This window comes from Corynebacterium sp. 122RC1, from assembly GCF_024580955.1.
In the GTDB taxonomy this organism is placed as follows: Bacteria; Actinomycetota; Actinomycetes; order Mycobacteriales; family Mycobacteriaceae; genus Corynebacterium; species Corynebacterium kozikiae.
This window is the reverse complement of record NZ_JANIKD010000002.1, coordinates 1-56487: the sequence shown is the minus strand read 5'-3', so window position 1 is coordinate 56487 and position 56487 is coordinate 1. Positions and strand designations below refer to the sequence as shown.

Below are 56487 nucleotides of genomic sequence, written 5' to 3'. Positions count from 1 at the left end.
TTCCCCTCCCGCAGAACAATCACGCACGTGCTCGCTACAGCCTAGCGTGAAAGGTGTGACTATTGCGACTCACGGGGTGCCAAATTTTTCACAAATGGCCAATTGTCACGCTTTTCACACCTGTAACGGCACCCTCACCAGCACCTTTGGTGTTCATGAGGGGGTTACCCCAATTCTTTATTCCTTTGCGCACACGCCTCCGCCGCCCGGTACACCGCCCCGCGAAGCCCGGACTCCTCCAATTCGCGCAGCGCCGCGATGGTGGTCCCCGCGGGCGAGGAGACGTTGGCCCGCAGTGTCGCTGGCTCCTCCCCCAGCTCCGCGAGCATCTTGCCCGCGCCGGCGGCGCTGGAGACCGCGAAACGCTTGGCGACGTCGCGAGGCAATCCCAACGACACCCCAGCGTCGATGAGGGCCTCGGTGAACAGGAAGTAGTACGCCGGAGCTGAGCCGGAGAGCGCCACCACGGCGTCCATCTCGGATTCCTCGATCACCGTAACCTCGCCGACTTTCTCCAGCAGCTCGGTGACAAGTTCCACGTCCTCCTCGCGGGCAAAGCGCCCAGGCGCCACGGCAGACATGCCCGCCCCCACGAGCATCGGAGTATTCGGCATCACCCGCACCACCGGCGAGCCCGCGGCGAGCACCTCCTCCATGGCGGCGTTCGTCACGCCCGCGGCCATGGACACCACCACGGTGTTGGCGTTGTTGTCGATGGTCTGCGCGACCTCCTCCAGCAGGCCCACGATCTGCTTGGGCTTGACGCAGAGGAAGACCACATCGGCGTCGCTGGCAGCGCCGTTGTTGTCCGTCATGGGCACCACGCCGTAGCGCTCTTCGAGTGCCTGCCCAGTGGCCTCGGTGCGGTTGGTCACGTGAATGTCCTTAGGATTCACGCCGCCAGCCACCAGGCCCGCGATCAGCGCCTCGCCGATCTTCCCGCCGCCGAGGATTGCAATGGACAAAGAAGTTGCAGATGTCATGGAATCCACCGTAGCGAAAAGCAAACGGCGCCGTGACCATTCACAGTCACAGCGCCGTCGGCAAGAAGTGCGATCAGACCACCAATGCGGGCCCGAAGGTCATCAACAGGCCAGCCACGGCGGCGAGCACCTTGTTGAACTTGTCATTCTCCGTGCGCATCACATGGACCACACCCACATACGCAGCCACTACGAGCAGCGCGAGCACCACCACCACAGGCGTGCTCAAATTACCCCACAGCCACTCGAAGACCTTGAACACGGCGGCACCGAGGATCGTGCCCACCGCGGCCATCAGCAGAACCACCCCGAGGGCGGGTTTTTCTGGGGCAGCGGTTCCGACGTCGGCAGCCCCCTCATGAGCATCGAGATCCGCTGCGGCGTCACCTTCCTGCTCAGCAGGGGCGGGCTCTCGCACGGCGGTGGCGGCTGGTACCGGAGCCGGAGTGGGAGTGGGAGCTGGGGTTTGGGTTGGCGCTGGAGTTGACACCGCCTTGAAGGAGCCGGTGGTCAACCGAACGGGATCTTTTTCATCCACGACAGAAAGCACGATGGTTTCGTCGTCAGCAACCTTCGAAGGCGCCTTCTCCGGCTCCGCTGGTGCTACCTTGGCCGCGTTGAACGCCGGCTTCGGATTTGGTGAGGGCTTGGGTTCGGCGTGCTCCTCATCGATGGGATGGCTGGAGTGCTTCGATTCCGCCGGCTTTGCGTCCACCTTGGGGATGTTGCCCGTGAGCTCCGCTACGGAAATGCCGCCTTCTTCGAGGCTACGGCGCCGGCGTCGGCGGGTCGACTCCCCCTCGCCGGCCGCCTTGCCGGACCGAGCCAGCAGCTCGGCAACCGTCAGTTGCTTCTCGGTCATGCCTCGGTACCTCCTTGATTGTCCAATACAGTATCTAACCCTTGCTCCATGCGGCGCAAAATCACGCCCTCGCGCAATGCCCAAGGGCAAATCTCAAGCCTTTCAATCCGCAGCGCACGCATAGCAGCCTCCGCGACCAACGCACCCGCCACGATCTGATGAGACCGGCTCGAGCTCACTCCCTCCAATTCTGCCCTGTCTGCAGCCGTCATGCGGGAAATAAACGCGATAAGCTGCCGCAAACCTGGCGCAGTGAGCGTGCGAGTCACGTATGGGCCTTCTGATGAGGGGGCCGCGCCGGTGAGGCGTGCCAACGTCCGGAAGGTCTTGGACGTGCCCGCCGCAACGCGCGCTTCGCCGTGAGCCCGGATCCCCTTGGCCGCGTCGACAAGCTCCGCATCAATGTAGTCGCGCAGCAGGTTGATTTTCTTGCGCTCCGGCGGGTCCGTATCGAACCAGTTGTGCGTGAGCCGCGCCGCGCCCAGATCCAGGGAAAACGCGGCATCCGGCAGTTCCTCAGCACCAGTGGAGAGCTCCAGGGAACCGCCGCCGATGTCCAGGTTGATGATGCGACCGGCGGACCAGCCGTACCAGCGGCGAACCGCGAGGAAGGTCAGGCGGGCCTCGTCAGGGCCGGAGAGGATCTCCAGGCGCACGCCGGTTTCCTGCTCCACGGTGTCCAGCACAGCGTCAGAATTCGTGGCGGAACGCACCGCCGACGTAGCGAAGGGCATCAGCTCCGCGCAGCCCAACTGCGTGGCAAGCTGAGAGGCTTCCGCAACAGAATCGACGAGCTTCTGCACGCCCTTGGCGTCGATCGCACCGTCCGCGTCAAGGTACTCCACCAAGCGCAGTGGGGTCTTCCAATCGCTCATCGCAGTAGGCCGACCACCCTGCTTGGCATCGACCGCAACCATATGGACCGTGTTACTTCCCACGTCCAGCACACCTAATCTCACGGTTTAAGGTTAGACGGTATAGCCTAGGAAAGTGTGAATCAGCCCAGCAAAAAATCTACCCCCGCAAAGGTTTCCTTAGGATTTCCACAGGCTTCACCTGCGGGAATGTCCATTTTGAGCGGAAATGAAACACCGCCGGATTTTCCTCGCGAATGGTACGAATTCACCGACCCAGCAGACCCAGATCACCTCTTTGCAATCGATCTCACCTGGCTGGAATCACACTACGCCTGCCAATTTGGCACGAGCGCCTGCAAGGGCATCAGCGCCGAAGCCCCCGACGTTGGCTGTTGCGTCCACGGCGCCTTCCTCACCGATGAAGAGGACCGCGCCCAACTTCACGACGCCGTCACCCGCATGCCCGCCCGCTTCTGGCAACACCGCGACGCCGTGCTCGCACGAGCCACCCACGCCAATACCGCTGCAGACCTGGAGCCCTGGTTGGAATGGGACACCCTGGACAACGACGAAGGCGAGCCCGAACCCGCCCTCCGCACCTCCCTCATGAACAACGCCTGCGTGTTCGCCAATCGCGAAGGCTGGGGAACTGGCCCCGGCTGCGCCATCCACCAATGGGCTGTCCATGAGGGGGAGGATTTGACTGTGGTGAAACCCGAAGTCTGCTGGCAGCTCCCCGTCCGCCGCATCGAGGCATACGAAACCCGGCCCGACGACCACGAAATCCTCCGCACCACCATCACGGAATACGACCGCCGTGGCTGGGGCTCAGGCGGCGAGGACTTCGACTGGTACTGCAGCAGCGCACCCGGCTGCCACACCTCGGACAAACCGCTGTGGCAAACGATGCAAGCCGAACTCATCGCCCTCATGGGCAATGCGGGTTTCGACGCCCTCAAGGCCCATCTGTTGGCACGGCAGAGCAGGGGCGTTTCGGGTTTCGTGGCTCACCCTGCTGACCCGTGCTCATGAGGGGCTAGGCTTCGAACTTGTACCCCAGCCCACGCACCGTGATGAGGTTGATCGGGTGCTTGGGGTCCACCTCGATTTTGGAGCGCAGGCGCTTGACGTGGACGTCGAGGGTTTTGGTGTCGCCAACATAGTCGGCGCCCCAGATGCGGTCAATGATCTGGCCGCGGGTGAGCACCCGCCCAGAGTTGCGCATGAGGTATTCGAGGAGGTCGAACTCCTTAAGCGGCATGGCCACCTCCGCGCCGTCCACGGAAACGGTGTGGCGCTCTACGTCCATCCGGACACGGCCGCCGGCCAGGATCTGCTCATGTTCTTCCTCATGGACAGGTACCTCGCCTCCACGGCGCAGGACGGCGCGCACACGGGCGATGAGCTCCCGGGAGGAGTATGGCTTGGTGACGTAGTCGTCGGCCCCCAGCTCTAGGCCTACAACCTTGTCAATCTCCGAGTCGCGGGCGGTCACCATAATGACCGGGACATGGGAGACGGCACGCAGCCGCTTGCAGACGTCGGTACCTGACATCCCCGGAAGCATGAGATCGAGCAGCACGATGTCTACCTCATTGCGCTCGAATTCGATGAGGGCGGTGGGGCCGTCGCCGGCGACGATCACTTCAAAGCCCTCTTTCTTGAGCAGGAAGGCAAGGGGATCAGCGAGGGACTCTTCATCCTCGACGAGCAGAATGGTGGTCATTGCTACTTGTCCTTTCGGCGCGCGCCCACCGCGCGCAGGGTGAGGTCAGGCTCAAGCGTGGGGCGCTCAGGCTCAGTGGTGGTGTTGGAACGATTGTAGATGGGCAACTCGATAGTAAATGTAGAACCAGTGCCAAGGCGAGACCAAAGCTTGATATCTCCCCCGTGATTCGCCGCAACGTGCTTCACAATGGCAAGGCCCAGACCCGTGCCGCCGGTAGAACGCGAGCGGGCCTTATCCACCCTGAAGAAGCGCTCGAACACGCGGTCCTGGTGCTCCGGAGCGATGCCAATGCCGCGATCAATCACCCGTATGAGCACAAGCTCATCATTGACCACCTTGGTGGACACAGAAACCGGCATTGAGGTGGGCGAATAGTTGATGGCATTGCTGATGAGATTGCTCACCGCGGTGATGAGCAACGAGCGGTCCCCCAGCACACTCACCCCGCCACCCCGGCGCCCCCTCAGCAGCTCAATGCCGGCGTTATCCGCGGCGAGCTTGTTGCGGTTGATGGCCTCATCCACCACCTCATCGAGCTTGACCTCTTCCATGTCCGGCAGCGCTTCGGCGCCCTGCAGCTTGGACAGGGAGATGAGCTCGTTGATCATGTCCGCGAGGCGGTGGGCTTCCTTGTTGATCCGGTTGCCAAAGTATTCCACCTGCTCACGATCATCGGAGGCCTCCACGATTGCCTCCGCGAGCAACGCCATGCCCCCAACTGGCGTTTTGAGCTCATGAGAGACGTTGGCAACGAAGTCTCGCCGCGCAGACTCCATACGGCGCGACTCCGACTCATCCGTGGAGTACACCACCACGAAGCGGTCATCAACGAGGGTCAGGGGCTTCACGACGGCGCGTACGCTCGTAATCCGCTGGCCCACCCGGCGATGTGCGGTAGACATTTCCAAGACGTGGGTTTCCTCGTCCTGGAAGGACTGTCTCGCTGCCTCCCACACCTGCTCGTTGATGGTGCGTTCATGCACCACGCCCATCTCGTGGGCTCGGGCGTTGGAGAGAAGCACGGTCCCTGTGCGATCCACTACCGTCACCCCTGTTGGCGAACCCTGCACGGTGAGGTGCAGCATCTGGGAGACGGTGGTGACTTGGTTTTCAGTGAGCGTTGCCGCCGCGCGGTACCTGCGCAGTCTGCTCCGGAACCACTGAAACGTAGGTAGGGCGAGGCCCATGAGGACCACGCCCAACAAGAATGCGGCGAAAACTGCCACTGTTATCGGCTACCAGCTATCGGCTATCGGATATCAGCAAGCCAGGACTTACTTACCCTGGGCGGCTACCGCTGCGGCGCCTGCTGCTGCGGCCTCTGGGTCGAGGTAGGTGCCACCTGGGTTGAGTACGGTGCCTTCTGCATCGAGCTCGTACACCAGCGGAATACCCGTTGGGATGTTGAGCTCTGCGATGTCCGCATCAGAGATGTTGTCCAGGTGCTTGACCAGCGCGCGCAGGGAGTTGCCGTGGGCAGCGATCAGCACGGTCTCGCCGCGCTTTGCACGAGGCAGGATCTCTTCTTCGAAGTAAGGCACGAAGCGCTCCACTACGTCCTTGAGGCACTCGGTCTGTGGGACGGAGTCCAGGTTTGCGTAGCGGACGTCGCCGGCCTGGGAGAACTCGTTGTCATCCTCCAGCACTGGCGGTGGGGTGTCGTAGGAACGACGCCACGCCATGAACTGCTCCTCGCCGAACTTCTCCAGCGTCTCGGCCTTGTTCAGGCCCTGAAGCGCGCCGTAGTGGCGCTCATTGAGGCGCCAATCGCGCACCACTGGGATCCAGTGGCGGTCAGCGGCATTCAGCGCAATGTTTGCGGTGCGGATAGCGCGGCGCAGCAGGGAGGTGTAGACCACCTCAGGAAGCACACCAGTTTCCTTCAGCAGCTCGCCGCCACGCTTTGCCTCTGCCTCACCTTGTGCGGTGAGGTTCACGTCCACCCAACCGGTGAACTGGTTGGAAGCGTTCCATTCGCTTTGGCCATGGCGGAGAAGAATCAGTTTTCCTTGAGTCATGCCCACAAGTTTGCCATCTTTTCGCACCCGCGGCAGCTCGGAGTGACATTTCCCCCAACCAGCCCTACCCGTGCGCCTGACGCTCCTGCTCACCGCCCTCAGCTTCCCATGAGGAGAGGACATCTGAATAAATCCCCGCCAACACCGCCGCCGAAGCCGCCCAAGAATAGTTATTGGCGTGCCGCACAGCATCTACGCCCATGCGGATGCGGGTGGCGTCGTCGTCGAGCAACTGCCCCAGCGCCTCCGCCCAGTCCGCGGACTCATGCCCCGTAACCAGCACGCCCGTCTCACCCTCCACCACGGCAATGGGAAGCCCGCCGACGCGCGCAGCCACCACCGGGGTCCCCGAGGCCTGCGCCTCCATGGCAACAAGGCCGAAGGACTCATTGTAGCTGGGCACAGCGACGACGTCCGCAGCGCGGTACACACTCACCAGCTCCTCCGGGGGTCGCGGCTCCAGAAAACGGACGATGTGGCTCACCCCTTCGCTGTGCGCGAGGTGTTGGTAGTGCGCGAGGTTCGCCGCCGCGCCAGACGCGCCGCCGCAGATGAGCACGCGCAGGTTGCGCTGCGGCTGCTCCCTCATGAGCTCCCCCACCGCACGTATGAGCACATGCGGGCCTTTGAACTCCTGGAGCCGACCCACAAACGCCACCACCTTGGCATGCAGCGGGATGCCCAACTCCCGGCGCGCGCGTTCGGTGTTGCGCTCAGTGCCGGGGGTGAACACCTCCACATCTGTGCCGGGGGTCATGACTTGGATTTTCTCCGGGTTGGCATCGTAGTGGTACACAAGGTCGCTGTGTTCTTCGGTGGTGTTGACCACCAGGGCGTTGGCGTTGTCCACCAGCTGCTGCTCGCAGATGCGGCGGGCCTCGGACTCGCTGGAGCCGGACCAGTTTTTCACCGCAGCCAGGGTGTGCGCGGTGTGCACGAGCGGGATGCTCCAGATATCGCGCAGCAGCCAACCCACTTGACCCGAAAGCCAGTAGTGGGAGTGGATGAGGTCATACTCCACCTGTTCGCGTCGGACGTGCTGCACCACCCCGCCGGAGAAGGCGGCGAGCTGCGTGGGAAGCTCCTCCTTGGCTAATCCTTCATACGGGCCGGCGACGATGTTAATCACCCGCAGCCGAGGCGCCACCTGCACCACCTCGCCCTGGCTTTGGCGGGTAGCGCGGGTGAACACGTCCACCTCCATGCCCTGCTTTGCCAGTTGCTTTGCAACATTTAGGACATAGACGTTCATGCCGCCGGCGTCACCCGAACCGGGCTGCTCTAGCGGCGAGGTATGCATGGAAATCATTGCGATGCGCATGGTTTCCATCCTAAACAACCCCCCGTATGAGAAAACATGAGGGTAAGCTCTAATTTCAATCGTGCTCGCGCACCGAACGATATTCATGAGAGGAACCACTCAAATATGTCCCAAGCATTTGAGACCAAAGCCTGGCTGGAGCACTACGGGGATTGGACGCCGCATTCCTTGGAATACGGTGATACCACCTTGCTGGATTGCTACGACAATAACCTCGCCCTCAACGGCGACAAGCCCGCAACCGCATTCTTTGGCCGCCAAATGTCCTACAACGAATTGGATAAGCAGGTGCGCGGCGCCGCAGCCGGACTTCGGGCCTTGGGTGTGCGCCCCGGTGACTGCGTCGTCATTGCTCTGCCCAACTGCCCGCAGCACATCGTTGCCTACTGGGCGGTGTTGAAGCTCGGCGCGATCGTGGTGGAGCACAACCCGCTCTACACTGCCCACGAGCTGGAGGCGCCGTTCAACGACCACAAGGCGCGCGTAGCAATTGTGTGGGACAAGGCCGTTGCCACCCTGGAGAAGCTGCGTCACACCACCCCTCTGGAGACGATCGTCTCGGTGAACATGATCGAAGCCATGCCAAAGGTACAGCAGCTCGCCCTGCGCCTGCCGATCCCGGCGATCAAGAAGAAGCGCGACCAGCTCCACGGCACCGCGCCGCGCTCCATCCCCTTCAACGTCCTCATGGAAGCAGCCCTCGGCGGGCAGGGCGAGGACCTGGAATCCAACCCGGAGGTCACCAAGGACAGCATCGCGCTGATCCTCTACACCTCCGGCACTACTGGCTCCCCGAAGGGCGCGCAGCTCAGCCACGGCAACCTCTTTGCCAACCTGCTGCAGGGCAAGGCGTGGGTGAAGGGCCTGGGCAACCAAGACGAACGTATGCTCGGCGCGCTGCCGCTGTTCCACGCGTACGGCGTGACCATCGTGATGAACCTGGCGATCTACGTGGGCGCCTGCGTGGAGTTGCTCCCCGCGCCGCAGATCCCGCTGATTATGAAGGTCATGAAGAAGCGCACCCCCACCTGGGTTCCGGGTGTGCCCACGCTCTATCAAAAGATTGTCGACGCCGCCAAGGCCGAAGGCATCAACATCAACGGCGTGCGCAACTCCTTCTCCGGGGCATCCACGCTGCCTACCTCCACGGTTGAGCAGTGGGAGGAGCTCACCGGCGGCCTGTTGGTGGAAGGCTACGGCCTCACCGAAACCGGCCCAATCATCACGGGCAATCCGATGTCCTCAGACCGCCGCCCAGGCTACGTCGGCATCCCATTCCCCGACACCGAGATCCGCATCGCCAACCCAGACAACCCCTCCGAGACGCAGCCCGACGGCACCGAGGGGGAGGTGCTCGTGAGGGGTCCCCAGGTCTTCCAGGGCTATCTCAACCAGCCTGAGGCGACCGCCGCGAGTTTCCATGAGGGGTGGTACCGCACTGGTGACGTCGGCGTAATGGAATCCGACGGCTTCATCCGCCTAGTCGCCCGCATCAAGGAAGTGATCATCACCGGCGGCTTCAACGTCTACCCAGCGGAAGTGGAAGAGGTGCTCAACGGACACCCAGACGTCAGCGACTCCGCCGTGGTAGGCCTCCCCCGCCCCGACGGCTCCGAAAACGTAGTGGCCGCCATCACCCTGCGCCAAGGCGCCGCGCTGGACCCCGAGGGCCTCAAGCAGTACTGCCGCGAGAACCTCACCCGCTACAAGGTGCCGCGCACCTTCTACCACTTCGACGAACTCAACCGCGACCTCACCGGCAAAATCCGCCGCCGCGAGGTCCAGGCCGAGATCATCAATCGCTCGTCGAAATAGGCGGCAGCTCCACGCCCACCCATACAGGCTCGGGCACCAACTCCACCCCATAGGCGCGGTACACGCCATCGCGGACCTCAGCGGCCAACGCCACAAGGTCCGCGGTCGTGGCCGCGCCTCTGTTCGTCAGGGCCAACGTGTGCTTGGTAGACAAACGCGCGGGCGCCCCCTCGCCGGGGTAGCCCTTGGGGAAGCCGGAATGCTCGATGAGCCAGGCCGCCGAGAGCTTGACCATCCCCTCATCAGCAGGGAACTCCGGCCCTCCCTCATGGACTTGTCCATGAGGGAGGATTGGGTTGGTAAAGAAGGACCCAGCAGACCAGGTGTCGTGATCCTCGGGGTCGTACACCATGCCCTTGCCCCGTCGCAGCGCGAGCACGGATTCGCGCACTTCGGCTACGGGCCTGCGCTCGTCGGGAAGCTCTCCGTAGCGCAGCGGGGCGGAGAGGCCGTCGGTGCGCAGCTGCAGCTCCACGGCCAGCACCACGGCTCGGTTGGTGAATTTGAGGTTGGAATGGCGGTAGGAAAGGTCCAGGGAGCTGGCGGGATGCCAGCCGACGTCACCAGTGCGGCGGTCGTACAGCTTGACCCGCGTGAGCACATCGGCGATCTCCACCCCATAGGCGCCCACGTTTTGGACCGGCGTCGCGCCGACTGAGCCGGGGATGCCCGAGAGGCACTCGATGCCGCCGAGGCCCAGCTCCACGCTCAACTCCACGACCTCGTCCCACACCGCGCCCGCCTCAGCCACCAGCACACCCGTGGCCGGGTTCACCTCAACCCCATCGAACGCCAGCAGCACTGCAACGACCGGCACCTGGCCGTCGGCAATCACCAAGTTCGAGCCGCCGCCGACGATGAGGACCTCGGCCTTGGCGGTGTCGAGGAGCCTCAGCACCCCCGCCAGCGCCTCCCCCTCATGAACACGCACCGCCGCAAGCGGCGCCCCGCCGAGGTGCAACGTGGTGAGCTCCGCAAAGCGCACATCCACCAGCTCAGCACCGGAAATGCCCTCTACTTGCGCCAAAACATCTGCCAGATCTTCGTAAGTCACCCCATAAACGGTAGTCTGAATGCATGACTACGCGAAGCGAAAACACCGCAACCATCGGCCACCCATTGGAAAAAGTTCAACAGGCCTTCGCCTCCGCAGACTACTGGAGCTACATCGCAGCCAACCTCAGCCCCGAGCCAGGCGAACTCCACGAACTCACCAACACCGACGGCACCACCACCGCCGTCCTCTACGAAGTCCTGCCACTCGACATCCTCCCCGAAGCCGTCCGCGGCATGATCAGCCAGGCGCTTAAGGTCAAGCGCGTTGTCACCGTCGGCTCGCAGATCGCCTACACCGCCGACGTTAAGGGCACCCCCGTCGACTTCTCCGGCACCATCACTCCGCAATCCGACGGCACCACCACCACACTCACCTACGCCAACGAAATCACCGTCAACATCCCATTCATGGGCCCAGCCATCGAACCCAAAGTTGGCGAAGCACTCGCAGAGCTCTTCCAAAACGAAGCCAACCTCACCACCGCCTGGATCAGCGACAACCTCTAACACCCATGGCCGACCACGCCCACAACCTCCGCACCGACTTCAGCGGTGGCCAACGACGGCCGATAGGCGTCATCACCAGGGGGACGACGGGGCACAATCGGCTGCGGCGGGCCGACCGCTGGATCGCCCACTCCCCCCTCATGAACAAACTCATGAGGGGGGCTACTCATCCGCTGGCCATCGACCTCGGCTACGGCGCCAGCCACACCACCACGGTTGAATGGGCGCGCTGGCTGCGCGGGATGCGCCCTGACGTGCGCGTCATCGGCCTAGAGATCCACCCCGACCGCGTCCTCCCCCCTCATGAAGGCGTGGAGTTCCAGCTCGGAGGCTTCGAGCTTGCCGGCCACCGCCCACACCTGGTGCGAGCCTTTAACGTGCTGCGCCAGTACGACGTCGACCAGGTCGAACACGCATGGGCCACCATCACCTCCCACATGCACCCCACCGGCCTGCTGGTGGAAGGCACCTGCGATGAACTCGGCCGCCGCTGCTCATGGATCACCATTTCCCATGAGGGGCCGCTGAGCTTGACACTCGCCTGGGACCCCTTCGACGTCACCCAACCCAGCGACGTCGCCGAACGCCTCCCCAAAGCCCTCATCCACCGCAACACCCCAGGTAACCGCATCCACAAGCTCCTCCAGCACGCCGACGACGCCTGGCGCCGCACGGCCGCCCTCGCACCCTACGGCCCCAGGGTGCGCTGGCGCCAAGCCCACACCACCCTCATCAACGAAGGCGTCCCCCTCGTCCCACAACGACGCCCCCTGCGCGACTGCGTGTTGACGGTGCCGTGGGACGTCGTGAAGCCCTGAACTTGTCCCTCATGAGAGTTCCCATACACTGGGGGCGTGAAATCCAAGACCACCAAAGTCGTCCTCTCGATCCTCGCCGTCCTCCTTCTGCTACTTGCGGCCGGCGAGTTTGCACTGCGCACGACGGTAAGCAACCAAATCAAATCGTCCATGGGGGAAGAGGCCAGCATCAGCTTCGGCGCCACTCCCCTCATGAGCTCGCTCATCACCAAAAACGTGCCGCACGTGGAGATTAGCAGCCCCTCCACTATCGCGATCCAGGAGAGCAATCCACCGCAAATTAGCGGTAACCCAGAGGTCCACATCAGCATCACCGACCTCGACATCTCCAATCCCGAGGCCGCCATAGCCTCCCACATGGAAATGCGGCCGGTGCTGGACAGGCAGTATCTACTGGCAACCGTCCAGCAATCCCTTACCCCTCATGAACAAGCTGATGAGGGGTATCTGCAGTCGGTATTGCAAGCGATGATCCAGGTCACCGATCTCCAACCCCGTGCCCATGAGGGCGTGTTGAGGATTGAGTTTTCCGGTGGCGCTGGCACCCTTGATTTACGCCCGAGGGTTGTTGATGAGGGGTTGGGATTTGAGGCTACGAATGTTTCCCTCATGGGCTTCGATTTGCCTGGCGTGGTCGCCGATGGGCTCACTCAAGGGCTGCGCGGGCAGGCGCAGCAGATTGGGGCGGGCCTGGAGGTGCGGCAGGCGTCGGTTACTGATGAGGGGATGGAGTTGGTGTTGGTGGGGTCGCAGGTGGATTTGTCGGCTCTGTAGCCTTACAGGGTGGGGTCGCCGAGGAATTGTTCCATTTCTCGGCGCCATCCTTTCCAGGTGACGCGGTGGTTTTGGCGGCGGCCGGGGGCGCTGGGGGTGGCGTGATGCAGGGGCGTGCCGGCGTCGTCGCGCACCATGCGACCGTTCTTTGTGCGGCCTGGGGTGTCGTCGTTACGCCCGTTGTGCACCTTGCATAGCAGCAGCATGTTGGGGGTTTCGGTGGCGCCGCCGTGGCTGAAGGCGACGATGTGGTGGAATTGGCAGCGCCAGGCGGGTTGGTCGCAGTCGGGGTGGGTGCAGATCATGGTTTCGGTGGCGAGCACGAGGCGCTGCGCGGTGTCGGCGAAGCGTTGGATGGGGAGGGCTTCGGCGCCGATTTCGCCGGTGTCGGGGTCCTGAGCAGCGACGATCACCCAGCCGGTGTCGCCGATCTCCGCGCCGTCGAGCTCAGAAAGCGGGATGCCCGCGCCGTCAGTCGTGTAGATCTTGCCGTCCTTGAAATAGCCTTCCGACGCGCGCAGGGGCAGAAACAGCGCAGGCTGGTAGGCGGGTGTCAGGGTGCCGGTGACAGCTTCTTCCATCGCGGTGGCCAATGCTTCAGACCGCGTGCACCCCTCCCTCATGAGCTCTTCCATACGGGGAGTGAGGGCCTTTTCCATACGGGTGAGGGAGTCGTCGTTGAAGGTGCCAATGAGCCTGCGCTGGCCGAGTGGGTCGGCGGCCTGTTGGGTGTGCACGCGCTGGCGGCGCGGCGGTGGCTGGGGGATTTCCTCGTTGTGGACCCCGACAATGTCATTCGCTTTCGCCCTCGCCTGCTCCACCGTCAGCCCCCGCGCGGCTTCCAAGCACTCCAGGAGCACCTGCTCCCTGCTCTTCGTGGGGCTCTTGAGATTGCGGACGGCGACCGCGCAGGCGGTGAGCGTGCCTAGATAGTGGCCGCGTGCGGCGCTGCGCACGTCGTCGGTGTCATAAAAGCGTGCCACCCAGCGCAGCTGTGTGATGTCTTTGCGTGCGACCCCAACTTCGGCCGCGAGTTGGTCGGGGGTGCGGGTGCGGAGGGCGTCGAGGATTTCGAGGAGGAGATCAATTCCGGACAGTGCATAAAGCTTGAGAATGTTCATGAGGCGAAAGATATTCGCGCGCCCAAACCGCCGGCAAAGGTGAATTCCACAGGCGAATTTCCGGCCCCTGAGCTATCCGCAGAAATCCGTGATCCATACCTCATGAGCTGGGTATTTATCCGCATCAGCGTTTTCCACAAGCAGGATCACGGGCAGGCCGGCGGCCTCCAACTCGCGCACCCCCTCATGGACAGGGCTCACAAGCGCATCGACGCCGCTGGGGCGAAGCCAGGCAGCCGCCCGCGCGAGCTCATGAGGGGTGAAAACGGTTGCGTCGAGGGCCACTGCGAGCCGCGCCGGATGCGGCACCGCCTCCCGGATCGCCACGACCTCCGAAAGGAGCTGCGTGCTGTGCTCAGCGCGCACCGCCTCACGCGTGGGCACCACCGCCACGAGCTCCGCGCCGCACTGGACAGCCAGGCGCGCTTCAGCGGCCTTGATGAGGGTATGCTGCTGCCCGTATGGATACCCTGCCCATGAGGAGGGGTTCGTGGCGTGCTGGACCAAGTGCGGCGGCACTACAAGCCCAAGCCCAAGTGTTCCCCCCTCATGAACATCTTTCGCGGTGACGTCGGGTCCCATGAGGGAGATTTTGCGGCTACCAGCCATAGTTGCCGTTGAGGATGTTGCGGATTTGCGGCCGCACGTCGAACCAGTACAGGCCGATCATCACGATGCCCACCCAGCTCAGGAACATGAGGTTCATGGCGGCGGCGAATGCGGAGCCGATCAGGATGCCGGCCCACGCCCATTTGGAGAGGCGGTCGGCGGCGGTGAAGGCGTCGTCGCGGGTGAAAAGGACCTGAGCTGCCCCAACCACGCCCGCAAGGGCGATCAGCAGAAACGGTATCTGGGCGAGCCAAGGCAGCAATGCTTGCAGGGTGTTCATGAAACCTCCATGGGGTGAGTTTAGTGGCCACCGAAGAGCACAAAGCTCACAGTGTAGATCACGAGGCCGGCGAGCGCGCCGACGATGGTGCCGTTTAGCCGAATGTACTGCAGGTCCTTACCGACCATGAGTTCAATCTTGTCACTCGCCTCATCAGCATCCCAGCGCTCGATCGTCTCTCCGATAATCGACGTCACCTCATCAGCGTAATTGTTCGCGAGAAACGCCGCAGCGCCGGTGATCCGCTGGTCGAGCTGCGCCCGGAGGGTTTCGTCGGTTTGCAAGCGCAGGCCCCAACTTTGCGCGAACTGCGCCACCTTCCCCCTCATGAGCGAATCGGGGTCCGCCGCGGAGTCCATGAGGGAGGTGGAGGCTTTGGCCCAGAGCATGCCGGCTGCGTCCTGGAGCGGGCGGGAGGCCATGATGTCTTGCTTGAGCTCCTCGACGCGCGCAATCATGGTGGGGTCTTGCTGCAGGTCGGCGGCGAACTTGTCCAGGAAGCGACGGATGGCTTGGCGGGCGTCGTGGTTGGGGTCGGCGTCGACGGCGGCGGTCCATTGGATCAGTTCGCGGTAGACCTTGTCACCCACCAGCTCGTTGACGAACTTCGGTGCCCATGAGGGGGCGCGTTCGTCGAGGAGCTCGATGATCTTCGATTCACTTCCCAGCGCCTTGCCGTGGAGCCAGTGGACAAGTTCCTGCACAATCGGCTCCGCGTGCCCCTCATCAATAAGCTGCTGAAGGAGCTTTCCGAGCGGCGGGCCCCATTCGGGTTGGGCGAGTCTGTCGATGACCCCCGCACGGATCACGGATTCGGCGTCCTTGGGGTCGAGGGCCTCCACAACATTGACAGTGAGTTTGCCCACCTGGGCGCTCACTGTGGCGGCGTTTTCCGGCTTTGACAGCCAATCTGCGATCTTTTCCGGCAACTGCGCCTGGCGGACCTTCTGCGTGATCAGCGTGGCGTTGAGGAAGTTTTCAGACACGAATCCGCTCAGCGCCTGACCCACCTGGTCCTTCTTTCGGCGCACGATTGCCGTGTGTGGGATGGGGAGCCCCAACGGGTGACGGAAGAGTGCGGTGACGGCGAACCAGTCGGCGATGCCACCGACCATCCCCGCCTCCGCCGCCGCCCTCATGAACCCTACCCATGAGGGGGTTGGGTTAGTGACGGAGGCGTACCACTGGCAACCCAGGAAAATCGCGGCCGCAACAAACAGCAGACTGGTGGCAAAGGCTTTGTGGGCTCGCAGGGTGCGGCGTCGTTCGGCCTCCACCTCCGGCGACGGGCCAGGCACGGCATTTGGTGAGGTTTGCATGCCCTCTACGGTAGGGCAAAAAGGCAGCAGCCGAGAAACCCATGAGGGGGTTCTCGGCTGCTTGGAGGTGCCGGTGAGGGTTAATTCACGCGGCCGGTCTCTGCGCGGTATGCACGGTAGAAGCGACGTCCGCGATGGATAAGGAACGCACCCAAGCCGATGAACACCACGGCGAGTACCGCGCCGATGATCATGTAGGTGCTCGCGTTCTCCTGGCTACCGACGGTGCCGGATGCGGCGCCGAACACAAGCCAGTTCAGGCCAGCCAGGGAGGCAAGCAGGAAGCCCATGCCCAACCAGGTGCTGGTGCGCTGCAGGGAAGAGTGTGGTGCGTAGAGGCTTACTGGGTCGTAGCCGTCGATGTAGTGCATACGCCCTTCGTAGACTGGGTACTCAGCGTTGTTTTGAGCAACAGTTGCGGACATGCTTCCTGGGTGCCTTTCTTGAGGGGGCCGATAATGGGTCCCACTTTACTGCGCGGGAGCCGCGCAGTAAATGGGGGTGTTTAGTGTTCCTTTGCGCTGAAGAAGGAGCGAGCGCGTTCCTTGTTGATCGCTGCGACCGCGGTCAGTGGGATGCCTGCTGGGCAGACATCGGCACACTCACCGTAGAGGGAGCAGTGGCCAAAGTTGGTTTCGAGCTCGTCAACCATCTTGCGTGCACGGCGGCCGCGCTCCTCCTTGCCCAGAGGCATCAGGGAGAGGTGCACCAGCTTTGCGCCGGTGAACAGGTGCGCAGCACCGTTCGGGCAGGCTGCCACGCAGGCGCCGCAGCCGATGCAGGCTGCGTGGTCGAGGGCGAACTCGGCCACCTGGTGGTTCAGGTGCAGGGTGTCTGCATCTGGGGCGGTGCCTGCGTTGATGGAAACATAGCCACCCTGCTCGAGGACGCGGTCCAGGGCGGAGCGGTCCACAACCATGTCCTTGATCACTGGGTATGCAGCGCTACGGAATGGCTCGATGCGGAGGGTGTCGCCATCCTTGACCGTCAGCAGACGCTGCTGGCAGGAAGGCTTGTTCTGCTCGGGACCGTGTGGGCGGCCGTTGACCATGAGGCCACAGGTGCCACAGATGCCCTCGCGGCAGTCGGAGGCAAACGCGAATGGTTCCTTGTTCTCCTCCACCAGGTTGGTGTTTACGTGGTCCAGCAGCTCCAGGATGGACATCTGCGGAACGGCGTCTTCTACTACGACCGTCTCAAAGTGACCTTCGCTGTAGGGACCGGCCTGACGCCAGATTTCAAGAGTGAGTTTCATTACTTGTAATTCCTTGTCATCAGCGGGATCGATTCGAAGACCAGTGGCTCGGCATGGCGGATGAACTCGCCTTCGCTTGCACCTGGCTCCCAGGCGGATACGAAGCACCAGTTGTCGTCGTCACGCTCTGCCTCGCCCTCAGGGGAGAGGTGGTCGTCACGGAAGTGAGCACCGCAGGACTCGTCGCGGTCAAGTGCATCCACGCACATGAGCTCGCCGAGATCCAGGTAGTCAGCAACGCGTGCGGCGTACTCGAGCACCTGGTTCATTTCGTCCTGGTTGCCGGTGATACGCATGTTTGCCCAGAAGTCTGCGCGCAGGGCACGAATTTCTTCAATGCCCTTCTTCAGACCCTCGATGTCGCGGGCCACGCCACAGTAGCGGTAGAGGATTTCACCGAGCTGGCGGTGGTAGTACTCAGGGCCGTGTGGGTTGGAGCCGTTGATGTTCATGAGGCGGTCGATGCGTGCCTGTGCGCGCTGCAGCGCTGCCTGTGCCTCCGGAGCGTCCTCGGACAGGCGCTCGGTACCCAAGTAGCCTGCGAGGAAGTTCGGGATGGTGAATGGCAGGGTGAACCAGCCGTCCACGGATGCGGAGAGCAGGGAGTTTGCGCCCAGACGGTTTGCGCCGTGGTAGGTCCAGGATGCCTCGCCGGCACAGAACAGGCCTGGGATGGAGGTCATCTCGTTGAAGTCGGTCCACAGGCCACCCATGGTGAAGTGGCAGGTTGGTGCGATGCGCATTGGGGCCTTGTATGGGTCCTCACCAATTGCCTCTTCGTACATCTGGAAGAGGTTGGAGTAGCGCTCGCGGATGGTGGACTCGCCGAGGCGCTGGATTGCGTCGCGGAAGTCCAGGTATGCGGCGTTGTGCAGCGGTCCGACGCCCAGGCCGGCGTTGATCTGCTGGGAGATGGCGCGCGAAGCGACGTCGCGGGGCACCAGGTTACCGAACGCTGGGTAGCGTCGCTCAAGGAAGTAGTCGCGCTCTTCCTCGGGGATGGTGTTCGGGTCGCGGTCGTCGTTTGGCTTCACTGGGGACCAGATGCGGCCGTCGTTACGCAGCGACTCGGACATGAGGATGGTCTTGGACTGCCACTCCGAGTTCACCGGCAGGCCGGTTGGGTGGAACTGGATGAAGGAAGGCGAAGCCAGGTATGCGCCCTGCTCGTACGCACGCATGATTGCGGATGCGTTGGAGTTCTTTGCCAGGGTGGACATGTGGTACACGTTGCCGTAGCCACCGGTAGCCAGGATCACTGCGTGGCCGGTGTGAGCGGTGAGCTCACCGGTGATCAGGTTACGCATGATCAGGCCTTCGCAGCGCTTCTGGCCGTCCTTCTCCGTGATGATGAGGTCCACCATCTCGTTGTGGGTGAAGATCTCCACGGAGCCCAGGTGAATCTGGCGCTGCAGCGCGGACGCAGTGGAAAGCTGAAGCTGCTGGCCGGTCTGACCGCGAGTGTAGTAGGTGCGGGACACCTGCACGCCACCGAAGGAACGAGTAGCCAGGGTGCCGCCGTATTCACGGGCGAATGGTGCGCCGATGGCGTTCATGTGGTCGATCACGCGAACAGACTCGATGGCCAAACGCCAGCAGTCGGACTCGCGGCCGCGGTAGTCGCCGCCCTTGACCGTGTCCTTGACGTGGCGGTAGGCGCCGTCGTTATCTACCTTCTTGCCTCGTGCGGAGTTGACACCGCCCTGAGCTGCGATGGAGTGCGCGCGGCGTGGCGCGTCGTGGTAGGTGAACGCCTTGACGTCGTAGCCGAGCTCGCCGAGGGCAGCAGCGGCTGCACCGCCGGAGAGACCGGTGCCCACGACGAGCACGCGGAACTTGCGACGGTTCAGTGGAGAGACCAACTCCATGTGGTCCTTCTGGTACTGCCACATGTCCTTGGTAGGAACACCCTTTGGCTCGTTGGCGTCCAGAACGGTACCTGGGCGAACGCCAGGAACGATGGACACAGGGTGGTTGAACTCAGGGCGAGGGGTGGTTTCAGCGTGAATGCTCATATTTGTTTACCTTTTCGTCCTAGCCGACCAAGCCGGTCGCAATAGCCAACGGGATCGAGATGTTGCCGATGAGCACCACTGCTGGGACCAGGTAAGACAGGAACAGCAGCACTGCGCGCCAGCGCTTGCCCGTGATACCGAGGTCGCTGGTAGCGAGCCAGATACCGTGGGAAAGGTGCAGGAAGAGCACCAGCATGGCGATCACGTAGAAGATGGTCACCGGCCAGCGGCTGAAGCTTGCCACCATGTTTGCGTAGACCTCGCCGTGGACGAAGACGTCGGAAGCAGCAGGAGCCACGCCAACGGTCAGGTCCAGGATGTGGAAGATGATGAAGGCAAGCAGCACAATGCCGGTCACCAGCATGGTCTTGGTGGTGAAGGAATTGAAACCACCCACGAGGTCGGTACGGCGGAACTTACCGCGGGACTGCTGCGAACGCTTGGTCAAAGCGAATGCGCCGTACACGTGCAAGATGATGGCTGCAAGCAGCACAGCTCGGAAGATCCACACAAACCAACCATGGGGCACGAGTGGGTACAGCACGTCCTGCTGCAGCCAGTGTGCGTAGTGGTCAATTGGGTGAGTTCCATCCTCGTAATGAGGCAGGAAGATCTTCAAGTTACCCACCATGTGGAACACCACGAAGCCAGCGAAGATAAGGCCAGTGATGGCCATCGTGAGCTTCAGGGCCCAGGTTGGGAAGGATGGCCGCTCGCGGAGCGGCTTTTCAGTGATTTTGCCGTGAGATACGGCCTCACGGTCGAGATTATTTACAGTCATGGCACCTCCAGTGTCGTCATTACTGTACGGCTCGCTATAGCTGCTAGACCACTCACTTTGCACCCAGGTGAGCTACCTCACAGTATTAAAAATGCCCCGTGACCTGCCAGTTAGTTAAGGCTGACCTAACTAGGTGTCCATGAGGGGGCGTTTACCGGCACTTTTGAAACCACAACAACCCCACCAGTCAATGGCGCAACACGTTTGTTGCGTAAATCCTGCCCCACCCATTCGGTATCAATCAAACGGCGGATACGGCTTTGCGGGGAATTCGTTTTTGCGCAGGCTACACCCCACCTCTCCCCTCATGGACAGCGCCGGCCCGAAGTTGCCCATGAGGGGGTGTAAAGATCTTTGCAAGCTTTGTTCGCAAATCCTTTACAGTTTCCTCATGGGAAAGACATACGTTGGCTCTAGGCTCAAGCAACTGCGCCGCGAACGCGACCTCAGCCAAGCCACCCTCGCACAAACCCTCGGGCTATCCGCAAGCTACGTGAACCAAATCGAGCACGACGTCCGGCCGCTCACGCTGTCCGTGCTCAACCGCATCACCGAGGCCTTCGGCGTGGACGCCACCTTCTTCTCCCGCGACGACAATTCGCGCCTATTCGCCGAAATCCAAGACGTGGCCCTCGACCGCGAGCTCTGCCCCACCCCCATCGAACTCCAGGACCTCCACGCCCTCGTGGAATCGCACCCTGACATCGCCCGCGCCATGGTGGACATGCACAGGCGATACCGCAACGTCCGCGACAAGCTCACCGTAGCTACCGACGTGCGCATCGCCGCAGGCAACGAGACATCAGCGCTGTCCATGCCGCACGATGAGGTCCGCGACTTCTTCTACGCCAGGCAAAACTACCTAGACTCCCTGGACCAGCGCGCCGAGGCCGTCGCCGAAGAGCTTGGCGTCACCCAATTCAACATTCGCGCCACTGAGACCGCCCTCACCCAGCGGCTGCGCAGCCGCCACGGCGTGCAGGTGGAGGCCGGTGAGGAACTCGGTGGCACCCTCCACACCTTCGACCAAGAAGCCGGAGTCATCTACCTCTCCTCCAGGCTGATCGCGGGCCAAAGGGCGTTCCGTCTGGCCGCGGAGCTCGGCTACCTCGAAGCCGGCCCCCTCATGGAAGAAGTGGTGGACACCGAGCAATTTTCCACCCCGGAGGCGAGGAATCTGGCGCTGCGCGGCGTGGCCAGCTACTTCGCGGCAGCCACCATGCTGCCCTACGGCATGTTCCACCAGGAGGCTGAGCGCTGCGGCTACGACATCGAATACTTGGGGCAAATGTTCGGCCTGGGCTACGAGACCATCTGCCACCGCCTCTCCACACTGCAGCGCCCCAACCTCCGCGGCATCCCCTTCACCTTTGTCCGCGTGGATCGAGCGGGCAACATCTCCAAGCGCCAATCCGCAACCGGGTTCCACTTCACCCATGCTGGCGGCACCTGCCCACTGTGGAATGTTTACGACACCTTCACCAATCCCGGCACCATCATGCGCCAACTCGCGCAGATGCCCGATGGCCGCAACTACCTCTGGGTAGCCCGCACCGTGCGGCACCACCAGGGCAGGTTCGGAGAAACGGGAAAGCTCTTCGCAATCGGCCTGGGCTGCGAAGCACGCCACGCCGAACGCACGGTGTACGCAAAGGGCTTTGACCTCGGTGATTTTGCCAGCGCCACCCCCATCGGCGTCGGCTGCCGCGTGTGCACCAGGCAAAACTGCGCGCAGCGGGCATTCCCCGCGATCAACCAGTCCATCTCGGTGGACCCGCACTCTTCCAACGTCGCGCCATACTAGAAGCCTTGTGCCCCGGCGCCTTGCGTCGGCACGCTCTTGTTACTCAGGCATGTTCGCGCTTAGCGCGGATCATCTCGCTGCGCAGCTCCGCGAGCTCCGGATCCGCCTTGACCAAGGCCACGAGTTGGCAGTCCTGCGGGCCATGGGCACCGGGAACGCAGAGGGTGCAGGGCTCGCCGAAGCGGATGGGGCATTTCGCATCAACGTGCATGCACTCATGCTAGCGCTACCAGGGATCGGCCCACCCCGAATAGTGGGGACGCAAAAGGCGCCAACCCCGCGAAGTTCATTCACAAACTTCACATTGTTCATGAGGGGTGGCGCCTGAGGCCTGTTGCTGGCCGCTTAGAGGTTAATCATGTGCCCCATAATCCCCTCCGCGGCTTCCTTCATGGCCTCGGAAAGCGTTGGGTGGGTGTGGACGTTGCGGCCGATTTCTTCGGCGGTGAGGTCGAAGCGCTGGGCCAGTGTGAGCTCGGGCAGGAGCTCGGAGACGTTGGCGCCGACCATGTGCGCGCCGATGAGCTCGCCGTATTCGGCGTCGGCGACGATCTTCACGAAGCCCGCGGTCTCGGCGAGGCCGGCTGCCTTACCGTTTGCGGAGAATGGGAAGGTGGCCACCTTGATTTCGCGCCCCTCGAACTTCTCCTTGGCCTGGGCCTCGGTGTAGCCGAAGGAGGCCACCTGGGGGTTGCAGAAGGTGGCACGTGGCATCATCATGTAGTCGCCGAGCAGTTGGGTTTCGGCGCCGGCGATGACCTCAGCGGCAACCACGCCCTGGGCCTCTGCAACGTGGGCGAGCTGCAGCTTCGCGGTGACGTCGCCGATGGCGAAGATGTGGGGGACGTTGGTGCGCATCTCGTCATCAATGGCAATTGCGCCGCGGTCGGTAAGCTCCACGCCGGTGTTCTCCAGGCCGTAGCCCTCGGTGCGTGGGGCAAAGCCGATGGAGACCATCACGCGGTCTGCCTTGAGCGTCTCAGACTTGGAGCCATCCTTGGACTCCACGTCCACCTCCACACCGGCCTCGCCGCCGAGGTCACGGATAGCGGTGGTCTTGGTGCCGGTCAGCAGCTTCACGCCCAGCTTCTTGTATTGCTTAGCGATCTCCTTGGAGACGTCGGCATCTTCATTTGGCAGCACGCGGTCCATGAACTCCACGATCGTGACGTCCACGCCGTAGTTGGCCAGCACATACGCGAACTCCATGCCAATAGCGCCAGCACCCACGATGACCATAGACTTTGGTGCCTCGGACTTGAGGATCTGCTCCTCAAAACTCAAGATGTTGCCGCCGATTTCCACGCCGGGCAGGGAGCGCACCACGGAGCCGGTGGCGATGATGCAGTTGTCAAAGGTGAGGGTCTTGCCTGCGTCTTTACCCTCGGTGATCTCGATGGTGTTGGCGTCCTTGAACGCACCTAGGCCATCTACCTCAGTAATCTTGTTCTTCTTCATGAGGTAGTGGACACCCTTCACGATGCCCTCCGAGACCTTGCGGGAGCGCTGGTGCGCCGCAGTGAAGTCAAAGCTGACCTCGCCGGAAATGCCGAAGGTCTTGGCCTCATGGTTGAAAATGTGCGCAACCTCAGCGTTCTTCAACAGCGCCTTGGAAGGAATGCAGCCCACATTCAGGCACACGCCGCCCCAGTACTGCTTTTCAACAACAGCCACCTTCTTACCCAATTGGGCTGCACGGATGGCAGACACATAGCCGCCTGGGCCCGCGCCAAGAACTACAACGTCATAATGTTCACTCATAGTGGACAAGGATACGTGCATCTGCCCGATCTGTCGCCCAAACGGGTGTAGCCACAAAAAATGCGTACCGACGCCCCCAAGGGGCAGCAGGCACGCAAGGGAGCTCGGGGAGCTCAGGTTGCTCGGGAAATCCGGGCTTAGATCAGACCCAAAGCGAGCAGCAGGTTGGACAGCCCGGAGGAACCGGTGTGAGAAAGCTGGCCAAAAAGATCGGAGATAAAGGTAAACATTGAACAAGGGCCTTTCTTTAGGGGAAACTACCGTTTGCAAGGCAATTTTGTTCATGAGGGTAGCACGGTGTGCGGCTATGGGTATCCACAGTCGGGAAAACCTGATAAGTTTTCACCCGTAACTGTCTCAATGCTTATGCACCCTCTCGGTGTGTCCCATCCACACAAGAAAGAACGTTTGGTATGAAGCTCCTTCGCCGCACTGCTGCCCCGTTGGCTGCCCTCGCCATCGCAGCCAGCACTCTGTTTGCTCCCTCCGCGGAGGCCGCTACCCTCACCCCTGCGGCCGTCAACGGCGGCGTGCCGGTAGCTACCGTGACCCAAGGCGCAAAGCCGGGCACCGAGCTGCATTGGCGTGACAAGATCGCCAACAACCCTCGCGCAGTGGAGATGTGGGCGTACTCCCCTTCCATGAACCGGGACGTACCACTGGCAGTGCTGAAGGCCTCCAACCCTGGCCGCCCAACCATCTACATGCTCAACGGCGGCGACGGCGGCGAGGGCGCCGCAAACTGGCTGGCACAGACGGACATTTTTGAGTTCTACGCTGACAAGGACGTCAACGTGGTGATCCCAATGGCCGGCAAGTTCTCCTACTACACGGACTGGGTGCAGGAAAACGCCAACCTGGGCGGCAAGCAAATGTGGGAAACCTTCCTGGTCAAGGAGCTTCCGGGCCCACTGGAGGCAACCCTGCAGGCAAGCAACAAGCGTGCGATTGCCGGCATGTCCATGTCTGCCACCACTTCCCTGCTGCTGCCTGAACACTACCCAGGGTTCTACGACGCCGCCGCATCCTTCTCCGGCTGCGCAGCCACCAACTCCCCAATGGAACGCGAGTTCGTGCGCATTACCCTGCAGCGCGGCGGCGCACACCCAGATCAGATGTGGGGCCCAATCGGTTCCCCGACCGCCCTTTACAACGACGCCCTGATCAACGCTGACAAGCTGCGTGGCACCGCACTGTACGTCTCCAACGCCTCCGGCACCCCAGGTGTGCACGATAACCTGGCGAACCCACGCCTGGCTCACGCCAACCCACTGGTTGGCTCCATCACCGTGGCAAACGTCCAGGTCCAGGGTGGTGCAATTGAGGCAGCTACCAACTTCTGCACCCACAACCTGCGTGCAAAGCTGGATTCCCTGGGTATCCCAGCAGACTGGAACTTCCGCCCATCCGGCACCCACTCCTGGGGCTACTGGCAGGATGACCTCCGCGGAAGCTGGGCAACCTTCAACCGCGCCCTGAACTCCTAAGCGCCACAGCTTCGAGCACCTTCCCATAAGGGGAGGTGCTTTTTGCTTGCCTTCTCCGCATTTCAGCAGCTCAACGAGCCTGCGTTGCGTGGCTGGAGCCTTGGCTGCGTCGGAACGCGAAACTTTGTTCATGAGGGGACTAGGATGAGCAATCGATGACTTCCAAACGGACCTCCCAACGCCTGCGCTCCACCCCCGTGCCGGGCGTGCGCGATTCCTACACGGGCGTGGACTTCAACCTGGGCTTCCACGTGCGCCACTATGACCTGGAGCTGGATTACGCCGTGGGTCCCAATCGCCTGCGCGCCACGGCCACCCTGCGCATGGATTCCTACCTGGAACTCGAGCGGCTCACGTTGGATTTGAGTGGGGCGCTGCAGGTGAAACAGGTGTCGGTGCGCATGTTCAGCCCGGCCACGCAGGTGGAGGTCAAGCGCTTTAGCCACCGCAATCTGAAGCTCGGCGTCACATTCACCACCCCCATCCCCGCCGACGCCGAATTCGAGCTCACCATCACCTACCAGGGCAATCCGCGGCCCGTGCGCTCCTCATGGGGAATGCTCGGCTGGGAGGAACTGAGCAACGGCTCGCTGGTGGCCAGCCAACCCAACGGCGCCCGCTCCTGGTACCCCTGCGACGACACCCCCGACGAAAAAGCCACCTACCGCATCGCCGTCACCACCGCCAGCACGTACACCGTGGTCGCCAACGGCCACCTGCGCAGCGCACAGCGCAGCGGCGCCAGCACCCGTTGGGTTTACGAAATGCCGCAACCCATGGCCAGCTACCTGGCAACGGTGCAGGTGGGACAATACGAGAAGGTTGAGCTTTCCGACGCACGCACGCCCGTGGTGGCATACGTCCCACGCGCGCTCAAGGCCGACTTCATGGAGGATTTTGCGCAGCAGGTGGCCATGCTGGACTGCTACACCGAACTCTTCGGCCCCTACCCCTTTGGCATCTACACCGTAGTGGTCACCGAGGATGAGCTGGAGATCCCCCTCGAGGCGGCTGGGCTTTCCATCTTCGGCGCCAACCACGCGCGCGGCGATCACGCTTGGGAACGCCTCATCGCCCACGAACTCTCCCACCAGTGGTTCGGCAACTCCCTAGGCCTTGCCCAATGGGACGACATCTGGCTCAACGAGGGCTTCGCCTGCTACGCAGAATGGCTCTGGTTCGAACACTCCGCAGGCAAACCCGCGGCCGAATCCGCCAAGGAACACTACCTCGGCCTCGCCGCCAAACCACAAGACCTGCTGCTGGCCAACCCCGGGCCGAAGGACATGTTCGATGACCGCGTCTACAAACGCGGCGCCATGGTGGTCCACGCCCTGCGTACCCTGCTCGGCGACGACGCCTTCTTCACCATGCTGCGCTCCTACGTGGCCTCCGGCAAACACTCCGTGGTGGAACCCATGGACCTGCGCAACGCCGCCCTCCAAGCAGGCGCCGACCCCCAAGCCCTCGACACCCTCTGGCAATCCTGGCTCCACCAAACCAAACTCCCCCCATTCCCAGGCGAGTAAACTACCCACCTATGAAGATGCTTGTCACCGGCGGCGCGGGGTTCATCGGCTCCAACTTTGTGCGGCGCACCCTGGCCACCCGCAGCGACTACGACGTCACCATCATCGACAAGCTCACCTACGCCGGCAACCGCGCCAACTTGGAGGGGTTGGATGTGCGCTTGGTGGAAGGCGACATCTGCAACTCCCCCCTCATGAACAAACTCATGAGGGGGATGGACGTGGTGGTGCATTTTGCCGCCGAATCCCACAACGACAACTCCCTAGCCGGCCCCGGCGCATTCGTACACACCAACCTGGTGGGCACCTACACCCTGCTGGAGGCAGTGCGCGCACATGGTGTGCGGCTGCACCACATCAGCACTGATGAGGTGTTTGGGGATTTGGCGTTGGATGATCCGGCGCGATTCACGGAACAGACTGCGTACAATCCTTCCTCGCCGTATTCGGCAACGAAGGCTGGTTCGGATCACTTGGTGCGGGCGTGGATCCGCAGCTTTGGGATTGAGGCCACGATCTCGAACTGCTCGAACAATTACGGCCCGTATCAACACATTGAGAAGTTCATTCCCCGTCAGATCACTAACATCTTGGCCGGTGGCCACCCCAAGTTGTATGGCACGGGCGAGCAAGTGCGTGATTGGATCCATGTGGATGACCACAATGATGCCGTGCTGCTCATTTTGGAACGCGGCGCCCTTGGGCAGACGTACATCGTGGGGGCGGACAACGACCATGTGAACAACCTCCAGGTGGTCCGCCTCATCAATGAGCTCATGGGGAGGGACGCCGATGACTTTGAGCACGTTGCGGACCGCCCAGGCCACGACATGCGCTACGCCATGGATTCCACCAAGCTACGCACTGAGCTCGGCTGGGCGCCGAAGTACACGGACACCACCACAGGGATGCGTGCGGGTTTGGCGCACACGATCGCCTGGTATGAGCAGCACCGCAGTTGGTGGGAGCCTGCCAAGGAGCGGGTGGAGCGCGAGTATTCCATGAGGGGGCAGTGATTGATGTTCGGCAGCATTGAGGGCCTGGAGATCATCGAGCTCACTGTCCACGGAGACAATCGTGGCTGGTTCAAGGAAAACTGGCACGCCGGCCGCGGGCCGAGGCTGTTTCCAGTGCAGAACAACATTTCCTTCAACGCGCAGGTGGGCACTACTCGTGGACTGCACGCGGAACCGTGGGATAAGTATGTGTCGGTGGCCACGGGGGAAGTGTTCGGCGCGTGGTGTGATCTCAGGGAGGGCTCGCCGACGTACGGCAACGTGGCTACTGCGCGGATCACACCCGCCCAGGCGGTGTTCGTGCCAAGGGGCGTGGCCAATGGCTTCCAGGCTTTGCAGGAGAACACGGCCTACACCTACCTGGTCAACGACCACTGGAGCGCAAACGCACAGTACTCTTTTGTGAACTTGGCTTCGGTGGGCATTGAATGGCCGATCCCACTCGAGCAGGCCGAGCTTTCGGAGAAAGATAAGCACCACCCGCCGCTGGCCCTGGCAACGCCGGTGCCTGCGCGCCCTGTGCTCGTCGTTGGTGCGAACGGGCAGGTTGGCCGCGCCCTCGCTACGCAATTCCCGGGCGCTGACCTGAGGGATTCCTCCTTGGATATCACGGACCTCGCGGCCTTGGAGGCGCTCAATTGGCGGGGGTACCGGGCGGTGATTAACGCTGCGGCATTCACGGCGGTGGATGCAGCGGAACAGGAGGGGCGCGCCAAGGCTTGGGCGGTCAACGCCACGGGCGCAGCGAATGTAGCCCGGTTAGCGCAGCGCCACCACATTCCCGTCGTGCACTTTTCCAGCGACTACGTGTTCGACGGGCAGCGCCAGTGGCACACGGAGGATGAACCATTCTCCCCCATCAACACCTACGGCGCTGCCAAAGCCGCCGGCGACGCCGCAGTGATGGCCACCGATCAGCACTACATCCTGCGCACCAGTTGGGTGGTCGGCGACGGCCCGAACTTTGTGCGCACCATGGTTGCGCTCCGAGAGCGTGGCGTGGTGCCCAAGGTGGTGGATGATCAGTTTGGGCGCCTCAGTTTTGCCACGGAGCTCGCCGCCGCCGCAGCCCACCTCATGAACACCGGTGCGCCGTACGGCACCTACAACGCCACTGCCAGCGGCGATGTGGTGAGCTGGTTCGAGGTGGCCAAAGAAATCCTGCCCGCGCAGCGCTGCACCACCGCCGAATTCGGCGCCGTAGCGCCGCGCCCCACACACTCCGCACTCGCCTTAGATAAATTGCAGGCCACGGGCTTTTTCCCGAGGGATTGGCGTGTGCAGTTGGCGGAATACTTGGCGGAATACCTCACGGAACACCAGGGAGGCATCTAAGTGAAAGGCATCATCCTGGCCGGCGGCTCCGGCACACGGCTGCACCCCATCACACTGGGCATTTCCAAACAGCTCATGCCGATCTACGACAAACCCATGATCTACTACCCCCTGACCACCCTCATCCAGGCGGGCATCAGGGAGATCCTGGTGATCACCACCCCCGAAGACCAGCCCGCGTTCGCACGATTGCTTGGTGACGGCTCCAGGCTGGGCATCCGGCTGGAGTATGCGGTGCAGCCTCGGCCCGAGGGACTCGCCCAGGCGTTGATTATTGGCCGGGAGTTCATCGGCACAGATAGCGTGGCCCTGGTGCTGGGCGACAACATCTTCCACGGCCTAGGTCCCGCCCTACAGGAAGGCATCCCCCCTCATGGAGCAACGGTGTTTGCCTATGAGGTGGGCGACCCGGCGCGCTACGGCGTGGTGGCCTTTGACGAACACGGCGTGGCCACCAGCATCGAAGAGAAGCCGGCGCAGCCCAAGTCCAACTACGCCGTGGTGGGGCTATATTTCTACGACAATCGCGCCGTGGAGATCGCCTCCCAAATCCGCCCCTCGGCGCGCGGCGAACTGGAAATCACCGCCGTCAACGAGGCCTACCTCCGCGCCGGCGAGCTGCGCGTCCACAGGCTCGAGCGGGGCAGCGTGTGGCTGGACACCGGCACCATCGACTCCATGAGCGAAGCCGCCCTCTACGTGGAGGTCCTGCAAAAGCGCACGGGGCAAGTGATCGGCTCGCCGGAGGTGGCGGCGTGGCAGCAGGGCTTCATCAGTGCCGACGCCCTCCGTAACCTCGCTGAACCTTTGCGCAAATCCGGGTATGGAGACTACCTCCTGCGCGCTCTTGCTTAGCTCGCGGGGAAGCGCCTTGTGAGCGTCGGCATCAACAACAGCGTCACCGCTGCCACCGCAACGCCAAAACCAAGCATCATCGGGTAGCTGAACACCTGGCTGAGCATGGTGAGCAGCGCCGGGAAGAGCATGCCCAGGTAAGTGAGGCAGTAGAAGATGCCGGAGAGGCCGGCCATGTCGTCGTCGGTGGCGATGGCCTGCGTTTCCGCGAGGCCGATGTAGGCGCACAGGCCGTAGGCCAGCCCCAGGAACACCGAGGAAATCAGCACCAACGGCACCGAGGGCGCCACGGTGGTGTACGTGGCCAGCGCCATGCCGATCACCGCGGCACTCATGGCCACCACGGGGCCGCGGGAGGGGGACTCGCCGGCGATGCGCGGGCCGAACTGCTGGACCACGAACCCGGAGCCGAGGGTCACCAGCGCCACCAGTGCCGACAGCGCCACCGGGTACTCCACATGAGCGGAGATCTGCTTGGTCAAAATCGCGTACGCCGTGAAGCCCGCGCCGAACACCCACGGCGCCATGGGCATCACCACGAAGCGGAAGCGCCCGTGTTTCCATGAGGGGATTGCCATGTCTTTCCAGAACCCACCGGGGGTATCCAGCCGCTCGGAGTGCCGAGTCTCCGGCAGGCGCAGCATCAGGGGCGTGGCCACCAGGGACAGCACGATGTGCAGGTAAAAGGCGAGCTGCCCAGGCCACGGCGCCCACTGCGCAAGCATGCCCGCCACAGCAGGGCCCAAGGCGAAGCCCGCTGTCAGGGCCATTGCGGCTCGTTTGGCGCCGGATCGGGCGTTGGCGGAGGGGTCATACTGCTTTGCGGAAAGCTCCTTAATCCACGCCCCACCAGCCGTCATGGCAATACCCACGGACACGCCAGCCGCCGCCCGACCGAACCCCATCAGCCACGCGTTATGCTCCCCCGCAGCAATCATGAGGGAGGCGAGGGCGGCAAATGCGGGCGTCGGAAGCATGACAACCTTGCGCCCATAGCGATCCGACGCAGGCCCCGCCGCCAGCAACCCCAGCGCCACGCCCGCCGCGTAAGACACCAGCATGAGATCAATAAACACCGGGCCAAAGAAACCCTGCTCGCGATACAGCACCAGCAGGGGCGTGTAGTGGTTTCCTCCCCAAGCGACTGTGAACACCGCCAGCGCGATACCCAACCACGCTTTCTGAAACTGTGACCCAGTAGACATGCAGGACATGCTACTCCCCGATTTCCCCCCTCATGGACAAATAGAGAGAAAGAGAAAAATTAGGCTACGTTGGAGCAATGAATTCTTCCTCAGAGATGCCGAGTTTTCTCAAAAACGCCACCCGGCTGGACTGGGCCCTATACGCGGGCCTGATCGCGGTGGGCATCTACGGGTTTGCCATCATCCCCTTCCGGGCCACGCTCCTGCTGAACCACACCATGGTCTACACCGTGCTTACCGGTTCCAGCTTGTCCGTGCTCTCGCACGCCGCGAGTAATCCTGGGCGATGGGCCTACCTTGGCGGCGTCGTGCTGCTAGCTGCCGCAAGTAGCATCAAGTTTTTGCCGCTGTTCTTCCTGATCGGCAAGCGTTGGGGGCGGGAGTTCCTGGATTCGAGCTTCGGTGGCCGCCCGCCGCTTTGGTTCCGTAAGTTGGAGCGATTCATCCACAACCACATCGGCATCTCCATGGCGCTGGCATACGTCCCCTTCTCCCCCATCGCGCCGACGATTATCGCAGTTGTTGGCGGCATCGCACGGGCGCGGGGCTGGGCCGTGATGGGTTTTGCGTTCGTATTCGCCATTGCACTCAAGAGCTTCTATGTCTACCTGGGCATCACCTTTGGCACGCAAGTGCAGTCCACCCTCATGGTCATCGACCGCTACGTCACCTGGATCACCCTCGGGCTCGTGGCGTACATGTTCGCCGCGATTTACTACAAGCAGAATAGAAAGAAGTAGGGCTGGGCCAACGCCTCGTCGAGATTGTGGGCGTTGGTCGATACCTCAAGGTCGAGAGGGCGGCGCGTTGGTCGAAAGGAGGGGTCTTGGGGTGGTATCGACCTTGAGCTATCGACCAACGCCCCCACAGCGATATCCCGATGTCCCGATATCCCGGTGTCCCAAGACCCAAGACCCGGGACCCAAAGTTGGAGCCGCCTGCGGGAATCGAACCCGCGACCTTTTCATTACGAGTGAAGCGCTCTACCGACTGAGCTAAGGCGGCCTCGGACCAAAACGCACATTTGATCCGGAGAGCAGCTTAGCGCACAGGTTGCCAAACTTCCTAAACGCCTGCCCCGCAGGCGATGCGCAGCCGCCCCACCATTGCGTCGAGGGCAGTCTCTGGGCGCACGTTTTGCTGCAGATGCTCACGCGCTAAGGTGATCGCATCCAAACATGCCACCAGGCCCGCAACGTCCACCCTGGCACTCAATTCCGCAGCCAAACCGGCAAAATCCGGATGCACCGCGGGCACTCGGGTAGCAGATTTGTCCATGAGGGAGTCGCGGTAGAGGCCGGCGAGATCCACGAGCGCCAGGTCCAACGTATCCCGTATCGCCCTGGTGCGCCGCTTCTTCTGTTTCTCCTCCAGTTCGCGGATTTGCCCGCTGGCGCCGCGGAGGGCCTTTTGGGCGCCTTTGCCTTTGGCGCCCATGCCGAGTGCGTTGCGAAGTTTTTCCATTTCGGTTTCGTTTTCTTTGGCGAGTGCCTCCTCGGCGCTTTTGGTGGAGGCTTTCACGATTGCGGTGACGGCTTGGAAGGCTTGGTCGCCTTGGAAGACGAGTTCGGCGAGGCGCAGGATGTTTGCCCGGCGGGTTTGGGCCTCGCGGTCGGTGGCGAGGTGCCTCGCGCGGCCGATGTGACGTCCGGTGGCTGCGGCGGCCAGGCGGGCGTCGTCGGGCGAGATCCCTTCCCTACTCAGAATGTCCGCAACCTCTTGCTCGCTGGGCTGCGGAACGTACACGTGGCGGCTGCGGCTGAGCAGCGTGGGCATGACGTCTTGGGGGTCGGTGGAGGGGGCGCACATCATGATGACGGTGTGCGCGGGCGGCTCCTCCACTGTTTTGAGCAGTGCGTTTGCTGCGCCTTCGGTGAGGCGGTCGGCGTTGTCCAGGATCACCACGCGCCATTTGGCCACGGTGGGGCGCTTCGCGGCGGGCTCGATCACGGCTTGGCGCATCGTGTCCACGCTGATGGAGAGCTCGCGGGGAACGATATGCAGCACGTCACCGTGCGTCCCGGCAAGCACAGCCTTGCATCCGGTACAGGTGCCACAGCCGACCACGGTTTCATGCTCACACACTAACGACGCCGCCAATCCCACCGCAGCCACAGACCTCCCCGAACCAGGGGGGCCTGTGAACAGCCACGCGTGCGTCATCGCGCTTGCCTGACCTTCACCCCGTGCAGCCTGCGCGGCCGCCCGCAGTACCCCGGTGACATGCCGGCTCACCCCAAGTTGGGAAAAGATATCGCTTGTGTCCACCTCACCGAGCCTATCAGTGGTTAAATTGGTGGACATGACCAAGTTCTGGCGCGCAGTCACGTGGATTTTGGGCACGGCCTGGCCTTTGTATGCCACTACCGTGCTGGGGTCCAATGTGCTTGGCGCCGTGGGCGTCATGTTGTTTTTGCGCTACTTGGTTCCAAATCCCGAGTTTGCCACGTTTACGGCCTCCGCAAACCACCTCCCGGCCATTGGCATGGCCTATGTGGTGGCGGCTGTGCTCTTCGGCGCGGTGGTGACGTTCCTGTTATTCCGCCCGGTGTTGGACTGGCAGCGCCATCCTGAGCGCCATGACCGCAATATGGTGCGCAATTTGGTAATGCGTATCCCGATTTATCAGGCAGCGCTGTGCGCCTTGGTGTGGTTGGGGGGGTTGTTCATTTTGGCGTCGGTAGCTGCGCAGACTTCGGGCAAGCTGGCCGTGGTGATCGCGGTGACGGTGCTGCTCGGCGGCGCCGTGGTAGTGCTGCTCACCTACCTTGAAGCAGAGCGCCTGGTACGTCCGGTAGCTGCGGAGGCCCTCGCGCGTCGGTTTGAAGACGCCACCCTGGAGCCCCCGGTGAAGTGGCGGCTACGCCTGACCTGGCTGGCCACCTCCGCCATGCCCATCGCCGGGATTGTCCTGATGTTCGTGGGCCAGCGCGCGGGTTACTTCACCGAGCAGGTGGAGGACATCATGCCGGCGGTGGTGGCACTGAGCCTAGCCGCCCTGGTCACGGGCTTTTTGGGCACCACTTTGTCCGTGATGAGCGTGGTCGATCCCATCCAAGAGCTGCAGCGCGCCATCAACTCGGTGCGCCGCGGCGAAACCGACGTCCAGGTGGACATCTACGACGGCTCCGAGATCGGAGTCCTCCAAGCAGGCTTCAACGAAATGATGCGTGGCCTGCACGAACGCCAGCGGGTCCGCGACATCTTTGGCCGCTACGTTGGCACCGAAGTGGCCCGGCGCGCGCTCGAGGAACGCCCCGAACTTGGCGGCGAGGACCGCGAGGTCGCCGTGATCTTCGTGGACGTCATCGGCTCCACCACCTTCGCCGTCACCCACGACCCCGAGGAAGTAGTGGACGAGCTCAACCGCTTCTTTGAAAAAGTGGTCAAGGTAGTCCACAAAAACAAGGGCATCATCAACAAATTTCAAGGCGACGCCGCTCTCGCAGTCTTCGGCGCCCCCATCACGCTTTCCGACGCCACCGGGCACGCCCTCACCGCCGCGCGAGAGCTGCGGCAAGAACTCAAGGGGCTGCGCCTGCAGGCGGGCATTGGCGTGGCCGCGGGCCACGTGGTGGCCGGCCACATCGGTGGCCACGACCGCTTTGAGTACACCGTCATCGGCGACGCCGTCAACACCGCCGCCCGCCTCACCGAACTCGCCAAAGACACCCCAGGGCGCGTACTCACCAACGCCAACACCCTGGCCAAGGCCAACGAGGCCGAGCAAGCCCGCTGGACCCTCATGAAGTCCGTGGAACTGCGCGGGCGCAACCTGATGACGCAGCTTGCCCGGCCGATCCGGCCGACCCTCGCCGACCGCAGCTAGCCCCTCCCCTCATGAACACATTCATGAGGGGAGAAATCTCACAATGGGCCGCCTGAGTTCGGAGCCAGCCCTACCCAAGCCCTACGCTTGTAAAGAATGCAAACCAAGGCATTACTTGTAAGTGAAAGGAACTTCGGTGGCTAATTTGACCACGCATTCCACCTCGTCGGGTGTGCGCGAACTGACGCTGCGCGCCGTGATCATCGGTGGTCTCATCACCCTCGTGTTTACCGCGGCGAACGTCTATTTGGGCTTGAAGGTGGGGTTGACCTTTGCAACCTCGATTCCCGCCGCGGTGATCTCCATGGCGATCCTGCGCAAGTTCGCTGGACACTCGATCCAGGAAAACAATATTGTGCAGACCATTGCCTCGGCAGCAGGCACGCTTTCCGCCATCATCTTTGTGCTGCCAGGCCTGGTGATGGTGGGCTGGTGGACTGGCTTCCCATATTGGACTACCGCCGCGGTGGTGGCCATCGGCGGCATCTTGGGCGTGATGTACTCCATCCCGCTGCGCCGCGCACTGGTCACCGGCTCTGACCTGCCCTACCCCGAGGGCGTGGCGGCCGCCGAGGTCCTGAAGATCGGCGACACCGAATCTGCCGACGCCAACCCAGAGGAAAATCGCAAAGGCCTGCACGTGATCCTGGCCGGTGGCCTGGCTTCAGCAGGCCTGGGCCTGCTCACCGCCATGAAGGCAACCGCCGGTGAACTGGCTACCGTGTTCCGTTTCGGTGCAGGTGGCACGATGTTGGGCTCCAGCCTCTCGCTGGCATTGATCGGTGTGGGGCACCTGGTAGGCGTGAGCGTCGGTATTTCCATGATCGTGGGCGTGATCATCTCCTTCTTCATTCTCCTGCCCACCTTTAGCGCGGACGCCATAGGCACCGCCGAGCTTGCCGAGGTTGTGTCCACCACCTTCTCCCAGGAAGTGCGCTTTGTGGGCGCTGGCACCATGGCTGTGGCCGCGATCTGGACGCTGGTGAAAATCATTGGCCCGATCGTGAAGGGCATCAAGGATTCCCTGAGCTCCTCTCGCTTGCGCCATGAGGGCCAAGAAGTGCCAATCACGGAACGCGACATCCCCTTCAACGTCGTGGTGGGCACCATCTTGGCCTCCATGCTACCGGTGGGTGCGCTGCTCTACCTGTTCGTGCACGTCTCCGAAATCTCCCACCACACCACCACCTTGATCATCTTGAGCATCGTGTTCGTGCTGCTTATCGGCCTGATCGTGGCGTCTGTGTGTGGTTACATGGCTGGTTTGATCGGTGCGTCCAACTCCCCGATTTCTGGCGTGGGCATCATCGTGGTGCTCACCTCCGCGCTGCTCATCAAGGCCGTCACCGGCAATGAGTCCCAGACTAACGCCCCTGCGCTGGTGGCCTACACGCTGTTCACCTCAGCAGTGGTGTTTGGCATCGCCACCATTTCCAATGACAACCTGCAGGACCTTAAGACCGGCCAGTTGGTTGGCGCCACCCCATGGAAGCAGCAGGTTGCACTGGTTATCGGTGTGCTCTTCGGCTCCATCATCATCCCGCCAGTACTGCAACTCATGCTCACCGGCTTCGGCTTCGTGGGGATGGAAGGCGCGGGAGAGTCCGCCCTCGCAGCACCGCAGGCGGCGCTGCTTTCGTCGGTAGCGAATGGTATTTTTGGCAACTCGCTGGACTGGTCCTTGATTGGGCTCGGCGCGCTGATCGGCGTGGGCGTAATTGTGGTTGATGAGGTGCTGCGCCGCACCACCCGCTTCGCCCTGCCGCCGCTGGCCGTGGGCATGGGCATGTACCTGCCCGTTTCACTGACCCTGATGATTCCGCTCGGCGCATTCCTGGGCATGTTCTACGACCGCTGGGCAGAGAAGCAGGCCAAGCCGGAAACCTCGAAGCGCATGGGCATCCTGCTGGCCACCGGCCTGATCGTGGGCGAATCCCTGTTTGGCGTGCTCAACGCAGGCATCATCGCGGCAAGCGGGCAGGAATCCCCACTCGCACTGTTTGAGTTCGGACGCTTCGCGGAGGTCCTCGGCGTGGTGGCCTACGTTGCCATCATCGCGGGGTTGTACCGCTGGGTGAAAACGCTGAAGGCCTAACCGCCGCCAATCCCCCTCATGGACTTGTCCATGAGGGGTTATTTTTTCCGGGACCCAGCCTTGACTACCCGCTTGGTCGTCTGCGCCGGCCGTTTCGCGGCTTTCTTGCCGGCTTTCTTCGCGGTCTTTTTGCTTGCCTTCTTGCTGGTTTTCGTGCCGCCGTCGGCGGCTTCCTTGGCGCGTCGCTCGGAGAGGAGTTCGTTGGCGCGGGCGTCGGTGAGTGCGGTTGGGTCGTCGCCGCGGCGGAGTGAGGCATTGGTGGTGCCGTCGGTGACGTATGGCCCAAAGCGGCCGTCGCGGACGCTCATGGGTTTGCCGGAGACGTCGTTGTCACCGAGTTCCTTAATCACCGATTGGCTCGTGGCGGCGCGGCCGCGGCGCTTTGGTTCGGCGTAAATGCGACGGGCCTCGTCGAGGGTCACGGTGAAGATTTGGTCTTCGCTGCTCAGGGAGCGGGAGTCGCTGCCCTTCTTGAGGTAAGGGCCGTAGCGGCCGTTTTGGGCGGTGATAACTTCGCCGTCGGCCGGGTCCACCCCCACTTCGCGCGGGAGGGAGAGGAGCTTGAGGGCCTCGTCAAGCGTGATGGTGGCGGTCTCCATGGTGGAAAACAGGGAGGCGGTGCCGGGCTTGAGGGTTTCCTCGATGATTTGGTTGATGCGCTTTTCCTTGGCGGCAGCGGCGGTTTTGGTTTCCCAGTTCTTGGCGCGTTTGCCTTCGGCGGCGCGTTGGGCGTCTTCCTCGGCGCGTTCGGCTGCCACGGTTTCCTCGGCCTTTGCGGCGGCGCGCTCGCGCTCGTCTTCGCCGAGGAGTTCGGTGACGTAGGGGCCAAAGCGGCCTTCCTTGGCCACCACCACGCGCCCATTGGAGGGGTTAATGCCCAGCTCACGGCCGGATTGCGGGGTGGCAAAGAGTTTCTCGGCGAGTTCGAGGTCGAGCTCATCAGGGGTGATGGAGTCCGCGAGGTTGGCGCGCTGGTATTCCGGCTCGCCGTCCTTGGTGCCCACCTGGCGCTCGATGTATGGCCCATAGCGGCCCACGCGCACGAAGATGGGGCGGCCTTCGGCGTCGTCGAACAGGGGCAGGCTGTTCACGCTGCGGGCGTCGATCTGCTCGAGGTTGTCCCCCACCAGCGCCTTCAGGCCACCTTGGCGGGCGATGGACTCAGCGGTGGCGTCGGAAGCGTTCGCATCGCCGAAGTAGAAACCCTTGAGCCACGCGGAACCCTGCTCGTGACCTGCGGCGATCTCGTCGAGCTCATCTTCCATTGATGAGGTGAAGTCGTAGTCCACCAGGGAGGCGAAGCTCTGTTCCATGAGGCCAACCACGGCGAATGCCACCCAGCTCGGCACCAGTGCGTTGCCGCGGGAGTACACGTAGCCGCGGTCCTGGATGGTCTTAATGATCGAGGCGTAGGTGGACGGGCGGCCGATCCCCAGGTCTTCCATCTTCTTGACCAGGGAGGCTTCCGTGTAGCGGGCAGGGGGGTTGGTGCTGTGGCCTTCGGCAACAAGCTTATCGACGGCGAGGGCGTCTCCTTGGGCAAGCTGCGGCAGGCGCTTCTCGGCGTTGTCGGCAACGGCGCGGCCGTCGGCATTTTCTGCTGTGGACTCCACGGACTCCACGTAGGCGCGCAGGAAGCCCTGGAAGGTGATGGTGCGGCCGGTGACGGAAAATTCCACGGCGGTGCCGTCGGTAGCGTTGCCCCCTATGAGCACCTTCATGCTGGTGCCGCGGGCGTCGGCCATTTGGGAGGCAACGGTGCGCTGCCAGATCAGCTCGTAGAGCTTGAATTCCTCCGCGTCCAGTTGGCCGGCGAGCTCGCCGGGGGTGGCAAAGCGCTCGCCCGCCGGACGGATCGCCTCATGGGCTTCCTGGGAGTTTTTCACCTTGCGGTCGTAGCGGCGTGGGGCGTCAGCCACGTATTCCTTGCCGTATAGCGCCACCGCCTGTTCGCGGGCTGCCTTGAGGCCCTGCTCGGAGAGGGTGGTGGAATCTGTACGCATGTAGGTGATGTGGCCGTTTTCGTACAGTCGCTGCGCAATGCGCATGGTGCGCTCGGAGGTGTAGTGGAGCTTGCGTCCAGCCTCCTGCTGCAGGGTGGAGGTCATGAATGGGGCGTATGGACGGCGGGTGTAGGGCTTTTCCTCTACGCTCGCCACCGCCATTGGGGCGCCGCTGAGGTTCTCCGCGAGCTTGTGGGCGCGCTGTTCGTCCAGCACAACGGCGTCTCCGGTGAGCTGGCCGCGGTCGCTGAAGTCGCGGCCCGTGGCCACCCGCTTGCCATCCACCGAGCTCAGGCGCCCGGTGAAGGTGGAGGGGTTGCCGTCTTGGGCTTGCTCCGCGTGGAAGGTGGCCTCCAGGTCCCAGTAGCTCGCGGGGATGAACGCCATGCGCTCACGCTCGCGTTCCACGATCACGCGGGTGGCAACGGATTGCACGCGACCTGCGGAAAGGCGCGGCATGACCTTCTTCCACAGCACCGGGGAGACCTCGTAGCCGTAGAGGCGGTCCACGATGCGGCGTGTTTCCTGCGCGTCCACCAGGTTTTCGTCCAGGTCGCGGGTATTTTCCGCGGCGGCCAGGATGGCGGGTTTGGTGATCTCATTGAACACCATGCGGCGCACCGGCACCTTGGGCTTGAGCACCTCAAGCAGGTGCCAGGCAATGGCCTCGCCCTCGCGGTCGGGGTCTGTGGCAAGAAGAAGTTCGTCAACTTCTTTGAGTTTGGATTTGAGGTCGGCAACCTTCTTCTTCTTGTCCGCACTCACTACATAGAGCGGGGTGAAGTTGTCCTCCGTGTTCACGCCGAGGCGTGCCCAGGGCTCCTTTTTGTACTTCGCTGGCACGTCGGCAGCGCCGCGGGGGAGGTCACGGATGTGCCCCACCGAAGCCTCGACAATGTAATCCTTGCCAAGGTACGGCGCGATTTTTTTGGCCTTGGTCGCCGACTCCACGATGACCAAGTGCTTGATGCCGCTCGTTTCAGCCATGAAAGGTGAAAACCTCAATTCCTTAACCGGTGCTTAACGCTACTCGTTCTAACCTAGCAGCTCGCAATATGCAAAAACGCACCCTAAGCAAAATGCTAGGAAGCATTACGCTTGGCTGCGCTCTTGTGTGCCGCCTCAACGATCACGCTGAAGCGTTCCCTCATGAGGGGAAAAGTTACTGTATTTGCTTACAGATTTTGTTTACAGCGCGCGAACAGACTGCGCCTGTGGGCCCTTTGCGCCCTCACCGATCTCAAACTCCACCTTCTGGTCCTCTTCCAGGGTGCGGAAGCCGTTGCCCTCGATCTCGGAGTAGTGGACGAAGACGTCAGCGGAGCCGTCCTCAGGAGCGATGAAGCCGAAGCCCTTTTCAGCGTTGAACCATTTCACAGTGCCCTGTGCCATTTTGAAAACTTCCTTATTTTGGATTGTGACGCCCGCGGAGTTGCAAAGCGTCCTTGCGTGGGAGCCAAACTTTCTGACCTGCATATCACCACGCCAATCACCTTGTACATCAGCACTGTGTGAATAGCGCAGCCACCTGAAGCAAAAAATAAGAAGCAACTACCGGAACCCCTGCTTCCACCGCGCTCGCAGCACGATCACACTCGGGATTTCCTTGGTTGCTCCTTGGCGACCATTAGCCAGTGTGTCACGAATCCCAGCAAACCAGAAGCGTACAATCAAAATTCTTCCGATTTTCGGCCAAAATCTTTTTCAGCACCTCACCGCACCTGGCAATGTAGGCGCAGTTCACGCAAGTTTTCACAATAGTTTCGGGAGGAAAATGTGACCCACCCCGCGCGCCCTCATACGGGGGAGGAATTGGCCCGCGCGGTGCAAGAATCGCAGCACACCTCCACCTGCACCCACCTGGTTACGCAGCCGGCGAAGCGCGCCGAGTACGCCCCTTTCCCCTCATGGACACACCCCGGCCTCCAGCACTGGCTTACAGCGAGGGGCATCACGGCGCTGTACGAGCACCAGGCGCTGGCTGCGTCGTTAGCGTGGGAGGGACGGCATGTGGTGCTGGCTACGGCGACCTCTTCGGGTAAGTCCCTGGCGTACCAGCTCGCGGTGCTTTCGCGGCTGGCGCAGGAGCCGCGGGCCACGGCGCTGTACCTCACGCCCACGAAGGCGCTGGGCAATGACCAACTGGGCACCCTGCTGCAAATGTGCAGCGAAATTGAGGGTCTCCATGAGGTACACCCCAGCCCCTACGACGGCGACACCCCCACCGACGCCCGCCCCACCATCCGCGAACGCTCCCGGCTAGTGGTCACCAACCCCGACATGCTGCACCAAGCCATCTTGCCCAACCACACAAAATGGGGCCGCATGCTGCGCAATCTGCACTTCATCATCATCGACGAAGCCCACTCCTACCGCGGAGTGTTCGGCGCCGGCGTCTCCCTAGTGCTGCGCCGCCTCCTACGCCTTTGCGCCCGCTACGGCGCCCACCCCACCGTGATCCTCGCCTCCGCCACCAGCAACGACCCCGCCGCCCACGCCTCCACCCTCATCGGCGCACCCGTGGAAGCAGTCGAGCGCGACACCGCACCCCGCGGCCCACGCACGATCATGCTCTGGGAACCTGGCTTCATCGAAGGCATCAGCGACGAAGGCGGCGCCCCCGTCCGCCGCGCCGCCAGCACCGAAACCGCCAGCATCATGGCCACCCTCATCGCGGAAGGCGCACGCACCCTCGCGTTCGTCCGTTCCCGCAGGCAAGCGGAAATCACGGCGCTGCGCTGTGCAGAAGAGCTCTCCAGCATGGGAAGGCCTGCCGACGCAGCCAGGGTGGCAGCCTACCGCGCGGGGTACCTCGCGGAGCACCGCCGGGCGCTCGAACAGGCCTTGGACAACGGCGATTTGTTGGGCGTGGCCTCTACAAACGCACTAGAGCTGGGCATCGACGTCGGCGGCCTGGATGCGGTGGTCACCGCCGGCTTTCCTGGGACCGTGGCCAGCTTCTGGCAGCAGGCTGGGCGCGCAGGTCGGCGCGGCCAAGGCAGCCTGGTCACCCTCGTGGCCCGCGACGAACCCATGGACACCTACCTCATCCACCACCCCGAAGCGCTTCTGGACAAACCCCTCGAGCGCACCGTCTTCAACCCCCACAACCCCCACATCGTGCGCGGCCACGTGCTGTGCGCGGCGGTGGAGGCGCCGCTTTCCGACGCCGAGATCTACGCCCTCGCGGGCCCCACCCTCCCTCATGAGCTTGCTCATGAGGGGAGGTTGCGCAGGCGCCCCGGCGGCTGGTTCGCCGTCCAACCCCCGGGCGTCGCCCCGCCGCAGACCCAGGTGCAGTTGCGCGGCACGGGAAACTCGGTGGCCATTGTGGACGCCACCGACGGGCGCCTGCTTGGCACCACCGATGAATCCTTGGCGCTCAGCCAGCTCCACCCCGGCGCGGTGTACCTGCATATGGGTGAGCAGTTCGTTGTGGATGAGCTGGATCTCCATGAGGGGGTTGCGTTGGTGCACCCAGAGGCCCCTGAGTACAACACGTATTCGCGTTCCACCACGGACATCCGGATTGTGGATGTGCCGCACGATGAGCAGAAGGTGGTGAATCCCTCCCCTGGCCTGTGGGTTTCCAATCTGGAGGTGGAGGTGACTACGCAGGTGACGGGTTATGTGATGAAGTCGATCGCCGGGGAAACCATCGGGATGGTGCCGCTGGATCTGCCGGCTCAGGCGTTGGTGACCAGGGCGGTGGCCTATACGGTGGACCCGTTGGTACTTCAGGAGTTGGGGATCACGGATGTCCCTGGGGCGCTGCATGCGGCGGAGCACGCGGCGATCGGTATGTTGCCGCTGATTGCCACATGCGATCGCTGGGACATCGGCGGGGTGTCCACTGCGCTGCATGCTGACACGGGCTTACCGACGGTGTTCGTGTATGACGGCACCCCAGGTGGCGCCGGCTTTGCTGACTGTGGCTATGAACGATTCGACGAATGGATCCAAGCCACCTTTGAAGCCGTGCGCTCTTGTGCGTGCGAGGCGGGGTGCCCGAGCTGCGTGCAGTCGCCAAAGTGCGGCAACGGAAACAACCCGCTGGACAAGGCAGGTGCGATCAAACTGTTGGGTGCGTTGTGCACCATGCTCGGCGGCTACGACCCTTGCTCATGAGGGCCGGCGTTGGCCTGGGCGGTGCGCAGGCCAACGCGGACGCTGACTTGGACGTCGAGGGCATAGATGGTGCAGCTCGTGAGCTCGGCGTTGTTGGCGTGGGCGGTGGTGCTGGCTGTGGCGCAGGCGTCGGCGTCGGCATCGGTGGTGTTCATGAGGGAGGTGGCGCCGGCGATCGCGGCCATGTCTGCCGCAACCTGCGCCTTGTGCTGTTGGAGAACCAGGCTGGCGGCACCTACTGCGGCTAGTAGGATTGCGGTGAGGGCACAGGCGATGCCCGCGGCGAAGATGGTCATGTTGCCGCGGGCATCGTCGGTGTGCTCATGAGGGGTCATGAGGTTTCCTTGGGGTAGACCGCCTGGGCGCGCATGTCCCCAAATGGTGCGGGAACGTGGGCGGTGGCGGTGACGTGGGTGCTACTTTCCTCTATGCTTACGCTGCCCCGTGGTGGGGTGTATGCCACCCCGATGGCGTGGGATCTGGCGGCGGCGCCGGCGAGGTCCACCGCCAGGATGAGGGACCCGAAGGTGGAGAGGACCCCGATCAGCGCGGAGGTAAACAGCAGCAGCGCCGCCGCAGCGAGGGCGGATTCGAGGGTGACCATGCCGGCGTCGTTGCGCATGTGCTTAGCCTGGGACGTTGTTGAGTGCGCCGGTGACTACTTGCTCGATGGCGTCGCGCACGGCCTGGGATTGGGCAACAAAGTACAGCGCCCCGGCGAGTGCGGTGGCGGCGAGCGCCCCGAGGGCGTATTCCACGCTGGTCATGCCGCGTTCATCGGCAAGCAGAGCGGGACGTGGTTGCTGTTTGTTCGTGGTGTTCATGGTGTTCTCCTTTTGTGTTTGGTGTGTGTCCAAGGGCGGTTTTGCCCCTAGTTACTTAGACAGGTTGAGACCCCCTAGAAGTTCCATGCCGAGGTCAACAATTACTGGGATCAGCCCCAGCAGGAAGAAGGCGGGCAGGAAGCACAGGCTGAGCGGCAGGGCCATGAGGACCCCGGCGCGCTGGGCTTTTGCGGTTGCCAGGTGGCTTGCTTGGCGGCGGAGATCCTCTGCCAGCCGGGCGCAGCCTTCCTGCATGCCAGCACCGGTGCGGCCGGAGGCGCGTGCGAGTGCCACGAGTTCGCGGCAGTGGGCATCGGCCTCAAGGGGCTGCCAGGCGCGGTGGGCGGGCGCACCCATGTGCATCAGCGTTGCTACCTGTGCCCATCTGGGGTTGTGGCTGCAATTGGCCACGGTGTGCACCGCCGCGGCTGGACTCAGCCCGGCCTGCAGGCACGCGGTGAGCAGCTCCAGGTCATTGGCGGTTTCCAGGGCGCTTGCCTGCTCGGGCGGAGGTCCCACTGGGGCGTGGGCATGGCGCAGCCGCCGCGGCGGGGTGAGCCACAACGCGCAGGCAACCAGCATCGCGGCGATCACGAGCATCATGCCGCCACCCCCTGCAAAATCCGGTGCGCCCACAGCGCTCCCGCGCAGAGCAGGCCAGTTCCCACGAGCAGAAGCACCGCCCCGACCGCCGTGTTACTAAACAGGGCCACCGGATTAGCGCCCATCGATGCCCCCAAACCGATCCCAAGCAGCGGCAATAGGCTCAGCAGCACAGCGGTGGCCTGCGGCCCCTGAAGGTTGGCGTTGGTCTCTGAATGGTGGCTGAGCTCGGCGTCGAGGCGCAGTTGCACCTGGTGGATCAGCGGCGCCAACGCAACGCCGTGGCGTGCGGCAACATTCCAGCACTGCGCCATAAACACCAGCTCCTCATGGGCAACGGCCAGAAGGTGCTTTTCCCCTTGCGCCCCGAGCCGCATCGCGCGGACGGTGGCGTGCAGTTGCTGCGGAATCGGTGCGGCGCGTGCCTGAACGGGGCTGAGTTCCTCCAGCGCGTGTTCGAGTGCGTGATCCATGGGGGTGCCGGCGCGCAGCTCGCCCACCACGAGCCCCAGCACTTGCGAAAGATAGCGTTTTCGCTGGTTGGAACGCCGCTTCACCGCGATCCCCGAGGCAATGCGCCACAGTGTTGCAGCGATCATCACCAAGGCAATGAGGATGACCGACGCCCCCAGCGCCCACATCCCCACAAGCCCCAGCGTGCCTACGGCCCACAGGAGGCGCGTTGTTGGCAGGCGCTTGGAATGGGCATTGCCGCTGCCGCTGCCAGGGTGTTGCACGCGCCGCAGAAACCGTGGTGAAGGCAGAGCAAGGGCGAGGGCAAGGCACACGAGGCAGGCGAGCACCGCCGAAGGGTTGCTTACCATGGCGCCTCCTCCACCCAGCCTTTGCTGCGCTGCCACAGGGTGCGCACCCGAACTGGATTGTGTTCTACCACGCTGATCTGCTGCAACACCCTGCCCGAGGCAGTTTTCTGCATGGAGAGCACCATCGGCGCGGCAGCCGCAATTTGCGCCCCGAGCGCCACGGCTGGCACCCCACCGAGGGCAGCCAGTGCCTCAAGGCGGGCGGGGACCTCCTCCGCGGCGTTGGCGTGGATGGTTCCGGCGCAGCCCTCGTGGCCTGTGTTGAGCGCGGCGAGGAGGTCCACCACCTCGGCGCCGCGGATTTCGCCCAGAATGATTCGGTCCGGGCGCATGCGCAGGGCCTGTTTCAGCAGCTCCTGCATGGTGATCTGGCCGCGTCCTTCGGTGTTAGCCGCCCTTGTGAGCAGCGCTACGTGGTGGGGGTGCTTGGGCAGGAGCTCGGCGGTGTCTTCGATCGTGATGATCCGCTCGCCGGGGTGGACTTCCCCGAGCAGGGCGTTGAGCAGCGTGGTTTTCCCAGAACCGGTGCCGCCTACCACCAAAAAGGAGCGTTTGGCGTGGACGAGGGCACGCAAAGCGTCGGCAATGTCCCTGGTGAACGTGCCTTTTTCGGCGAGTTCTCCCAGGCTAATGTGGGCCTGGCGCAGCACGCGCAGGGAGAGAAGGGTGCCGGTGTCCGAGGGTGGGCTGAGCATCGCGTGGACACGAATGGCTGTGGTGGCTGTGTGCTGGAGGCGGGCGTCGGCAAAGCTTTGGGCGCTGTCAAGCCTGCCACCGCACGCCAAGATGAGGCGGGTGGCGAGTCTGCGCACCTCTTCGTCGTCGCTGAAGCGCACACCCGCGGCCTCCATGCCGTTGCCGCAGTCGATCCACACGCTGTTTGGGCCGTTGACCACGATGTCCGTGATTCCCCTGCGCTGCAACAGCGGTTCCAGCGGCCCCAGGCCTACCGTCTCATGGCGCAATTGGCGCAGCAGGTCAAACACATCCTTGTCACTGACCACGCCCGCGGTTTGGCGAATCACCTCCGCAATCTGCGCAGCCCCCGTGACCTCCGGATGGCTCGCCAAATGCTGCTGTACCTGCGCCAACACCTGCTCCCGGTTCATCGCAGCACCTCCGCCTCCACCACCTGCTTGGCCGCCCGCGAAAGCTCCCCGGGCAGCCGCTGCCCCAGCCCCACCGTCTCCAGGCGTTTGGCCAGCCCAAACACGTTTCCGAACTGCGCCACAGGCACCGCACCGAGGAAGGGCTCCATCTCCTCCGCGCGTACCGACGCCCACCCGCGCACCCGCACCACCGGCACCAGGGGGAGGCTGCGGGAATGGATCTGGTGCACATGCTCTGCGGCGGCCGCCACCGCCCGCACCTCGGCAGGAACCACCAGCACAACGGCATCCACCGCGTCCAACACGCCCTGCGGCTGCTGTCCCAGCACACCGGCGTCCACCACGATGTCACTGATCCCCGCCTGCGCGCGCAGCGAATCAATGGCGGCACGCACCTTCTCCCCGGTCACTCCCTCCCCCGCAGACCGCGCCTGGGAAAGGAGGCGAAGCCCCTGGCCGGCGTCGATAAGCGAATCCAGCACCTCCCTGCCGCGCAGCGCCCCGCCGGAAAAACTGAAGTCATTCCACCGCAGCCCCGGCGCGTCCTCCAGACCAAACAGCAGGTCAAGGCCCCCGGAGGCCGTTGCAGCGTCGAGGAGCACGCAGCCCCCACCTCCGCCGGCGAGATGCCTGGCAACACTCGCAGCAAACACGCTGGTCCCAGCACCGCCGACGCCACCAAGGACCGCGATCACCCGCACTCGCAACCGGCGCCGCAGCCCACTTTCTTCGGGCGGCGAATGTGAATCTGTGTGCTGTTCAGCGAGCGCCTCCAACAGCTTGGGAACGTCGGCAGGCATAGAAAATACCTGCTCAGCATGAAGATCCATGGCGAGCTTCCAGCCGCCGCGCTCCCCTGCCGAAATCTCCCCTCCCGAAGGTTCTGAAGTGCCGAGGAGCAAGAACCTGCGCTGGCGCGGCGCCAACGTAGCAACGTGCGGCGCGGTAGTGGCATCGCAGAGCACCACGCCACAGCGCGCGGCCTGCACTGTAATCTCCCGCGGGTCAGTGGTATCCACCGCCACGCGGCCGGTCGCGGCAACGGCGTGCATTGCCTCCGGGTAAATAATCGGGTCTGTAATTGCAACAAGAACTGGTGTATCCATAGCCCGCAGTGTGCCGCCGTTTCACGAGCCTGAAAAGGAGCCATCTTGAAGGCTGTGGAAAACGTGGGGCTACAGCGGCTGGGTTGTGGAAAACGTGTTTCGGGATGGTGGTGAGGCGCAGTAAGCCCCAACACACAAGCCTCAACTTCGTCCTATGTAGAGGACCAACCATCAGATTTCGCGGAGAAGGCACATGTAATGCCTCCTTCTTTGATAGTGACGTCCTGGAAGGCGACCCCGACGAGCTACGATCCTGACCAAGCTAGAGTATCGGGGATTAACGGTGGCCACTTCCATGCAGCGAGGTGGACTTTTCCTTACCCAGGCCTTGCAAAATCAACTTAACTCACATATTGTTCTTCAGGTAAAGGGTGATGGACACTGGTGCAGTAAAAAAGATGAGTCACGTCAGGCAGGCGCGGCGTCGGCGAACTAGACGAGGTGGGCTTGGTGCGTATCCTCTACAAGAATGAGGAACTTCGACGCATAGCCGAGGACGCCTCATACACCCCCAAACAATGGGGCCCGAATATCCTCAAGGCATACCGCAAGAAAATCCAAATCCTGGCCAATGCTACGGATGAACGCGATCTGCGAGCCTTGCGGTCGTTGCACTTGAAACAATTGAAAGGCGACCGTAACGGAACCTCATCGATCCGCTTGAACGATCAGTTTCGACTCATCCTCGAATTCACAACCGACAGCTATGGCCGCAAGGTCATTGTGATTGAAATGGTGGATTACCACTGAGAGAAGGTGAGCTCATGAACGCCCCAATTGCAGCGGAGCTATTCCCGGCTGGAGAGATCCTCGCAGACGAGTTGGAAGCCCGCGGTTGGACCCAAACCGACTTTGCCGAGGTGCTGGGACGGCCCACACAATTTGTCTCGGAAATCATTTCCGGAAAAAAGGAGATAACGCGCGAATCCGCAGCCCAGATCGGTGCCGCACTGGGCACCTCGGCGGAGTTCTGGCTAAATCTCCAAAACTCCTACCTGCTATGGAAGCAGTCCCAGGACGTCCGGACTCAGGACAACCTCAACGCTGTGAAAACCCGCGCACGGTTGCGAGAGTTGGCACCCATTTCCCTCCTGGCAAAGCGGGGATACATCACCGCCACTGACGTGGAGGAGCAGGCACGTGAGGTGCTGGACTTGTTCGGCAAGGAATCGTTCGCAGACCCAATGGGGATCAGCTTTGCCGCCCGGCGAAGTAACCAAGAGGAAAAAGTCACGATTTTCCAAGAAGCCTGGGCTGCATGTGTGAGGGCAACTGCCAAAACCCTCGACGCTGCCCCCTACTCACGTGAGACGCTAGAAGGCATCGCCCAGACGCTTTCAAGAAAAGCTCGTGACCCGCAAGCATTTGCTGAGTTCCAGACCCTATTTGCCCAGGCGGGAGTGAAACTTGTGTACGTGGAGGCTTTCCCAGGTGGAAAGCTTGATGGCTGCGCCATGATGGTCGAAGGGCACCCCGTAATTGGCATATCAGGACGGGGGAGACGGCTAGATAAGGTGCTCTTCACCATCCTTCATGAAGTAGCCCACATCTTGCTGGGCCACCTTGCCGATAATGGCGAGGTGATACTCGACGACCTATCAGCTGACAGCGCCGACAATGAAGCCGAAGCAGACCGGCTAGCCAGCAGTCTCGCAATCTCTCGTCCTTTGCCGGAGGTCCCAAGTCGTGTGCACTCATCCTGGATCAATGAACAAGCCAACCACCTAGAGGTTCATCCCTTCACCTTGATTGGCAGGCTACAAAAAGAGGGCAAAGTGCCCTGGAAAACTACTCTCGTGCGCAATCCCCCCTCCGTCCTCGCTCAGCTTGAAAGCTGGAAGGCTCCCCTCCCGGTCAGACTGTGATTATGAGCTTCGTTCACCGTCGGAAAAGCGGTGAACTAGCTGAGCATTTCCAGTGATGCCTTGATGGGGGTGTATTCAAAGCGATCCAGACGCACGCCGCTCAGACACACATCTTTTCACCAAGTCGGCAAAACATAAAAGGGCGGTTCGCGCTCGGGGGGGTGTGCGCGAACCGCCAACCCGGCTACAGGGGGGGGCGAGCCGGGGCAGGCCACACTGTATATCGGGGCCTTGCACAGACGATTATGACACAGCCAACAAAGACGTGCAACACCTCATCGCAACGCCCGCAAGCTGCCTTTCAAACTGCCACTTACGCAGCGAAAATCGCTACACTCGAGCAGGTGACGCCCCGCAACACGGAACGAACCACGCAAGCCGCGCCAACCACGGATACCCCGCCAGCCACGCAATCCCCAGCAACTGCCGTCGCGCAGCAAACCCGCGTGGCCGCGTTCTTTGATCTGGACAAGACGGTAATCGCTACGTCGTCGGCTCTTGCATTTGGTAAGCAGTTCCTTCACCTTGGGCTGATCACACCCGCGGAAGCGCTGCACATGTCGGTAACCAAGGCCAGTTACATGCTCACGGGCCACAATGAGCAGCAGATGGAGGCCACAAAGGAGCAGCTTGCGCAGATGGTCGCGGGGTGGGAGGAAGCCAAGGTACGCGAGATTGCTGCGGAGGCCATGCACACCGCCCTGACCCCCGCGATTTACGCCGAGGCCCGCGACCTCATCAAGGAGCACCAGCGCCAGGGCCACGACGTCGTGATCATTTCCGCCTCTGCCCGCCAGCTCGTGGAGCCGATCGCCACCGAGCTTGGAGTGGATCGCGTGGTAGCCACCGAACTGGAGGTGGTAGATGGCAAGTTCACCGGCCAGCTGCCCTTCTTCTGCAAGGGGCCACTCAAGGCGCAGGCGATCGCGGAGCTCGCCCAAACCCAACACTATGACCTGCAACGATGCTTCGCCTACACCGATTCCGCCACGGACCTGCCCATGCTTGAGGCTGTGGGCAATCAGGTCGCGGTGAACCCGGATCGCGCCCTGCGTAAAATCGCCACTGAGCGCGGCTGGGAGATTCAGACGTTCAAAAACCCCGTACCGCTCTTCCCGATCCCCACAAAACGCGAGCTCAGCATTTCCGCAGGCCTCGTGGCTGCGCTGGCATTTGGCGCGGTGTGGCTCACTAAGCGCGCTTAAGCACCCTGCACTTCCCTAGCAATTCCCTCCGCCTCCTGCGCCCCGGCAACATAGGCAAGCAGGAACTGCGCTACTTTCTCCTCCAGCGCCGCGGGCGTGCGGTACTCCGCGTGCCGACGCCGCCAGCGCACCTCCGGCACACACAATCCTCGCGGGTCAAAGCCGCAGGCAACAGCAACAAGGCGGGAGGTCACCCTGGCGATGGTGCCGGTGCGAGGCCCGAAAGCCCTCGAGGTGTAAATCTCCTCATGAACAACCGCAGCGAGCACGCCCGCGGGGGTTTCTTGGTTGCGGGCGCCATCCACGATGAGCCGGGCCAGGGATTGCAGCCGGGCCGCACCCTCCCCGGACTCGGGTTGCCCGCTGCCGCCTGCCAGGGCGTCGATACGCGCGATCACCTGCAAAGGAGCGCGGACGAGGGTGCGCGTGGTGGCGTCGATGAGATTGGGGCCGCAAAGACTGTACGCGCTGAGCGACTCCTGTTCACCCAGTCCTTCCAGTTGCGCGGAAAGGGTGGCCGCACGCAGAGCCGCCGTGGAGGAAGTGATGTTCACCTTGCGGAGATTCACCGGGCGGCGGTGAACGGCGTTGATGGCGGCGATGGCCTCGGTCAAAGGGGCGGCTACGGTGGGGTGCTGCGCAAGGTTGGCAATCATGGGTTCCATCTTCATCCAAACCATTGGGTGAGGGAATGAGCGTGGGGGTGCGGCGGGAAGTTTTTCACAAATTGGCAACTTTTTTAGCCTCGAATTGACACCGGTTTAGCGTTTCGTGGCACGATTGACTGTGATTGCGAAAAAATCTTTTCAAGGCGGCAGCTCCCGCAGCCACAAAATGCTGGCCCGGCGGAGCAGCTACCATCACAACAACTTTTGGAGGACCACGCCGTGAGCAACGAGAACGGCCTTTACACCGAAGGTGCCGAAACCTTCCAGGCAAAGGTGAACGCCATCCCACTTCGAGACGTGGACGCAGGCAACAACGGCTCCATCGGTTCCTTGGTGAGCGACGCCACCTCCCAAATGTCCTCCCTCTTCCGAGCAGAGGTAGAGCTGGCCAAAGCAGAACTCGCCCAGGAAGCCAAGAAGGGCGCCATCGGCGGCGGCCTCTTCGGTGTAGCTGGCGTCATTGCCCTCTACAGCTCGTTCTTCTTCTTCTTCATGATCGCCGAGGTCCTCAAGATCTGGCTGGCCTCATGGGCCGCCTACCTGATCGTGTTCCTCGTGATGATCGGCCTGGCTGCTATCCTCGCGCTCATCGGCCTCAAGAAGGTCAAGAAGATCGGCGCACCGAAGAAGACCATCCAGTCCGTAAACGAACTCAAGAACCTGGTCCCAGGCCAGGCACAGCAGAAGCTGGAGTCCGGCAACCGCGGCATGTATAGCTAGCACAGCGCCAACACCTGGCGCCAATAGCCCACCGCACATCAGGCAGTGCCCGAAAACCCCCGGGCACTGCATTTTTGTCCCCATTTGTCCATGAGGAGAGCACCTTGGCACCACTTTCGCCGAAAGTCGTGGCCTTTGACGGCCCTTGGCGCCACCAAATGCTGCACACCCGCGGCATCCGGCTCCATGCCGCCACAATGGGCGAGCAAACGGGGCCGCTGGTGGTGTTGCTCCATGACGCCCTGGGCGGCTGGTTCAACTACCGCCCCCTCATGGACAAACTTGCTACCTCAGGGCTCCATGTGGCGGCGTTGGACTGCCGCGGCTACGGCATGTCCGATAAGCCACCAGCAGGTTACGACCTGCACAATGCCACCGGCGACATCGCGGGCGCGATCCGCACATTGGGCCATGATCGTGCGCACGTCGTTGGTGTTGGCTCCGGCGCCGCGATTGCCTGGGCCCTGGCAACGAGCCACCCTGGGCACGTCGCTTCGCTGATCACCGCGGGAGCGATCCACCCCGCGGATATGCGCGCCGCGATCCTGCGGGCACCCTGGCGCTATGTGGGGTTGCTCTCCTTTACCACCCCGATGCGCCTGCCGCAGGGGTTGCGCAAGCTGTATTGGGTGCGGCCGGCGAACAAGATCGCCCGCGAGCTGCGCCTCAACACCGGCGTGAAGTACCAGGGCAGCGAAGCATTCAACGAGGAAGTGCGCCTGCGAACCAAAGCACAGGCGATCGGCTCCACCTTCCCAGGGATCGCTAAAACCATGCGTTACCAGGTGAATCTGCCGCCGTTTGGGTGGATTCAGCGCAGCGTGGACGTGCCAGCGCACGTGCTGGTGAACACTTCCAGGGCGCGTCTGGAGGCAAAGATCGCCCGAAAGCGCGCCGCTGCCCTGCACACGTTCAGTATTCCCGACGCCAAGCAGCGCCCCCACCTGGAAGCACCCGAACGCTTTGCAGAGGCGATCCTCAGCGCCGTTAGCAGCGCCGAGCGGAGCTAGCGGCCGCTAGTTGTTCACGCACTCCATGGTCCCCACCGGGCTGGTGAGCGTGGAAACGTTGCCGATGTTGGCCAGCACCTCGCGGGCCGTCAGCGCGTAGCCGATGTCCGTGTTGTCCACTGCCGCGCCGAACACCACGCCGATGACTTCGCCGTTTGTATTCACCATTGGGCCACCGGAGTTGCCCTGGCGGATGGTGCCACGCACGGTGTAGGCCTCGCGCTCCACGCGCCCCGAGGCGTAGATGTTCGGCCCGGAAATGGTGAGGCGGTCCGCGATCCTCGCCGGTGCGGCTTCAAATGGCCCGGATTCGGGGAAGCCCATCACGATGGCGTCCTCGCCGCTCACCGCCGGATCTTGCGCCCACTGCAGGGCGGGCAGGCCGGTGGGCTCGGATTGCAGCACAGCGATGTCCAGCTCGGGGTTGTAGTACACCACCTGCGCCTGGAAGATACCCAGCGTGGTGTCCAGTGCAACGGAATTCGTGCCGGCCACAACGTGGGCGTTGGTCACCACATGCGTATCATCCACCACAAAGCCGGAGCCCATGAGGCGGCGCGAGCACACCTGGGACTCGCCCATCACATGCACTACCGACGGCCGCAGCCGCTCCACCAGCGCCACGTCCTCCACCTGAATATCCGGGGCTTCCACCTCAAATCGGCTGGATCCCTCAAACGGGGAGACCAGCGGCGGCAGCCCGGATTCGGAGAGCATGGCGGAAATTTTCGAAGGCAGCGTGCCCAGCGCCTGCGGAGTGTTGCGGTCCACAAATCCCAGGACCTTTGACTGCGCAATTCCCTGCGCCGGCACTCCGCTCAGGCCCGTGGCCAGCGGAATGGAGACGAGCCACACCACAACCAGCGCGGTCGCGGCCTGAAACACCGAACCCAGGGAGGCATCCACAAAGCGCAGCTTGCGCCACACCACCACGTCGCGCAGCGCCGAGCCGAGCAGCCCGCCCACCAGGTTGCCCACGCCAACCAGCAGAATCACCGTGCCGAGTGCGAGCAAGAAGCGCAGCGCCACGGAGTCGGTGAAGGTCATCACGACGGGGGCCAGCACCGCGCCGCTCAGCAGTCCCGCCACCACGCCGATCGCAGAGAATACCGACGCGATGGCGCCTTGGCGCCATCCAGCCCACATGGCTGCGAGCACTATGAAGGCAATGATGAGGTCTACTACAACACCGGGCTGCACTGTTGGTGGTTTCCCTTCAGAGTTTCTTTTCGTTGTTGCGTGAGCGCTCCAACGACTCCGCCAAATCGTAGTGCGTCTGCTTATCCCAGGGCTGTTCCCACCCCGCCTGCTCAATCAACGCATCAAGGATTCCTCCAGTGAACCCCCACACCACGTAGCCGTTCACATGGAAGGCCGGGCCGTACCACTGGCCGAGGCGGACCATGAAGCGATTGGTGGGGTCGATGAGGGTGGCCATTGGCACGTTGATCACCTCATCAGCCTCCTCGGGAGAGACCACACCCGTGGGTGAAATGCTGTGCCAGTGCGCCAGCACGGGAGTCACGGGGTAGCCGGTGGCGCGGATGTGGACCTCGCTGAGTTGGGCAACCGGGGTGACCGTCATCCGGTCTAGCCCGGTTTCCTCCCAGGCCTCCCGTAGGGCGCAGTCCACCACATTTGCGTCTGTTGCATCCATACGGCCGCCGGGAAACGCGATCTGCCCCGAATGTGAGCGCATGGTGGGTGAACGGTGCGTGAGCAAGACGGCAGCGTCGTTAGGGAGCTCCGCACTGGTTTCCGTGCCGGAGAGCAGCACCAGCACCGCAGCCTGCCTGTCTTTCATTGGTTCATGAGGGCGGCGCAAGTTGAAGCCCACGGCGCGGTCCACGGCGCCGGAATGCGTGCTCATGAGGAGTTTATGCATCCATACGGGGGCGCGCTGGGGTAAGAGTTCGATGTTCGCGCCCGGAGAGTCATGGCGGGCGGTCATGTGTTCACCATCTCGGCCAGGGCGTCCTCAAGCTCCTGATAGGAAGTGAACGACTTCGGCAGATAGCCCTTGAGGGTGCCGTCGGGGGCAAAGACCACGGTGATCGGCACCACCTGGGGCAGGCCGAGTGTGCCGGCAAAGAGGTTGGAATCGTCCTGGTAGCTGGCCATTCCCACGCCCAGTTCCTCGAGCAGCGCGGCTCCGTTGGTGGCGGCCTTGTCCGCGTGCACGCCCACGATCGCGTACTCGGGGTGCTCCAGCGCAAGCTGGTCAAACAGCGGTAGCTCGGTGCGGCAGGGCTCGCACCACCATGCCCACAGGTTCACCACCGTGGCCTGCGCCGCCGGGGTTTGCTCGCCATCCACAATCTCCCCACCCAGGCAGGGCAGCTCGATCCCTTCCATTTGCGGCGCGGGGCAGTCGGGGCGCTGCGTGAGCACCGCCGCGCCTTCCACATCCACCGCCGCGCTTTGCCCCGATTCCGCTTGCATCACCGGCTGCTGCTCGGCCTCGGGGCGCAAGGTAAGCGTGAGCAGCACCGCGAGAATCGCCACGAAGCCCACCACGGAGGCAATCACTGTGTTACGCAACATCATCTACTCCTGCCATTTCCAGCAACCACTCCCGGTTCTCACCTTTCACCAGCGCCGCAGCCTCGCTGCCCTGGGCACCAATGCTTGCCGACGGGCACAGGCTCGCCAGCACACACGCGCCACACGCCGGCTTGCGGGAGTGACACACCCGGCGCCCGTGGAAAATTACGCGGTGGGAAAACATAGTCCACTCTTTGCGCTCAATGAGCTCACCGATGGCGTGTTCCACCTTCACTGGGTCTTCCAGGTCCGTGAGCCCGAGCCTGCGCATGAGGCGCCCGAAGTGGGTATCCACCGTGAGCCCCGGAATGCCAAAGGCATTGCCGCGCACCACATGGGCCGTTTTGCGGCCCACACCGGGCAGGCGCACCAGGTCTTCCAGGGCCTTGGGTACCTCGCCACCGTACTCCGCAATCAACATCTGCCCCATCCCAATGAGGTGGTTGGCTTTGGCCCGGTAGAACCCCGTTGGCCGGATGATTTCCTCCAGTTCCGCGGGGTTGGTAGCCGCCTCGGCATAGGCTGCGGCGTCTGGATAGCGGGCAAACAAGGCCGGGGTGACCTGGTTGACGCGAACGTCCGTGCACTGGGCGGACAATACGGTGGCTACCAGCAACTCAAGGGGGTTGCGGAAATCGAGTTCGCAATGCGCGTCTGGGTGCGCCTGAGCCAAGATGCGGTTGATCTTTCGGGCCCGGCGCTTGCGTGCCAGCGGAGTTTCCTGCCTTGAAAGCATGCCCACCACCTTAGCTATTCCACCTGTGAAAAGGCTGGACAGTGCCCCCGATACTGAATGGGACTCAAACGGGGCCCGAACGGGGCCCGAACGGGTGACCTCAACC

General features: G+C 62.9%; 54 protein-coding genes and 1 tRNA gene. 20 read left to right on the top strand and 35 right to left on the bottom strand.

Going from position 1 to position 56487, the window contains the following annotated elements:
- Window positions 1-164 precede the first annotated feature (164 nt).
- The 3 genes from proC to NQ050_RS01160 all read right to left on the bottom strand — a co-directional run bounded on the left by proC (window position 165) and on the right by NQ050_RS01160 (window position 2804).
- Complete coding sequence (proC, locus tag NQ050_RS01170; protein ID WP_257037419.1) at window positions 165-983, bottom strand: pyrroline-5-carboxylate reductase; 819 nt, start codon at window positions 981-983, stop codon at window positions 165-167.
- Window positions 984-1056: 73 nt separating this feature from the next.
- Window positions 1057-1845, bottom strand: a complete 789-nt coding sequence (locus NQ050_RS01165) for a hypothetical protein (RefSeq protein WP_257037418.1) — start codon at window positions 1843-1845, stop codon at window positions 1057-1059.
- Window positions 1842-2804 (bottom strand): Ppx/GppA phosphatase family protein, encoded by a 963-nt coding sequence (locus tag NQ050_RS01160; protein ID WP_257037417.1) that lies wholly within the window; start codon window positions 2802-2804, stop codon window positions 1842-1844. The genes NQ050_RS01165 and NQ050_RS01160 overlap by 4 nt, the downstream gene beginning before the upstream one ends.
- A 33-nt stretch (window positions 2805-2837) precedes the next feature.
- On the opposite strand from NQ050_RS01160, the gene NQ050_RS01155 reads away from it, so the two are divergent.
- Window positions 2838-3734 carry a hypothetical protein gene (locus NQ050_RS01155; RefSeq protein WP_373456387.1) on the top strand — a complete coding sequence of 299 codons (897 nt, stop codon included), beginning with the start codon at window positions 2838-2840 and terminating at the stop codon, window positions 3732-3734.
- Window positions 3735-3738: 4 nt separating this feature from the next.
- On the opposite strand, the gene NQ050_RS01150 is transcribed toward NQ050_RS01155, so the two are convergent.
- From NQ050_RS01150 to mshA, 4 genes are all read right to left on the bottom strand, one after another.
- Window positions 3739-4428: a response regulator transcription factor gene (locus NQ050_RS01150; RefSeq protein WP_257037414.1), complete on the bottom strand. Its 690-nt coding sequence runs from the start codon at window positions 4426-4428 to the stop codon at window positions 3739-3741.
- Window positions 4429-4430: 2 nt separating this feature from the next.
- Entirely contained in the window at window positions 4431-5657 is a 1227-nt protein-coding gene (locus NQ050_RS01145; RefSeq protein WP_257037413.1) for an ATP-binding protein, read from the bottom strand.
- A gap of 48 nt (window positions 5658-5705) precedes the next feature.
- Window positions 5706-6449, bottom strand: a complete 744-nt coding sequence (locus tag NQ050_RS01140; protein WP_257037412.1) for a phosphoglyceromutase — start codon at window positions 6447-6449, stop codon at window positions 5706-5708.
- Between the two features lie 64 nt (window positions 6450-6513).
- Window positions 6514-7770, bottom strand: coding sequence for a D-inositol-3-phosphate glycosyltransferase (mshA, locus tag NQ050_RS01135; RefSeq protein WP_257037411.1), 1257 nt, complete (start codon window positions 7768-7770; stop codon window positions 6514-6516).
- Window positions 7771-7875: 105 nt separating this feature from the next.
- Between mshA and NQ050_RS01130 the strand changes: the two genes are divergently transcribed.
- Complete coding sequence (locus NQ050_RS01130) at window positions 7876-9585, top strand: long-chain-fatty-acid--CoA ligase (RefSeq protein WP_257037410.1); 1710 nt, start codon at window positions 7876-7878, stop codon at window positions 9583-9585.
- On the opposite strand, the gene NQ050_RS01125 is transcribed toward NQ050_RS01130, so the two are convergent.
- Window positions 9566-10639 (bottom strand): UDP-N-acetylmuramate dehydrogenase, encoded by a 1074-nt coding sequence (locus tag NQ050_RS01125; protein ID WP_373456386.1) that lies wholly within the window; start codon window positions 10637-10639, stop codon window positions 9566-9568. The two genes, NQ050_RS01130 and NQ050_RS01125, sit on opposite strands and share 20 nt — an antisense overlap.
- A 23-nt stretch (window positions 10640-10662) precedes the next feature.
- Between NQ050_RS01125 and NQ050_RS01120 the strand changes: the two genes are divergently transcribed.
- The 3 genes from NQ050_RS01120 to NQ050_RS01110 are packed head-to-tail and all read left to right on the top strand — an operon-like array spanning window position 10663 to window position 12740.
- A complete protein-coding gene (locus NQ050_RS01120; protein ID WP_257037409.1) occupies window positions 10663-11148 on the top strand; it encodes a DUF2505 domain-containing protein in 486 nt (161 codons plus the stop codon).
- 5 nt (window positions 11149-11153) lie between these two features.
- Complete coding sequence (locus tag NQ050_RS01115; RefSeq protein ID WP_257037408.1) at window positions 11154-11966, top strand: class I SAM-dependent methyltransferase; 813 nt, start codon at window positions 11154-11156, stop codon at window positions 11964-11966.
- Between the two features lie 36 nt (window positions 11967-12002).
- A complete protein-coding gene (locus tag NQ050_RS01110; protein WP_257037407.1) occupies window positions 12003-12740 on the top strand; it encodes a DUF2993 domain-containing protein in 738 nt (245 codons plus the stop codon).
- A gap of 2 nt (window positions 12741-12742) precedes the next feature.
- Here NQ050_RS01110 and NQ050_RS01105 read toward each other — a convergent pair whose 3' ends face one another.
- The 8 genes from NQ050_RS01105 to NQ050_RS01070 form a co-directional block, all read right to left on the bottom strand.
- Entirely contained in the window at window positions 12743-13861 is a 1119-nt protein-coding gene (locus NQ050_RS01105) for an HNH endonuclease signature motif containing protein (protein ID WP_257037406.1), read from the bottom strand.
- Window positions 13862-13933: 72 nt separating this feature from the next.
- Entirely contained in the window at window positions 13934-14443 is a 510-nt protein-coding gene (locus NQ050_RS01100) for a hypothetical protein (RefSeq protein WP_257037405.1), read from the bottom strand.
- Between the two features lie 16 nt (window positions 14444-14459).
- Complete coding sequence (locus NQ050_RS01095) at window positions 14460-14750, bottom strand: DUF2516 family protein (RefSeq protein ID WP_257037404.1); 291 nt, start codon at window positions 14748-14750, stop codon at window positions 14460-14462.
- 20 nt (window positions 14751-14770) lie between these two features.
- Window positions 14771-16069 (bottom strand): DUF445 domain-containing protein, encoded by a 1299-nt coding sequence (locus NQ050_RS01090; protein ID WP_257037403.1) that lies wholly within the window; start codon window positions 16067-16069, stop codon window positions 14771-14773.
- An 80-nt stretch (window positions 16070-16149) separates the two neighbouring features.
- Entirely contained in the window at window positions 16150-16494 is a 345-nt protein-coding gene (locus NQ050_RS01085) for a hypothetical protein (RefSeq protein WP_257037402.1), read from the bottom strand.
- Window positions 16495-16574: 80 nt separating this feature from the next.
- Window positions 16575-17324 (bottom strand): succinate dehydrogenase/fumarate reductase iron-sulfur subunit, encoded by a 750-nt coding sequence (locus NQ050_RS01080; RefSeq protein ID WP_257037401.1) that lies wholly within the window; start codon window positions 17322-17324, stop codon window positions 16575-16577.
- On the bottom strand, window positions 17324-19339 hold the full coding sequence (locus tag NQ050_RS01075) for a fumarate reductase/succinate dehydrogenase flavoprotein subunit (RefSeq protein ID WP_257037400.1): 2016 nt from the start codon (window positions 19337-19339) through the stop codon (window positions 17324-17326). Before NQ050_RS01075 ends, NQ050_RS01080 begins: the two co-directional genes overlap by 1 nt.
- Before the next feature lie 19 nt (window positions 19340-19358).
- Complete coding sequence (locus tag NQ050_RS01070; protein WP_257037399.1) at window positions 19359-20120, bottom strand: succinate dehydrogenase cytochrome b subunit; 762 nt, start codon at window positions 20118-20120, stop codon at window positions 19359-19361.
- 391 nt (window positions 20121-20511) lie between these two features.
- On the opposite strand from NQ050_RS01070, the gene ramB reads away from it, so the two are divergent.
- Window positions 20512-21924 (top strand): acetate metabolism transcriptional regulator RamB, encoded by a 1413-nt coding sequence (gene ramB / locus NQ050_RS01065; protein WP_257037398.1) that lies wholly within the window; start codon window positions 20512-20514, stop codon window positions 21922-21924.
- A gap of 43 nt (window positions 21925-21967) precedes the next feature.
- On the opposite strand, the gene NQ050_RS01060 is transcribed toward ramB, so the two are convergent.
- Both NQ050_RS01060 and lpdA read right to left on the bottom strand, forming a co-directional pair.
- Window positions 21968-22135, bottom strand: a complete 168-nt coding sequence (locus NQ050_RS01060) for a DUF6767 domain-containing protein (protein WP_257037397.1) — start codon at window positions 22133-22135, stop codon at window positions 21968-21970.
- Window positions 22136-22269: 134 nt separating this feature from the next.
- Window positions 22270-23685 carry a dihydrolipoyl dehydrogenase gene (gene lpdA, locus NQ050_RS01055; protein ID WP_257037396.1) on the bottom strand — a complete coding sequence of 472 codons (1416 nt, stop codon included), beginning with the start codon at window positions 23683-23685 and terminating at the stop codon, window positions 22270-22272.
- Window positions 23686-24098: 413 nt separating this feature from the next.
- On the opposite strand from lpdA, the gene NQ050_RS01050 reads away from it, so the two are divergent.
- The 5 genes from NQ050_RS01050 to rfbA all read left to right on the top strand — a co-directional run bounded on the left by NQ050_RS01050 (window position 24099) and on the right by rfbA (window position 29907).
- On the top strand, window positions 24099-25172 hold the full coding sequence (locus NQ050_RS01050; protein ID WP_257037395.1) for an alpha/beta hydrolase family protein: 1074 nt from the start codon (window positions 24099-24101) through the stop codon (window positions 25170-25172).
- A gap of 155 nt (window positions 25173-25327) precedes the next feature.
- Window positions 25328-26701, top strand: a complete 1374-nt coding sequence (locus tag NQ050_RS01045; protein ID WP_257037394.1) for a M1 family metallopeptidase — start codon at window positions 25328-25330, stop codon at window positions 26699-26701.
- A 17-nt stretch (window positions 26702-26718) separates the two neighbouring features.
- Complete coding sequence (rfbB, locus tag NQ050_RS01040) at window positions 26719-27717, top strand: dTDP-glucose 4,6-dehydratase (protein WP_257037554.1); 999 nt, start codon at window positions 26719-26721, stop codon at window positions 27715-27717.
- 3 nt (window positions 27718-27720) lie between these two features.
- Window positions 27721-29052, top strand: coding sequence for a bifunctional dTDP-4-dehydrorhamnose 3,5-epimerase family protein/NAD(P)-dependent oxidoreductase (locus NQ050_RS01035; RefSeq protein ID WP_257037393.1), 1332 nt, complete (start codon window positions 27721-27723; stop codon window positions 29050-29052).
- The gene (rfbA, locus tag NQ050_RS01030; RefSeq protein WP_257037391.1) at window positions 29053-29907 is read left to right on the top strand and encodes a glucose-1-phosphate thymidylyltransferase RfbA; all 855 of its coding nucleotides are present in this window, start codon (window positions 29053-29055) and stop codon (window positions 29905-29907) included.
- Here rfbA and NQ050_RS01025 read toward each other — a convergent pair.
- Window positions 29904-31112 (bottom strand): MFS transporter, encoded by a 1209-nt coding sequence (locus NQ050_RS01025; protein WP_257037390.1) that lies wholly within the window; start codon window positions 31110-31112, stop codon window positions 29904-29906. The two genes, rfbA and NQ050_RS01025, sit on opposite strands and share 4 nt — an antisense overlap.
- A 77-nt stretch (window positions 31113-31189) precedes the next feature.
- Here NQ050_RS01025 and NQ050_RS01020 point away from each other — a divergent pair, with 77 nt between their 5' ends.
- Complete coding sequence (locus NQ050_RS01020; RefSeq protein ID WP_257037389.1) at window positions 31190-31852, top strand: hypothetical protein; 663 nt, start codon at window positions 31190-31192, stop codon at window positions 31850-31852.
- A 189-nt stretch (window positions 31853-32041) separates the two neighbouring features.
- Here the strand turns inward: NQ050_RS01020 and NQ050_RS01015 are convergent.
- Window positions 32042-32117 (bottom strand) — tRNA-Thr (locus tag NQ050_RS01015).
- 60 nt (window positions 32118-32177) lie between these two features.
- Window positions 32178-33380, bottom strand: coding sequence for a DNA polymerase III subunit delta' (locus NQ050_RS01010; protein ID WP_257037387.1), 1203 nt, complete (start codon window positions 33378-33380; stop codon window positions 32178-32180).
- Between the two features lie 34 nt (window positions 33381-33414).
- Here NQ050_RS01010 and NQ050_RS01005 point away from each other — a divergent pair, with 34 nt between their 5' ends.
- Together NQ050_RS01005 and NQ050_RS01000 are read left to right on the top strand one after the other, a co-directional pair.
- The gene (locus tag NQ050_RS01005; protein WP_257037385.1) at window positions 33415-34941 is read left to right on the top strand and encodes an adenylate/guanylate cyclase domain-containing protein; all 1527 of its coding nucleotides are present in this window, start codon (window positions 33415-33417) and stop codon (window positions 34939-34941) included.
- A gap of 136 nt (window positions 34942-35077) precedes the next feature.
- Window positions 35078-37036, top strand: coding sequence for an OPT family oligopeptide transporter (locus tag NQ050_RS01000; RefSeq protein ID WP_257037384.1), 1959 nt, complete (start codon window positions 35078-35080; stop codon window positions 37034-37036).
- 38 nt (window positions 37037-37074) lie between these two features.
- Here the strand turns inward: NQ050_RS01000 and topA are convergent, their stop codons facing one another.
- Together topA and NQ050_RS00990 are read right to left on the bottom strand one after the other, a co-directional pair.
- Window positions 37075-40026, bottom strand: coding sequence for a type I DNA topoisomerase (topA, locus tag NQ050_RS00995; protein ID WP_257037383.1), 2952 nt, complete (start codon window positions 40024-40026; stop codon window positions 37075-37077).
- A gap of 201 nt (window positions 40027-40227) precedes the next feature.
- Complete coding sequence (locus NQ050_RS00990) at window positions 40228-40431, bottom strand: cold-shock protein (RefSeq protein WP_257037382.1); 204 nt, start codon at window positions 40429-40431, stop codon at window positions 40228-40230.
- A 384-nt stretch (window positions 40432-40815) separates the two neighbouring features.
- Here NQ050_RS00990 and NQ050_RS00985 point away from each other — a divergent pair, with 384 nt between their 5' ends.
- The gene (locus NQ050_RS00985; RefSeq protein ID WP_257037381.1) at window positions 40816-43167 is read left to right on the top strand and encodes a DEAD/DEAH box helicase; all 2352 of its coding nucleotides are present in this window, start codon (window positions 40816-40818) and stop codon (window positions 43165-43167) included.
- On the opposite strand, the gene NQ050_RS00980 is transcribed toward NQ050_RS00985, so the two are convergent.
- The 7 genes from NQ050_RS00980 to ssd are packed head-to-tail and all read right to left on the bottom strand — an operon-like array spanning window position 43149 to window position 47633.
- Entirely contained in the window at window positions 43149-43502 is a 354-nt protein-coding gene (locus NQ050_RS00980; RefSeq protein WP_257037380.1) for an Rv3654c family TadE-like protein, read from the bottom strand. The genes NQ050_RS00985 and NQ050_RS00980 overlap by 19 nt on opposite strands.
- Complete coding sequence (locus NQ050_RS00975) at window positions 43499-43789, bottom strand: hypothetical protein (protein ID WP_257037379.1); 291 nt, start codon at window positions 43787-43789, stop codon at window positions 43499-43501. The genes NQ050_RS00980 and NQ050_RS00975 overlap by 4 nt, the downstream gene beginning before the upstream one ends.
- A 4-nt stretch (window positions 43790-43793) precedes the next feature.
- Window positions 43794-43991, bottom strand: coding sequence for a DUF4244 domain-containing protein (locus tag NQ050_RS00970; RefSeq protein ID WP_257037378.1), 198 nt, complete (start codon window positions 43989-43991; stop codon window positions 43794-43796).
- Window positions 43992-44042: 51 nt separating this feature from the next.
- Window positions 44043-44594: a type II secretion system F family protein gene (locus NQ050_RS00965; protein ID WP_257037377.1), complete on the bottom strand. Its 552-nt coding sequence runs from the start codon at window positions 44592-44594 to the stop codon at window positions 44043-44045.
- Window positions 44591-45418, bottom strand: a complete 828-nt coding sequence (locus NQ050_RS00960; RefSeq protein ID WP_257037376.1) for a type II secretion system F family protein — start codon at window positions 45416-45418, stop codon at window positions 44591-44593. The genes NQ050_RS00965 and NQ050_RS00960 overlap by 4 nt, the downstream gene beginning before the upstream one ends.
- On the bottom strand, window positions 45412-46527 hold the full coding sequence (locus NQ050_RS00955) for a TadA family conjugal transfer-associated ATPase (protein ID WP_257037375.1): 1116 nt from the start codon (window positions 46525-46527) through the stop codon (window positions 45412-45414). Before NQ050_RS00955 ends, NQ050_RS00960 begins: the two co-directional genes overlap by 7 nt.
- Window positions 46524-47633 carry a septum site-determining protein Ssd gene (ssd, locus tag NQ050_RS00950; protein WP_257037373.1) on the bottom strand — a complete coding sequence of 370 codons (1110 nt, stop codon included), beginning with the start codon at window positions 47631-47633 and terminating at the stop codon, window positions 46524-46526. The genes NQ050_RS00955 and ssd overlap by 4 nt, the downstream gene beginning before the upstream one ends.
- A 450-nt stretch (window positions 47634-48083) precedes the next feature.
- Here ssd and NQ050_RS00945 point away from each other — a divergent pair, with 450 nt between their 5' ends.
- The 3 genes from NQ050_RS00945 (at window position 48084) to NQ050_RS00935 (ending at window position 50703) form a co-directional block, all read left to right on the top strand.
- Window positions 48084-48383 (top strand): type II toxin-antitoxin system RelE/ParE family toxin, encoded by a 300-nt coding sequence (locus NQ050_RS00945; RefSeq protein WP_257037372.1) that lies wholly within the window; start codon window positions 48084-48086, stop codon window positions 48381-48383.
- Window positions 48384-48397: 14 nt separating this feature from the next.
- A complete protein-coding gene (locus NQ050_RS00940) occupies window positions 48398-49498 on the top strand; it encodes a HigA family addiction module antitoxin (protein WP_257037371.1) in 1101 nt (366 codons plus the stop codon).
- A gap of 344 nt (window positions 49499-49842) precedes the next feature.
- A complete protein-coding gene (locus tag NQ050_RS00935; RefSeq protein WP_373456385.1) occupies window positions 49843-50703 on the top strand; it encodes an HAD family hydrolase in 861 nt (286 codons plus the stop codon).
- On the opposite strand, the gene NQ050_RS00930 is transcribed toward NQ050_RS00935, so the two are convergent.
- Entirely contained in the window at window positions 50700-51368 is a 669-nt protein-coding gene (locus tag NQ050_RS00930; protein WP_257037369.1) for a hypothetical protein, read from the bottom strand. The two genes, NQ050_RS00935 and NQ050_RS00930, sit on opposite strands and share 4 nt — an antisense overlap.
- 222 nt (window positions 51369-51590) lie before the next feature.
- Here NQ050_RS00930 and NQ050_RS00925 point away from each other — a divergent pair, with 222 nt between their 5' ends.
- Window positions 51591-52091 carry a phage holin family protein gene (locus tag NQ050_RS00925; protein WP_257037367.1) on the top strand — a complete coding sequence of 167 codons (501 nt, stop codon included), beginning with the start codon at window positions 51591-51593 and terminating at the stop codon, window positions 52089-52091.
- A 104-nt stretch (window positions 52092-52195) separates the two neighbouring features.
- Window positions 52196-53101 carry an alpha/beta fold hydrolase gene (locus tag NQ050_RS00920; RefSeq protein ID WP_257037366.1) on the top strand — a complete coding sequence of 302 codons (906 nt, stop codon included), beginning with the start codon at window positions 52196-52198 and terminating at the stop codon, window positions 53099-53101.
- Window positions 53102-53107: 6 nt separating this feature from the next.
- Here NQ050_RS00920 and NQ050_RS00915 read toward each other — a convergent pair whose 3' ends face one another.
- Genes NQ050_RS00915 through nth form a run of 4 tightly spaced genes read right to left on the bottom strand, consistent with a single transcriptional unit; the run spans window position 53108 to window position 56381 of the window.
- On the bottom strand, window positions 53108-54301 hold the full coding sequence (locus tag NQ050_RS00915) for a MarP family serine protease (protein WP_257037365.1): 1194 nt from the start codon (window positions 54299-54301) through the stop codon (window positions 53108-53110).
- Between the two features lie 16 nt (window positions 54302-54317).
- The gene (locus tag NQ050_RS00910) at window positions 54318-55052 is read right to left on the bottom strand and encodes a CoA pyrophosphatase (RefSeq protein WP_257037364.1); all 735 of its coding nucleotides are present in this window, start codon (window positions 55050-55052) and stop codon (window positions 54318-54320) included.
- Window positions 55049-55642: a TlpA disulfide reductase family protein gene (locus NQ050_RS00905; protein WP_257037552.1), complete on the bottom strand. Its 594-nt coding sequence runs from the start codon at window positions 55640-55642 to the stop codon at window positions 55049-55051. Before NQ050_RS00905 ends, NQ050_RS00910 begins: the two co-directional genes overlap by 4 nt.
- Window positions 55635-56381 carry an endonuclease III gene (nth, locus tag NQ050_RS00900; RefSeq protein WP_257037363.1) on the bottom strand — a complete coding sequence of 249 codons (747 nt, stop codon included), beginning with the start codon at window positions 56379-56381 and terminating at the stop codon, window positions 55635-55637. Before nth ends, NQ050_RS00905 begins: the two co-directional genes overlap by 8 nt.
- Window positions 56382-56487 lie beyond the last annotated feature (106 nt).

Excerpts from the sequence above, each read along its gene's own strand:
- NQ050_RS01080 (WP_257037401.1), bottom strand. The coding sequence starts at position 17,324 with ATGAAACTCACTCTTGAAATCTGGCGTCAGGCCGGTCCCTACAGCGAA.
- ramB (WP_257037398.1), top strand. The coding sequence starts at position 20,512 with ATGGGAAAGACATACGTTGGCTCTAGGCTCAAGCAACTGCGCCGCGAA.
- NQ050_RS00970 (WP_257037378.1), bottom strand. The coding sequence starts at position 43,991 with ATGAACACCACGAACAAACAGCAACCACGTCCCGCTCTGCTTGCCGAT.
- NQ050_RS01025 (WP_257037390.1), bottom strand. The coding sequence starts at position 31,112 with ATGTCTACTGGGTCACAGTTTCAGAAAGCGTGGTTGGGTATCGCGCTG.
- NQ050_RS00965 (WP_257037377.1), bottom strand. The coding sequence starts at position 44,594 with ATGATGCTCGTGATCGCCGCGATGCTGGTTGCCTGCGCGTTGTGGCTC.
- NQ050_RS00975 (WP_257037379.1), bottom strand. The coding sequence starts at position 43,789 with ATGCGCAACGACGCCGGCATGGTCACCCTCGAATCCGCCCTCGCTGCG.
- NQ050_RS01005 (WP_257037385.1), top strand. The coding sequence starts at position 33,415 with ATGACCAAGTTCTGGCGCGCAGTCACGTGGATTTTGGGCACGGCCTGG.
- nth (WP_257037363.1), bottom strand. The coding sequence starts at position 56,381 with ATGCTTTCAAGGCAGGAAACTCCGCTGGCACGCAAGCGCCGGGCCCGA.
- proC (WP_257037419.1), bottom strand. The coding sequence starts at position 983 with ATGACATCTGCAACTTCTTTGTCCATTGCAATCCTCGGCGGCGGGAAG.
- NQ050_RS01090 (WP_257037403.1), bottom strand. The coding sequence starts at position 16,069 with ATGCAAACCTCACCAAATGCCGTGCCTGGCCCGTCGCCGGAGGTGGAG.
- NQ050_RS00980 (WP_257037380.1), bottom strand. The coding sequence starts at position 43,502 with ATGACCCCTCATGAGCACACCGACGATGCCCGCGGCAACATGACCATC.
- NQ050_RS01140 (WP_257037412.1), bottom strand. The coding sequence starts at position 6,449 with ATGACTCAAGGAAAACTGATTCTTCTCCGCCATGGCCAAAGCGAATGG.
- NQ050_RS01075 (WP_257037400.1), bottom strand. The coding sequence starts at position 19,339 with ATGAGCATTCACGCTGAAACCACCCCTCGCCCTGAGTTCAACCACCCT.
- NQ050_RS01120 (WP_257037409.1), top strand. The coding sequence starts at position 10,663 with ATGACTACGCGAAGCGAAAACACCGCAACCATCGGCCACCCATTGGAA.
- NQ050_RS00990 (WP_257037382.1), bottom strand. The coding sequence starts at position 40,431 with ATGGCACAGGGCACTGTGAAATGGTTCAACGCTGAAAAGGGCTTCGGC.
- rfbB (WP_257037554.1), top strand. The coding sequence starts at position 26,719 with ATGCTTGTCACCGGCGGCGCGGGGTTCATCGGCTCCAACTTTGTGCGG.
- NQ050_RS01020 (WP_257037389.1), top strand. The coding sequence starts at position 31,190 with ATGAATTCTTCCTCAGAGATGCCGAGTTTTCTCAAAAACGCCACCCGG.
- NQ050_RS00910 (WP_257037364.1), bottom strand. The coding sequence starts at position 55,052 with ATGACCGCCCGCCATGACTCTCCGGGCGCGAACATCGAACTCTTACCC.
- NQ050_RS01095 (WP_257037404.1), bottom strand. The coding sequence starts at position 14,750 with ATGAACACCCTGCAAGCATTGCTGCCTTGGCTCGCCCAGATACCGTTT.
- NQ050_RS01085 (WP_257037402.1), bottom strand. The coding sequence starts at position 16,494 with ATGTCCGCAACTGTTGCTCAAAACAACGCTGAGTACCCAGTCTACGAA.
- NQ050_RS01100 (WP_257037405.1), bottom strand. The coding sequence starts at position 14,443 with ATGGGACCCGACGTCACCGCGAAAGATGTTCATGAGGGGGGAACACTT.
- NQ050_RS01105 (WP_257037406.1), bottom strand. The coding sequence starts at position 13,861 with ATGAACATTCTCAAGCTTTATGCACTGTCCGGAATTGATCTCCTCCTC.
- NQ050_RS01050 (WP_257037395.1), top strand. The coding sequence starts at position 24,099 with ATGAAGCTCCTTCGCCGCACTGCTGCCCCGTTGGCTGCCCTCGCCATC.
- mshA (WP_257037411.1), bottom strand. The coding sequence starts at position 7,770 with ATGCGCATCGCAATGATTTCCATGCATACCTCGCCGCTAGAGCAGCCC.
- lpdA (WP_257037396.1), bottom strand. The coding sequence starts at position 23,685 with ATGAGTGAACATTATGACGTTGTAGTTCTTGGCGCGGGCCCAGGCGGC.
- NQ050_RS01035 (WP_257037393.1), top strand. The coding sequence starts at position 27,721 with ATGTTCGGCAGCATTGAGGGCCTGGAGATCATCGAGCTCACTGTCCAC.
- NQ050_RS01115 (WP_257037408.1), top strand. The coding sequence starts at position 11,154 with ATGGCCGACCACGCCCACAACCTCCGCACCGACTTCAGCGGTGGCCAA.
- topA (WP_257037383.1), bottom strand. The coding sequence starts at position 40,026 with ATGGCTGAAACGAGCGGCATCAAGCACTTGGTCATCGTGGAGTCGGCG.
- ssd (WP_257037373.1), bottom strand. The coding sequence starts at position 47,633 with ATGGATACACCAGTTCTTGTTGCAATTACAGACCCGATTATTTACCCG.
- NQ050_RS01150 (WP_257037414.1), bottom strand. The coding sequence starts at position 4,428 with ATGACCACCATTCTGCTCGTCGAGGATGAAGAGTCCCTCGCTGATCCC.
- NQ050_RS01045 (WP_257037394.1), top strand. The coding sequence starts at position 25,328 with ATGACTTCCAAACGGACCTCCCAACGCCTGCGCTCCACCCCCGTGCCG.
- NQ050_RS00930 (WP_257037369.1), bottom strand. The coding sequence starts at position 51,368 with ATGGAACCCATGATTGCCAACCTTGCGCAGCACCCCACCGTAGCCGCC.
- NQ050_RS00960 (WP_257037376.1), bottom strand. The coding sequence starts at position 45,418 with ATGGTAAGCAACCCTTCGGCGGTGCTCGCCTGCCTCGTGTGCCTTGCC.
- NQ050_RS00955 (WP_257037375.1), bottom strand. The coding sequence starts at position 46,527 with ATGAACCGGGAGCAGGTGTTGGCGCAGGTACAGCAGCATTTGGCGAGC.
- NQ050_RS00940 (WP_257037371.1), top strand. The coding sequence starts at position 48,398 with ATGAACGCCCCAATTGCAGCGGAGCTATTCCCGGCTGGAGAGATCCTC.
- NQ050_RS01060 (WP_257037397.1), bottom strand. The coding sequence starts at position 22,135 with ATGCACGTTGATGCGAAATGCCCCATCCGCTTCGGCGAGCCCTGCACC.
- NQ050_RS01130 (WP_257037410.1), top strand. The coding sequence starts at position 7,876 with ATGTCCCAAGCATTTGAGACCAAAGCCTGGCTGGAGCACTACGGGGAT.
- NQ050_RS01165 (WP_257037418.1), bottom strand. The coding sequence starts at position 1,845 with ATGACCGAGAAGCAACTGACGGTTGCCGAGCTGCTGGCTCGGTCCGGC.
- NQ050_RS01070 (WP_257037399.1), bottom strand. The coding sequence starts at position 20,120 with ATGACTGTAAATAATCTCGACCGTGAGGCCGTATCTCACGGCAAAATC.